Below are 41,368 nucleotides of genomic sequence, written 5' to 3' on the forward strand. Positions count from 1 at the left end.
TACTTGTCTACCTAAAAGGGAGCATATCATTTCCAATTTTGGAAACAGTTCATCAGTAAGGTTTTTATGTTATAGAAATAATATTTTATTCAACGGATATTGCAGGAATGTTGCCAATCCGTTGCCAAAAAATAACGGAATTTGCTTGGAACCCGCATAAATACTGGATCTATTTTTGCAAAATTGTTTCTTAGCAAACCCTTCTATCCACTTTTTTAACAATCTTTACCATCCTACCTATCCTCTCTCCATACCTCTTACCAATCCTGTACACAAACCTCGAAAACACCTTTATTTTCAACAAAAAAAGGACACAAGACAGGCTTTGTATTACCTGTTTTGTATCCTAATTTGTGGATATTATTTTTTGCTAATTTAGTGAACAATGTTCGTTACACAATAACAAAAATCCTATTCAAACTCTACAAAGACTAACGCTTTTTGTTTAGGAATTATTCTCTGTAATGTTTCTCGTTCTTTTGATTATTTGATATATCCATATTATCCTGCCTATACGAGCTAATGTTATCATTTTGTTATCGGCATTGATAACACCTACTCGATAACTGTGGATAATAACTATATGTAGCATGTCAAATTATAAGCTATTTTGCTTAGAGATTCAACACAAAACTGAAATTTTACTTTTCCTTATATTCATCTGGTATTGCTATTTGAAATGTTTCACACAACAGCATCACATCATGCACATCATTTTTATCGTGTTCATATCCCAAATGAAGCATTACCTGACTCAATGGTTCAATACAAGAAACAGTTATATCTCCAACTTTTCCAATACCGGAAAAAGTTTTTGATGGAAATATATCTCCCTCATAAACAATTCCGTCATCTGTAAATTCAAAACAATGTAAATCAATGATTCTTTGTTTATCATCTTTCCAGACAGTATGACCATCCGTTGTATAATCAGTATTTACTTCCTCAAATCCATGCTGCTTAATCACATAAATATAATCATGATAATGTTTCAGTTCAACAAACAAATCAATATCATTGTGTATTCTTGATTCTCTTTTAAGAAGTGCATCAACACCCCATCCGCCATCTAAATATACTTTAATTTCGTTTTGCAAAGCATATTTTATAATTTCACATGCATCTTCTGTACGTACCATAATCTATCCTCCAAATTCAAATCTTTGTATGCTTTCCAACTCACTAAAAGCCTGAAATTTGTCAGTCTTTCATCCTTTTTGTTATCAATCACCAATTAGCTGTAATCCATTAGGATTTAGCTGATATATTTTATCGCACACCTCTTCAATATACTTTCTATCGTGAGAAATGCTAATGACAGCCCCCGGAAATTCTCGGAGCATTTTTCTTATTACCGGACCGGACAATGGTGAAAAATTTCTTGTCGGTTCATCCAGAATAAGAACATTTGCACCACTTAAGCTCATCCTCAAGAGAAGCACTTTCGCCTTTTGTCCGCCTGATAACTCCCGAATCGGATGCTCCATTTCATCTGGTGTGTATTTAAGTGAACCAAGGTATGTTCTAATTCTTGTACGCTCTTCTTTATCTCCTGTTTTATCAAGGTAATCAACCGGTGTAACATCCAAATCCAGCAGGTCTTCATAAGTTTGAGGCATATATTCTGCTTTAATGTCATTCCGATTTAGGAGTTCTTCCGCTATCTTTTTTAGAAGAGTCGTTTTTCCTGCCCCGTTGGCTCCTATCATACAGATTTTTTCTGAACCTTTTATTTTTAAATGAATTCCTTCTGCTAAAATTCTTTTGCCATCCGGAGTCACAAGCTTTGAAAGTTCATATTCTATGACCGTTTTTCCTGCGGGAATGTGTGAGTTTTCATCCCCTAATTTGACAAAGATTGCTTCTTCCTGTTCCGGCATCTGAGTCATATTTTCATCTTCTTTTTCAAATCTTCGTTCCATTGCCTTAACCGTATGCATTTTGTCCTTTAAGTTTTTGGCAACAGACGGTGCTTGTCTGGTACAACTTCTTAATGCACCTTGTACACTCTGCATAACTCTTTGATATTTTTCATCGCGAATCTTTTTCTCCCTACGGTCACTCAGTGCCCGCTGTTTTTGGATTTCAAATTTATGAAGCCGTTCTTCCACATAGCGTCTATAGGGAAGCTTTGCCACGGTATATCTCGCCTTTGTTTTTCGTATAATCTGCTCGATATGTATCACCATGTTGGCAGTACGCTCTATCAGCGTTTCATCGTGTGAAATAAAAAGCACAATGTGCTTCCAGTCATTTATGATTTTTTCCAGTAATGTAAGCGTCGCAATGTCGATGTCATTGGAAGGTTCGTCCAACAACAGCACAGAAACATCGCGAATGAAAAGCCTCATAAGTTGTGTCTTGACTTTTTCGCCTCCTGAAAGACTACCCATTGTCTGGTTACTGTAGAAAAAATCATTTTTCATTCCAAATTTTCCCGCAATAACAGACAATTCTTTAGGCGTTTTCTCCCAGAATATTTCCTCTTCAGAAAAATATTCGTATATTGTTTTTTCCTTATCTTCATCGAGCATCTCCTGCGGAAGATAACCAAGACGTTCGTGTCCCATTATCCTTTCCCCATCTGCTTCTATATAGTTTTCTACAAGCGACGGATTGTATATCCACTTCATTAATGTCGATTTCCCATTTCCCTCTTCTCCAATAATAACTGCCTTATCTCCATCATTTAGCACAAGGTTGAAATCATTAAGAATTATTCTCAGGTCTTTTTTATGTGTTAAATTTAATTTTTTTATCTGCAACATTAAAGTTTCTCCTTTTCGAAGTCTGAGCCAATTATTATTTTGAACACACAAAAACGAGTCTTTTTTGCATACGCAAAAATAGACTCGCTAAATAGACCCTTATTTCTTTTCCAAAAGGAAAACAAAGGAAATGCCTCTTGCGATAATCCAACTTAAGCGTACACAAAACAAACCTATTCTCTACAGGCTCAATAACTATATGTGTCTTACTTAAATCAAATTATCTATTAATCATTTCCTCACCTTACACAAAATGTGCCTTTCTTTCTTCTAATGGCAATACTATCATACTGTATTTTTTGTGTCAATACATTTCACCTTATGGAAGTGCAAATTAAAATTTTCACTTCCTAATTATACATCCAACCATTACGAAATTCAATCTTTCACAACCTCTTTACAACCACAACCACAGCACTCCAGCAAACGCAGGAGCACCATACCGTAAAACGCTTATGTGTAAATCAACTCCGTTCCTACAACTTCCCTCACACAAGCCTGAATATTATTCATTCTTCCAATCCATTCGTAGGGATTATCTTTCTTTAATTGTTCCGTCACATCTTGTCTGTCGGCATATTCCTTTACCAGTCGAAGAAACATATCCTCTGCTTGCTTATCGACTTCTGCAAGATAACTATGCAGCTTTCCGCTTGTCAGCAGGTTCATATATAACACTTTATAGTGTTCCTTTAAATGCCTTGCATGTCGTTTCCCCCATAAACCAATCGGCTCTATTTCTTCTTCGGCTGGTACTGTGATGTTCGGCAATAAATAATCACCCACCTGTCTATAAGTTCCGCCCATTTCTTCAAAAATTGTCTTTGTCATTTTCCTTTTCCTCCTGTGATTTTTGTCTATCGTGATCGTGTATTATCACGCTTGCGACCTTTAACTGTTCTTGCCTGCTCCAACAAATCATCTATCTGTTTGCGACCAAAAACCTTACGGAGCAGGCTGTAATCTTTATTTTCTGCTTTTAGGATTTTGTTTTCTTCGGTCAATCTTTCATTGACTTTCTCCAAACGCTGATTGGTGCGGTATAACTGTGCATTCGCTGTATTCAGCCTATGATAGTTGTCCCACCCCTCAAAGCAGCGGGCAAGCACCGTTTTGACAAGTTGCTTCAATTTCCTTACAACCGGCTCTGCCATTTTGGTTTTATATGCCTTTGCAGTCATAAATTTCTCTGGTTCTGGCAACTGATATTTCGGTGCAGTATCAAGCTCTATTTCAAGATTTGACAGCTCGTCTTTTGCCTTATCATAGTTCAATACTCGTTCCGACAACACATCAAATTCAATCTGTTTCTGCTCGATTTTCGCACCTAATGCCGCCACTTCTTTTTCTCTTTCCTGCTTTTTATAATCCAAAACAGAAAGATGTTTTTCGTGTGTGCCTAAATGTTCCCACTCAATCCCATAACGTTCCATCACCGCCGCAAGCTGTTCTTTTTCGGACTGTATCCATTGCGACCACTCCGTATCGCCACGACTGCCGCCCTTAAAACCTTGCGTTGCAAGAGCCTGCTTTAGTGACACTCTTGTATCAAGTCCACGCTTGCTGCCTGTGGTAAAAGGTACAAAATCTATGTGCAGATGTGGTGTAGCTTCATCCATATGCAGATGAGCCGAGAACACCCGAAGCTGTGGATTTCGCTCCTGAAAACCCTGATAGTATTCATCTAAAATCTGCTTTGCCAGTTCTCCGTTTTCCGTATCGGCGTTCATATTTCCCTTACCGCCCACCTGTAAAATGATTTCGTGGAACGGTTTTTCCTGCTTGGAACTTCGGATTTTTTCATAATAATCTTTTATCTTTCGGTCTGACCTTATCTGCTTGGCATTGTATCTTTCCAATGCTTCATCAAACAATTCGTGATAAACTGTCTTTATATTTTCATTGCAGTAGTCGATATTGAGATGAGTACGAGTTCCGTCTACATTTTCTGCTCGGAACTTTCGGCTATTGTGATTGACCGAGCCTTTACCGACCATTGCACTTATCGTTCTCTGCATTTTTTCATCTCCCATCTGTAAATTTCAACATTCTCAGGTTTTGTTACTTTTGTCAAAAGTAACGCAAAAGCACTTTTGACGGGTACACCCATCAAAAATGCGACCTGTAAACAGGTTTTGCGTTCTCCGAAGGCTCTCCGAGGGGTGAGCGTGTGCCGGTGGCACACACGCCTGCGAACCGACCGAGCCAGCAGGCGAGACCAAAGAGCCGCCTTTGAAAAGGCACTCTCTGCACACTCCCCTAAACTTTATCCGGTGTCAAAGTGTGACGATGGTGACAATGTTTTTCACAGCGTGCTGCTCTCAAAAACATTGACACCTTTGACACCGTTTGTCACGCCGTCTGCTCGGTTTCTTTCCAAAGTGAAACCTTTCTTCCGTCGTGTGTGCGGCTGTTCTGATAACGGATACCGTAATCACGAAACAGCCTGCTTGCGTTGATACTGAGCCTTAAAGAAAGTACATTCGGCTTTATATCCACCGCAAGCCTTTCGCAAAGTTCCGAAGCAGTTCCTTCCCATCTGTCACTTTCCGAAAAGAGCGTATCCGCTATCTTCTCAAGCAGAGGTTCGGGCGGTTCTTTCCACATCTCCGTTTCCGATTTTGCAAAGTTCCACACCAATCGCTCGCTGTCCCTTACAAGATGGATTTTCATATCCTGCTGGTCTCTGCCAGCAACATCAAGTGTGGCATTGTTGGAAGTACGCTTGTCCTTACTGAGAACAAATGCACCGTCTGCCGCACCCATCAGACCATTCGTGCCTGAAATCATATCGAATATATCTTCCGATTTTTGTTTGCGTGTATGATGAACAATAAGCATTGAAACCTTGTAACTGTCTGCCAACGCTTTCAGCCTTGCCACAACATCATAATCACTTGCGTAGCTGTAATCTGCTCCGCCTGCTTCACGCACACGCTTTAAGGTGTCTATGATAATCAAGCCTGTGTCTGGGTGTTCCCTCATAAACCCTCTTATCTGTTCTTCCAGTCCGCCATTGACCGTTTTACATTCCGTTGCGAAATACAGATTGCCTGTCTCCTTTGCACCGAACATCTGAAACAATCGCTTCTGCAAACGTGGGTAATCATCTTCAAGGGCAAAATAAAGCACCGTTGCCTTACGCACCTTATACTCCCAAAGCGGTGTGCCTGTGCTGATATGATAGGCAAGCTGTGCCATCATAAAGCTCTTTCCCACTTTCGGGGAACCTACGAAAAGGTAAGTTCCCCTTTGGAGCAGACCGTCGATAAGTGGTGTCTGAACCTCAAACACCGTATCATACAGCGTTGTCATTGATACTGTTTTCAGATAGGAAGGGTCTAACTGTCTGAGTATTTCCCTTTGCATTTCTTCAAAAGATTGCTCGTACCCCTTGAAATCCGTATCCTGATTGACTATACTATTGTCAGTACATTTGGAAAGTGACTGTTCCGCATCTGTTGCCGCAGATACATTTGGAATAGTCATTTCTTTTTTATTCTCCATTCGCATCCTCTCCTTTCAAACCGCCGAGAATAATGGAAATCAGTTCTATTACACTCAGCAGTTCATCATCCACACCTTTTCCTGCTTCAATCCTTTTCAGTTCCGCAAGGACTGTGGCAAATTCCGTTTTCAACGCCTTATACACTCTCGGATTGCCCTGTACCACCACATCCTGATTTAAGCAACGGCGGTAACAATACTCCTGTTTTGGCAATCCTGATAGAGCTACAGCTCTGTTAATGAGTTCGTTTTCTTCGGGCGATACTCGAAACCCTACTGTGATATTCCTCCAACGATTTTTGTTATCTCTGTTCTTAGCTGACATTTTCAAAATCTCCTTTCCCTAAATCATCTAATTTTTCTGCCATCTCAATCTGCTTTGACGGAAAGAGGTGTGCGTACTGATAAGTAATATCAATACTTTCGTGACCAACTCGGTCAGCAATCGCCACCGCAGAAAAGCCCATATCAATCAAGAGTGAAATGTGGCTGTGACGGAGATCGTGAATGCGGATACGCTTCACGCCTGCCGCCTTTGCCCCTCTGTCCATCTCGTGATGAAGATAGCTTTTCGTCACCGTAAAGATACGGTCTTTCTTCTTCAATCCGTAAAGCATACCGAGATATTCTTTCATTTCCTCACACAGAAACTTCGGCATTTTAATCGTGCGGTTGCTCTTTTTCGTTTTCGGAGAAGTAATCACATCCTGCCCTTTCAAACGCTGATAGGATTTATTGATTGTGACTGTTTCCTTATCAAAGTTGAAATCTGCCGGAGTCAAAGCTAACAGCTCGCCCTCTCGGATACCGCACCAGTAAAGCATTTCAAACGCATAAAAGGAAACAGGCTTGTCCATCATCTCAAAAGAGAATTTCTTGTATTCTTCCTTTGTCCAGAACAGCATTTCCTTGTGTTCCTCACGTCCCATATTTCCCACCTTTGCCGCAGGATTGGAACGCAGTTCATAGTAGCGGACAGCGTGATTGAAAATGGCGGACAACTGATTGTGCAGCGTTTTCAGATACGTCTGTGAATAAGGCTTTTTCTTCTCATCACGATAGGCAAGCATTTCATTCTGCCAAGTAATAATCTCCTTTGTGGAAATCTCGCTGATTTTCAGTTTCCCGAAATACGGAAGTATCTTTGTGCGTATGATATGCTCTTTGGTAAGCCACGTGTTTTCCTTCAAACGGTTCTTCACATCATTGATATAAAGCTCCGTAAAGGCTTCAAAACTCATATCAAGGTCTGAAGAAGTCTGCAATTTGAACATTCTTTCCCATTCCTGTGCTTCTCGTTTGGTAGCAAAGCCACGCTTGCATTTCTGCTTGCGTTCCCCTTTCCAGTTCACATACCTTGCCATCACATACCAAGTACCGTTATCTTCATTCTTAAATACCGGCATTTACATTTCCCCCTTTCCTGCTCCGTAGAGCCTTTCGTAAAAATACTGGCGATTTACACGCCCTGCAATCGTAATAAAGCCCTTTGCTTTCAATTCCTCATTTAATTGTCTGATGAGTTTATATGCATAAGGTTTTGATACGTTTAGTTCCTGAGCCACATCTTCGGCTCGGATAAATCTGTTTTCCATATCCTTTTTCTTCCTTTCTTAAAATAATTTTTTGCTTGCCGCTTTCTCCGTGTTAAAGTTCCAACAGGCACTCCTGCTTGTCGGCAGGCGCTGTGCTGTCCCAATGCACCGCAGTACATCAGGCGCTCGCTCGTATAGGGGTTCCCGAAAAGTCGGAGACTTTTGGGGAAGAGGAGGAGCAGTGCAGCGAATGAGCTTTTGTGCTTGCACACAAGCGAACGATACGGAACTTGCTCCGACGAGGTCTTGGCGGTTTGGCTTTTCGGACGGTCATTCAGTTGTCGCATTAAGCATATTTGTTTAATTCGTAATTTATTTTACTAAACATATTTGCTATTGTCAAGTGGTTGCAAAGAAAATATTAAACATTTTTGTTTCGGTTTTTCTTGACTTCCACTAAACATTTCTGCTATACTTATTTCACTAAATATAAAAGGAGCGTATCATTATGGCTATCAGCGAAAGAATACATTTTTTCAGACTAATGCGTGGTATGACACAAAAGTATCTCGGTACAGCAATCGGTTTTCCAGAAAAGAGTGCTGATGTGCGTTTGGCACAGTACGAAACTGGTACACGCAAACCGAAAGCAGACCTTACAAATGCATTGGCACAGGTGCTTGATGTTTCTCCACAGGCTCTTGATGTTCCTGACATAGACAGCTATATCGGTCTTATGCACACTCTGTTTACCCTTGAAGATATTTACGGTCTTACTGTCAGTGAAGCAGACGGAGAGGTATGCTTAAAGGTCAACAAGGACAAAGGCAGAGAAGCATATGAACTCCTCAAAATGCTGTATGCTTGGAAAGAACAGGCAGACAAGCTATCTTCCGAAGAAATCAACAGAGAAGAATACGATAACTGGCGTTACCATTATCCAGAGTTCGACACCACACAGCGTTGGGCAAAAGTTCCATCACAGGAATTAAGTGACGCTCTCGTGGAAGCATTCAAAGACCACTTGAAAGATAAATAAGCACCTACAGGACCTGCCACTGGCAGCTCCCTACAGATGCTTTGGCAACGACAAAAAAGCCCTTAACTATGGTTATTAACCACAGCTAAGGGCTTAGTTTATAATATGGAATTTGTTCAGAGCCAAGCTCCGAACTTTAGTCTGCAAGCCACCTGTTAATTGTTCCGTTACCCATAAACCACTGGATAACAAGAATAATGGCACTTGCTATGACTGTTATCAATTTGTTATCAAAAGACTAATCGAAATCGCTGAAACCCGCATAAACACTGGCTTTTTTAAGCAACTCGATTTATTCAAACTCCAGACAGACAGTACGGAGTATTAACGCATATAGACGATTTTAAAGGCTTTTTAACCAGTTAAGAGCAACATAGCCACATAATCTAAATTTTAAAAATGCAATAAAAATGCAATGAGTGACACGACTACTTGCTATACTTCCATCGGCTTCTTCTTGATACCAACACTATGAAAAGTCCGATTACAATTAAATATACTTTGAAAGGAAGATCACCATGAATTACAAATTAGAACTCAAACAAATCGTGGAATTTCCACGCTGTCGCATTTACCGTGACTTCATACAAACTTTAATCACTACCAAGAGCATCCGAACTACCGGGGGCTCTTTTCTTTTTTATTATCTGGTATTATGCTCCTATGCAAATTACCGCACATCCTACCGCCGGATGGAACACATTACCTATACCATTGGTCCAGGAGAGTGGATCTGCACAGTCACAGATCTTCAGGAATGGTTTCGCTGCCGTTTCCAACATCAAGCGTTGTCCATCCTTCGATTTTTTGAAGAGCAGAATTACATTACCTACTCTCTTCTCGGCAAAAACCGCCTGGTCAAATTCAAAATATCAGACTGGTCCAAAGACAATACCGTATTGGAATACAACTATCCCTGTAAAAAAGATACAGGGTTTTTCTTTTTCCCGATTGCCAAAGTTCACGAACTAATTGGCATTGGAAAATGCTCGGAAATGGATGTTATTCTGGATCTGTGGATTCATGCAGTTTACAACGATTCCTCTGTCCTGGGATCTGATTCCGGTCCCATTGTCTATTACCGGGATAATACCGGAAATCCCCTTACCAGCTTTAATGAACTGGGTGAAAGGTGGAGTCTGTCAAAGGCATCGGTATCACGACTCTTGAAGAAACTGGAGGAAAAAGAATACATTACACTTATCTCATTTACAGGAAAACACGGAAGCGTAATTTATCTCAACAATTACCTGTCCGTGATGTTTAATATCAGCGACGTTATGATTGACAAGGAGGAGATCGCTATGAAGATGCAATTACCAATCCATGTACCTGAAGAAATCACTATTGAGGATTCTGCTTCTGTTAGCGTTTCAGAAACTGTCACAGACTCACAAATCACCGTTACAAAAAATGATTCCTGCGTTCCAGATTCACACATGAAATTTATCGTGCAAAAAGTCGCAGAACTATTGGATTCACAAGGGATTCCATGTTGCCACTGCTCCAAAACCCGCTATATATTATCTCCATTATCAGCCTGCAAAGATATATTTAATACATTTACTCTAAATATTATCTGTCCCTACGGAAATGCCGCTTATCGGTTTGAGTTGTCCGTAAGTCCAGGGGATGAGTCTGCCCAAAAGATGCCTGCCGTGGCAGAGCCTTCTGCACTGAAAGGGGGGAAATAGACATGGCAAACCGCAATACACAGGGATTTCCTTCACCCGAAGAAGATCCACGTTTTCACGACACCTATCAGTTTTTACGCAGATACCGGGATGCAACCTACAGCCTGAAGGTAGTCGTACACCAGATGGAGCACCAGTTTAAGCTCCAATACGACAATGACATCGACAAATTTCTGGACTCCATCTATGCTGCCGGGGCTGATCTTACCGGAAGCGACATCGAACAACGGGCAAAAAGTATTGCCAGAAGCAACCAGATGCTGAAGCTTTTGGAATCATCCATCGATCTCCTCCGGAACAATCACAAGCATGGGGAACAGTATTACTGGATTCTCTACTACGCTTTTCTCTCTCCACAGGAAATGAAAAATACAGATGAGATATTGGATAAGCTGGCTCACCACATCACCAATATTTCCTACCGCACCTATTACCGGAAACGCAGGGCTGCGATTGAAGCACTCAGTACCATCCTTTGGGGATTTACTGCAAAAGAGACATTGGATACGCTCAACAAGTTCTTTCCAGAGTAATACATATCGCCTATCTCCTCGGCTTTTCGTAATATCATAAAAATGTTATACTAAAAAATGCAAAATATATATTGACTCTCACGGAACGTCATAGCGTACAGTTATCTTATCAGGAACAGGAGGTCAGCAACTATGAGGACAGTCAAAGAAATATCAGAACTTACAGGTATCAGCGTTCGCACGCTTCACTATTACGATGAAATCGGGCTTTTAAAACCAACACAAAAAAGTGATGCGGGATACCGGCTTTATGACGATAGGGCATTGGAAATATTACAGCAGATTCTGTTTTTCCGTGAGTTTGACATTCCTTTGAAAGAAATCAAAGCTGTTCTGGAGAATCCTGCTCTTGAAAAGAACCAGATCTTGCAAATGCAGAGAAAAATGTTGGTAGCAAAGAAAGAACGTATGGAACATCTGATTGCCAGCATTGATGATATCCTGAAAGGAGAGAATAAAATGGATTTTGCGATTTTTAGTAAAACGGAAGTTGAAGAAATGTTCCAAACTATGTTTGAACATATGCCTGACAATATGAAAGAACTTGCTGTAAAAGAGTTTGGAAGCATTGAAGAATGGAAAAAGCATTATATTAAGACAGTTTCATCAGAAGAAATGCAGAAAGGCTATGCTAAAGTTGTTGAGTGGTATGGAGGAAAAGAGCAATTCCTGTCTGTTGCCAACAATCCTATTAGCAAAGAGGCTGCAGAAAGTTACAACCAACAATTTGACAATCTTTTATACAAATTAGCAGCTAAAAAAGTATGTTCACCAGATTCTTCTGAAGTAAGAGAACTTGTTTCCGAATACGGTTTTCTTATGAAACAACTTTCACAGATAAAGAAAGAACACGGTCTGATGGTTGCACAGGCTCAATATTACCGTAATGAAAAAATCAAACCTATGATAGATGAAAAATACGGCAATGGTACAGCCGAATTCTTCGCACAAGCTTTCGAAGCATTTTATAAAGACAAGTAATCATTAGAACTACACAAAAGCACAACAATACACCATGCAGGGAATCAAAATGGTTTCCTGCTTTTTTTATGCCAACCAGTGAAAATGGCACAGAAATGACCTGCTTCTGCGATTGAAGCGTAAAATTACCCATGCTACAATAGGTATTGCTTATAGTTTTCCTTATTTCCAGCACCCATAGATGGTGCTTTTTTTGTACCTGTAAATTCAATCGCTGACAGCAGGTTCTATGTACTTTGTACGTACACTATACTTACAATACCAAACGTATCCTGTACGTACAGCCATATGTATAAAGTTTCCTATTATATATAGAAGGGAGTCAATCATGAAAACAAGGAACGAAATCTATCAAGGAGAGGGAGCCAAGCTCTTACGGTTCATTACCACTTACCATACTCTGAGGTATGACCAGGTTTTACAACTTTTCTCCCGACATGAGCAGTCTATCAAGTCATTGATTACCAGCCTCATCAAACAAGGGCGCATCATTTACGATAAAGAGCATGACCTTCTTTGTGACAGCCAGCAGTCTGCTGAGAATCCTGACTATGCTATAATTACATGCTTCTGGGTACTGCTGGATTTTAAGAAAGGTGTTGTATACCACACCAGTGGCGAATTTCCAATCAAGCTCAATTTCTTTTCGCAAGATGAACAATACGAAATCATCTATATCGGTGAAGAACAGGAGGCTCTGATCAATCATGTGATGGAAAGTATCCCATCACATGGTTCCAAACGCCTGATTGTCTTAGAATCCGAAAGCCAGGCTGCCAAAATCACCATTGATGATGTAGCCGCTTACTGCCTTGTAAATGAATCCGGTGCTGTCAGTTACTACATGAGAAAGTAGGTTATTATGACGCAAAATACACCAACCATTTACCAGCGGCTTGAAAAACTGGAAGGGGAGCTGCAAAAACTGACGAATACCGTTTACGCTCTGAAGGTCACTGATATCCAGAATTATGATAAAAATTTTGAGGAACTGAGCGTCAGTGCTGCTCTTCGGGCGGAGCGGATTGCCTGCCAGATGCGTAACCTTGTCTGTCCGGCTCTCTCCCCAAATCAAGCAGCTTATCTTCCCAAAGCGGCAGATGCACAGGGAATGCGGATTGCAGAACAGCAGGGGATTCTCACCATTACGCTTCCCGGACTGCTTCCGAAACGAAGAGTCCACACAAACACTGCATTTCTCCATGAACCGCTTAATTATATGCTTCGGGAGTATGTAAAACAAAATGCCCTGCCCCTCTATCGTGACTGCGTGATATGTTTCAGTCAAATATATGACAGGGAACTTCCTCAAAGACGTATCCGGGATTATGACAATCTGGAGTTTAAACAGATTCTGGATACACTTTGTACTTATGTTCTGACAGATGACAGCGGCTTTTTCTGTGATTCCTACTACACGACACAGCTTGGCTTAAAGGACTGTACACTGGTATCGGTTATGGAAAAAGCTGACTTTCCGAAATGGCTGCAGAACCAGAAAAATCATCACGAAAGCATGTCGGAAAATCTCCTGACTTCTCAGGCAGAAATCCGACATCGGTAAGAACCACCGCAGGGAACTTTGTTTTCTTGCTTTTTTTATCTCCAAACCACCGGAGATTTACCCAAGTATAGGCTTGCATGGGTAAGAACTGAATTGAGGTGATGCTTATTTGATAAGACCTGACACTACGAAATACCGCTTACTGGAAATGATAGGGATGTGCGGGGAATTTCCCGCAGACCAGCTAAACAGACTCATCCCAAGTGCCTCCTATGCGGAAAAACTCATTACGGATTTGAAGGCGGAACACCTCATCCGTACCCACTACCGGGATGCTCTCAGAGGCTACCGTCTTACAAAAGCTGCGAAAGAGATGCTGTTATCTGTCTCGCCGCTACGCTTCCAGTGCTATCTGACCGGCAATACCGAGACGAACCTCATCCGAAGTGAAGTATCCCGACGTATCCGCTTACATCAGAAAGCCGAAACGTATCTGACACTCCTTCATGCCGGGATTCCCTTTTATCCGGATGTAAAACCTGACATCTTCTGTAATCACCGCGAAGCTGGTTCCATCGGTATGCGAAGCCTTCCTCTTTTTTACGCTTCCAGAGAAATTAAGGAATTGGGCCCGGAGACCACGAAGATTAGGAACTCCCGCAGCATGGGCATCCTGATGGCACCGCAATGTGTCTATGTCCTTTATAACACGGGAAACGGAGTCCTGAAATGGGAATATCGAACGGAAGTCCGCTTAAACGCCTTCCTGCAGCATTACCTGCAAGGCTACCCTTACAACGGACATCCACAGATCCGGGCAATCATGACCGGAACCGACATGGAAATGGCTTTCCGGCTGTTTACCAGTACCGGAGGCTACAAAAAGAGCCTGTTTATGCTGGACACCTCCTTCGAGCATTTCCATTACCTTCCCAATACTCCGGAAGGGGAAGTGCTTTTAAAACTGCTGGTTCACCCTGAGATCATGGAAAAGCTGGACAACCTCCTGCTGTCCGATCTGGGCTGCCGCAGCGATTCAATTCCACTGGAACATGATGCCACGGATGCTTCCGGGAACCCCATCCTTCTTGCTTATGATTTTGACATGCAGCGAATCAACCGGTTCAATACCGGCTTAAATGTATACGGCAGATCCGGGAACCTGATCTGTTTCGATTTTCAGATTCCGGTCCTGAAAAAATACTTAACTGCCACAATCCATTTCTCCAGTATTGACCTTTGCAAATTCAAAAGGGGGTTTTTACATGAACCGTAAATGGTGGAAGCTCATTTATATGCTTCCGATCACCTTCTGCACCCTCTATGCAGGAGGCTATGTTGCTCAATTTATCCGCAACTATCAGACCTGGGAATCTGCCGGCAATTTTGCCGGAAACGGAACTGCCCCGCAGATCCCCTCCCCGCACCCGCTCGCCTGTCTGGATGCCCTGACTGCTTTCCCGTACAATCTGTATGGGATTTTTCTATGTCTGGCAGCTTTTGGACTCCTGACCTTCCTTCTCATGCGTATGGGATTTGACCGAAACGGGGAAATAACAGACCGGGGCCGGAACCTGAATTATTCCACAAAGGGAACCTATGGGACTTCCGGTTTTATGACTTTGGAGGAAATGCATCAGGTACTGGAGCTTACGAATGATGTCAAGAAACACAAGGGAACCATTCTTGGAAAACTGAACGGAAAAGCCGTTTGTCTCCCGAAGGATACCCGCATGAACCGGAATATTGCCGTTTACGGTGCCAGCGGTTCCATGAAAAGCCGGGCCTTTGCACGCAACATGATCTTCCAGTGTGTTGCCCGCGGGGAAAGCCTCATCATCACCGATCCAAAATCGGAATTGTACGAAAGTACAGCCACTTACCTTGAGAATGCCGGATATATCGTGAAATCCTTTAATCTTGTAAACCCGGAAAACTCGGATAGTTGGAATTGTCTGGGTGAAATTGGCGGACAGGAAACCATGGCACAGGTATTTGCTGATGTCATCATCCAGAATACCGGTTCTGCCAAAGGCGATCACTTCTGGGACAATGCCGAGATGAACTTATTAAAAGCTCTGATTCTCTATGTGGATCAGGGATTCCCACCGGAGGCAAAGAATATCGGACAGGTATACAAACTCCTGACCATGAGTTCGGAAAAAGAACTGAACAGCCTCTTTGACCTGCTTCCGGTCTCCCATCCGGCAAAAGTCCCCTACTGCATCTATAAGCAGGCAAGTGACACGGTACGTTCCGGCGTCATCATCGGACTCGGTTCCAGACTTCAGGTATTCCAGAACAAGCTGATCCGCCAGATCACTTCCTATGATGAGATCAACCTGACGCTGCCGGGAAAAGAAAAATGTGCATACTTCTGCATCACTTCGGATCAAGACAGCACTTTTGATTTTCTTTCTTCCCTGTTTATGACCTTCGTATTTATCAAACTGGTCCGTTATGCAGACACCTATGGGGAAGATGGAAAACTGCCGGTTCCGGTACATATCCTGGCTGATGAGCTGGCGAATACGGGAGCAATCCTATCGCTCAACAAAAAGATTTCCGTGATCCGAAGTCGAAACCTCAGTATTTCCTGCATTTTCCAAAACCTGCCTCAGATGCAGAACCGGTATCCCTTAAACCAATGGCAGGAAATCATCGGGAACTGCGACACTCAGCTATTTTTAGGCTGTACGGATGAGGTAACTGCTACATTTATCTCTAACCGCTCCGGTGATGTGACCGTTGGTGTCAGCAGCGAAGCCAAACAATTAAATAGCTGGAGGGTATCCGATTATACACCGGAATACCGCCAGACCAGATCCATCGGGAAACGAAAGCTCTTAACTCCGGATGAGATCCTGCGGCTCCCGCTGGATACTGCACTGATTATCCTGCGTGGTCAGAAGGTACTGCAGGTAGAAAAATACGATTACACCCTGCACCCGGATGCCCAAAAACTCATTCCCCGGAAGGCTTCCGAACATATTCCGGAATGGAGAAAAGGAGCATGTAGTGAAGAATATACGTACACTCCAACTATTCCTGCTTCCCACCCGAAAAAAACCGCTTCTTATGGAAAGCAGAAAAAGAAAAAAGCTGAACCGCACTTTGACCAGCAAAGCGTTTATCAGGAACCTGGCTATCACGATTTCCCGGATGACTTCTCAGCAGATGACTATCCGGATCACACAGACATGGTTCCTTTAGATAAAGATTCTATCATGTCATAATTTGAAAGGAGACACTATGATGCCAAACGAAACAACCAACACACCTATTTTAACTCTGGATTCCGATGCAAAGCTGGAAACAGCTCAGTCCATTTCAGACCTTACCTGGCATGAGATCCAGAATGCCTACCGTACCCGCCGGATCTTAACCGGAATGCTTGGCGGTATCGAGAAAACAGAAAACGGCAGCCTCATTGCCGTGGTTTACTACAAGGATTTCCGTACTGTCATCCCGGTAACTGAGATGATGATCCATCTCATGCAGGATGAAGCACACGATTATGGGGAGCTTGCCCTGCGGCAGAACAAAATCCTCAACAATATGCTTGGATGTGAGATTGATTTTCTGATCAAGGGATTAGATCCGAAGACACGCAGCATTGTCGCCAGCCGGAAAGAAGCGATGCTGAAGAAACGCCAGATCTTCTATCTGGATAAAGATGCTTCCGGAATGCCGAAAGTTTATGAAGACCGTATCGTGCAGGCAAGAGTCATTGCCGTTGCGGAAAAGGTAGTCCGGGCGGAAATTTTCGGTGTGGAAACCTCCATTCTTGCCAGAGACCTGTCCTTCGACTGGATGGGTGATGCCAGAGAACGCTTCCAGGTAGGCAATCACATCCTGGTACGCATCCTGGATGTGCGGGCAGACTCACCGGAGCAGGTCATTGTCCACGCAGATGTCAAAAGTGTGGAAGGCAACACCAGCAAGGAAAACATGAAAAAATGTAAGATTCAGGGAAAATACGCCGGAACTGTGGAAGACATCCATAAAGGCACCGTCTTTGTCCGGCTCTCCATCGGTGTCAATGCCATTGCCCACTCCTGCTATGACAGCCGGACAGTCGGGAAAAAGGATCAGGTATCCTTTGTGGTGACGCATATTGATGAGGAACGGAACGTTGCCCTCGGCATCATCACCCGCATCATCAAGCAGACCATTTAAAATTATAGGTTGTTCCATAAAAAGGAACGTGGTATACTGATTCGGTATTATTGAACTGGAAAGACGGATGCATTTCGATCTTGCCCTCTAGTAACAAAGGAGGGTGATGCCCATGAATACAATGGAAGTATTGACTTTACTATTGGTAATTTTTGCGGCTTTGACTTATATAGATCGACATAATAAGAAATAGCATCCACGACCCTAGGAAAGTTTTGGATGCTATGTCTTATACATAGAATATAAAATTTAACTGAGGGCATCAGATTTTGCATCTGAATACCTTTCTTGAGTTCATTATACACTGGGGGCTTTGAGAAATCAAGTCCCCCTTTTTATTACGACATTGATTAGTACCTGCATTAAACATCAGAAATTTATATTCTTACTCACTGAAACGAATTCTCTCTATCAATGAATCTTTCCTTACTGACTTTGCAATGAATATTGCCAATAACATCTGTATCACAAACAATGTTAAAATTATAATAATAGCTGCTGTTACCGGATAATGGTATGTGCTGATATCAAACATTCCTGTACGCTTTGCATATAAAAACAACGGATATCCTGCAAGACTTCCCACTCCGATACTGATAATAAGAGTGCCTACTGTATAGAATATACCTTCCAACTGGAGCATCTTCATCAACTGACGGTCCGACATTCCGATTGCCTGCATCATGCCAAGCTCCTTTTTTCGCACATGGACACTATTGATCATTGTGTTAATCAAGTTCATAATGCTGATTGCTGCCAGAATGATGATAAATGCATAACATGCACCTCTAGTCATCTGTATGGCATTTTCCCATGTATCGTACTCATTCTTCCAGGTACGCATCTGCAGTCTGCCTAATCCATCCACAATAGCCTGTAGAGATGCTTCCAGTGCCTCATCATAATCCTTATCTGCAATCACCTGAAAATAGCTGGAAGAATTATTTATGGTAAGTTTCTCTGCCCCTTCTTTTGCCATGATAAGACAGTTATAGTTTGTCAGACCTCTTCCATATTCACCAATTGCTGCCACTTCAATCTCTTTTTGAAAGGTATTATCTCCATCATGAATATTGAGTTTCAGCTTATCTCCCACTTTAATATCTGGATACCAGTGAAGTAGCGCACGGTCCAGAATCACTTTATCCCCGGATTTCAATTCCTCGTATGTGACATTGCCTTCAGTGATTCCTTTTTTCAGCTCTTCTGCGTATTCTTCCGGCACTCCATTGATAAATTCGGTTCCAATTTCTTCTTCAAAAGGTCCTCCTGATACCTTCAACGCGGTAAACACATCTACCCGCTCAACACCGTCAAGCTCCTCTATCTGCTGCTTTAGTCCTTCATTTAATGGATTATTCTTTTGAACCTCCGCCCATTCATATTCAGGATGCTCTTTATTCCCGGATTCCACAATTGGAGAAATCTCATATTGCCCCACAATCGAACTCTTTGCACTTTCCATCGGATTTGCACAAGACAGCACCGTTGCTACCATCATGACAAATATTCCGGTAACGGCCATAGATACAATCGTGATAGTACTCTTCTTTTTATTCTCCGCAAGATTTCTCTTGGTCAGTCGTCCGATATTCAGAAATTGATATCCCTTCCTGCTGCTTTTCTGTCGCTTACTGCCTCCCTGGTAACGCATAGCTTCTATTTCTGATACCTTCGCCGCCATACGCATAGGCTTCATCAGTGACAGATACACTGTACACAGAGTCACTGCAATTGCCAACAGATAAATCCACCAATAATAAAGTTGGACTTCTCCTTTAGCTACAACCTTGTATGCCTCTGTCACAAGTACGTTTGAATCCTTTGCATGTTCTACAAACTGGAGAAGTACAACTTTCACAGCAACTGTTCCGATCAAAAGTCCTATCGGAATGGCAAACAACGCCACTCCCATTCCCTCTCTTAGTACGATTTGTCTAAGTTGCCGTTTCGTAGCCCCGATTGCCTTTAACTTTCCAAATTCCCGAACCCTCTGGTTCATAGATACATAATAAACACTATAAATTGTGATAATGCCCGCCAATACAACAATAAGCATGATTCCTACAATCACCGGAATTGTAGCCGGATCCACATAATTTGCTGCAAGATACTCTTTATTAATATTCATGTCATCCTCGGAAATCCCGAACTGTCTGGCAATATTCTGTATCGTCTCTGTATAATCTGCAGTCGTATTTCCTTTCTGTCCATTCACCTGAAGTAAAAACCGATATTTCACCTGTTCTACCGGTATCTCCGCTTTCAGAAAGGCCTCTGAAACCAATGATGTATATTGTTTTTGTTCTTTGCTGCTCTCATTATCTGCTAAAAAGCCACAGATTCGAAATTCTTTCTCCTTCGTATAATCCAGTCCGTCATCTTTCAGAATCTGATAAGGTACTGTGATGGTGTCACCGATTTTCCCATTCTGTCCTAATGCTTCCAGTATTCCTTTTGAAACCACAATATCATTTTCTTTCTGCGGAAGTTGCCCCTCTTTCAGCTTCACTTTATAAAGTTCCATCCCTGTTCTGTCCATATACATCATGGAAACCGTCGCATCTTCCAGATTCATGTACCCCGCATCGCTGCGGAGTCCGTAAGTTTTCACATCGTGATGTGCCGCCAGTTTCATAACTGTACTCTCGTCCACGTTCCGATAAAGGGCATGCCATGTTGGATAAATCTTATTGATTACCGCAAAGTTCACTTCCACCATATCTTTTCCGATTGATGGGATTACGAACAGCAGTAATGTTGTCAGGATAATGGCAATTCCAATCAGTATGTTTTTGCTCTTATAATGCCGCATATTGCAATATGCAACTCTGGTCGTCATCTTCATTATCTTCTCACCGCCTTGCCATCTTCAATGATAATCATTTCATCCGCCATCTGGGCAATCGTTTCATCATGGGTAATCATGATAAGCGTCTGCCCGAAATCCGACACGCAGCTTTTCAATAGGCTCATAACCTCTAGCTCAGTCTGGGAATCAAGGTTTCCAGTCGGCTCATCCGCCAAAATTATCGCCGGTCTTGTCACCAATGCCCTGGCTATCGCAGTTCTCTGTTTCTGTCCACCAGACAAAGCAGACGGCATCGCATCTTTCTTATCCTGCAGTCCGATTTTTTGAGAATATCTTCCACTTCCCGCGGCTTTACCTTGCGATTATCAAGTCCCAGCGGAAGAACGATATTCTCCCACACATTCAGCGATGGAATCAGATTAAAATCCTGAAAGATAAATCCTATCTTCTTTCTTCGAAACTGTGCCAGTTTATCATCTTTTCGAGAATAGATATCGGTTCCATCAATCCATACTTTGCCGGAATCCGGTCTGTCAAGCCCTCCAATCAGATGCAGAAGTGTAGATTTTCCGGAGCCGGAACGTCCTACGATAGCTGTAAACTTGCCTCTCTCTATCTGTAAACTTGTATGATCCACGGCTCTCACCTGATTCTCGCCTTCTCCATAATACTTTACTAGATCTTCTACTTTTAAAATACTACTCATATCTTCAAGTCCCCTTTCCATTTCATACCCCTACTATAACATTCCTGCATTACAAAACCCTTACAACAACCATAACAGTTTTGTAAGGGTTCCGACTATTCTCCTATTATGAGCGGCAGTGTCACTTTAAATATCATACCTTTCTCAGCCTTTCTTTTGGCTGCTATTGTCCCCCCCTGTTCTTCTATGATCTTTCTGGCAAGATACAGACCGACACCCGCTCCGTCTTTTACCTGTTCCTTTGCTTTCCTTCCCCGGTAAAATCTCTGATAGATCTTATGCAGTTCCTCCGCAGGAATGCCCATTCCTTCATCTTCTACTTCAATAAGCACATTGCTTGCTAGCTCCTGCGTCCTCACTGTAATCGTTGTGTGCTCCGGTGAATATTTGACTGCATTCTCAAGGATATTCGTTAATGCTTCTACCGTCCATTTTGAATCATGGTTCACAACTATATCATCATCCATCTCCACCTGAATGGAAATATCTTTTCCTCTTGCCTTCATATAAATCTGACTGACAGCCTCTGTTAGCGTTTTCTTCAGGCTTTCATGAAGCGAATGTATCTGGATCATATGTGTTTCCAGCCTTGAAAGATTTACCAGTTCATTCAAGAGCTGTTCCAGTTTGGTAAGTTCCTGTGATTCCTGCTCCAGAAACTCCCTCTGTTCTTCTCCTGTAACCCGATTTTCTGCCACCAGCTCATGACTCATCCGGAGTGATGCAAGCGGAGTCTTCAACTGATGGGAAATATCTGTAATCAGACTCTTCGTACCATTTTCTTCCTGCTCCAGACGTTCCTTCAAATCTTCGAAATATTGCCCCAGCTCCTTTACAGATTCCCACACCTTTAACCATTGTTCCGATTCTGATGTTTCTTCAGGATATGTTTGGAATTTTCCTTTTCTGAATTCCTGCAGACATTCATATAATTGCTGTAATTGTTCCTCATCACCGTATCTGCTCCAGTTTTTTCTTCGGTCCAGGTACAAGAACAGGCCACATACTATGACTCCCACTAGTAATCCAATTCCCCAGATAATCCTTATAACCACATCTGAAGATCCACTCCCTGAGTGATAACCATAAGTTTCTTCCAGCATCTGTACGACTCTTTCTATCTTCTGATCGTCCCGGTCTCTTATAAAATCTACTGTTCCTGACTTTTCCCAGATTGCAACTATTTCCCCTTCCAGTTCAGGATGTTCTGCAAGGAGCAGTGCTATCTGCGTTGCTTTCGCATTTTCCTCATACTTTGTTATCAGATACATTCCTACTGTAAAAAATACTGCAAAGATTACATATACGATAAAATACCGTTTTAATTTTTGTTTACCTTTCCGGTCCATATATATCCCAGTCCTCTCACATTCGCTATCTCTTCTGTTCCAAGTTTATTCTTCAGTCTGCTTATATTGACAGTAACCGTATTATCATCGACAAATTGACCGTCTATATCCCATACATGCTCCAGGATACTTTCTTTTGAAACAATCTGTCCTGCATTCTCCCAGAGATACAGCAACAGAGAGAATTCTTTCTTACTTAAAGTAACTGGTTCATCCCCTTTATACACCTGCATCGTTTTCATATGCACCGTAATCTCTCCGGAAGACATAATCTGTGCCTGTACCTTAGAAAGCCGTCTCATCAATGCGTTCACCTTCGACACCAACGCCATCAGTGAAAATGGTTTGGTAATATAATCATCTGCCCCTGTATCATAACCATTTACAATATCTATTTCCTGATCCAAAGCCGTAAGATAGATAAGATATGTATCTCCACCTGCACGTACCATCCTTCCAAAATCCAGTCCTGTACCATCCGGCAATGTAATATCGCTGATAACAAGAGCATAATCTCCTTTTTGAAATGCTTCTTTTGCTTCCTTTATTGTATAAACCTGACGAACCTCATACCCTTCCCGTGAAAGTAACAGGGCAATTCCCCGATTTAGATTCGAGTCATCCTCCAGTAATAATATTTTCTGCATCAAATACTCCACCTCTATTTGTAATAACCTGTTCTTTTATCATATCAGTCCTATCTTTTGTCTACAATAAAAATAAAATTAACATACATACTTTTCCTTCATATGTTCAAGGATTTCACCGGATACTGCTTCAGAAATCGATCAATCCATTTCTGATTGCTTCTCTGTAACATCCGAAGTCTGGATAAAAGCTGTAGACAACTGCAGCTCTATGTTACTAAAGTCCTATCCATCAATACAGGAATTATAGAATGCCGTGAAGATACCGTCAAACTCCATCTCAATGATATGTAGGCTGTCCATTGTGTGCTCCAGATAAGTCAGTGTTCCTCTATCCAAATCTATACTCGGCTTTCCTAGTGAGTTTGCTATTACATCTGGATTTGTAATTCCAAACATCTCCTTTATATCCGGCATAAGATAATCCACGATATCCGGCAGCCTTTTCTCATACGCCTGTGCCAGTTCAACTGCATGCTTCTCATAATCGGAATGTATACTGTCACAGACAAATTCAATCCCGTTTATTTCCATCTTATAGTAATCATTATTCTCATCATAGACAAACGCTGTACCCTTACTTTTTTTATTTTTTTCCAAAATCCCCATGATATATCTACACTTTCCCGGTTCTTCCGCCATACACAGTCTAAAAAACTGTAACTTAATGCTTACGTTTGTAAAAAATAACTCCTGCCAAAATCAATAAAATAATTCCAACTACAATCATAAAAATAAAATTATCACCATTTAACTTCCCTGCTATGAAAATAGAAGTCGGGCCATCCGCACCACCAATAACAGAAACGGCTGTGTTTTCTTTCTGCTTCAGTACAATGCCAATGACTGCCAATACAATTCCTAAAATTCCGGCTATGATTCCCAATCGCTTTTTCATTGCTACCATCTCAAATCATTTTTATCTGCTCAATCAAATGTAAATTGTTATGCAAGTATTTCTATGCAAATGAAGCATAGATAACCCATATTTCTGCAAACATTACCAATAAAAGTACACCATCTATCATCCAATTAAACTGAATGTCCGTTAAGAAAGTTTTTGAATGTGTCAGGCAATATTTTACTTTTTCTCGTCCAGTCAAAAAAGTGATAAGCACTTGTAATATAGGAAATAAAAATATTTGTATTTTTCTTCCATAATCATCCGCAATCCCATTTGCAAAATGTACTGGAATAATACTCGGTAAGAAAAATATACTTACAAGAGCAAGCAAAAATCCTATTATACAAATTATCCATGTGAATTTTCTAGTTTTGATAAATTTCATAACAATCCTTCTTTCTGTTAAATTCATATTTTTCTAATACATAACACGTACTTACATTATATTCCTCACCAATGCAAACCTCAAATCATTCTCCATCCTTTTTCCCGTTATTAAGTTTCGGGCAGTAAAATGCCTTTACTTCCACTCTGTCTTCCTCCGACTCAATCTCCACATAATAATCCCGGATAAAGTATCCCGCATTATGCTCCTGAAGGGCGTACAGCTCCAATGTCTGAAAATCCACCAGTACCAGATCACGTGGCTTTGGCTTTTGTGTTTCCTCACAGAATACTTCCATGCTTTCCACCAGCTTATCCAGACATTCCTGACACAGATGGTTCTGTACTTTTTTCACATCGAAGATACTATCTTCCCCGTAATCCACCGATACTTCGGAAATCCCGTAATCTGACATCTGCTCCGTATGAAAAAAGCAGCCGCCTTCTCCTGTCCCGGTATAACCGATATGCCCGTTTCCCTGCGGGCCGGTAAGATTCCCGTCTTCATCGTGATTCCGTATATGCATATCCATCACATACCATTGATTGGTACAAATGACTCCAAGATCGTCAAACTTCCGAAAATATCCCATCATGCTCCGTTCATGACTCCCACACAGCCAGCACTGTTTTGGATCTTTCAGCTTGCTTTCTACTAATTCAGGCACCTTTCTTTCTACCGGGTGATATTCCTGCTCCTGTGTTTTTTCAAGATAACCTGTCAGATCCAGCCGGCTGATTCCCAGTCCGATCAGAATTCCTGCCGCACATGCCAATAATCCCACATATCCCTTTTTCATATCATAGTCATCCTTTAAGAATTAGTTTTATAATGCTTTTAGGATTACTATATCAAATCTTGCAATCACTTTCATCATAAATCGCATATTTTTATGTGTTTTATTGCATATACAACTTTCAAAAAAACTGCCTGCGGCAATTTCGCAGACAGCTTCTATGTCATCATCTCTTCAATTATCACATCCAGCATCCGAAGCACGCTTTCCTGCTTCTTCGGTGTGAGCCTTTCCAGCTTTCCTTCCACTACAGAAGTATGTTCCATTCTGGTAAGAGGAATCACTTCCTTCAGCACTTCATTCGGTTCCGCACCTAATACATTCAACAGCTTTACAAATGTTTCCATCGTAGGTGTTTTCACTTCCCGCTCAATCGCACCCAGATGGTTGGTACTGATATCCACCAGTTCAGCCAGTCTCTCCTGCGTAATTCCTGCCTCTTCCCTGTACCTGCGGATTGCCTTTCCCATTCCTTTCACACGCACACCTCCTCCTTCCAGTATTCACTAACGCTTAAAGCATTAGTCATGTAAATCCAGTATAATTGGTTGCAAATCACGCTTACAGTATCCATAAGGATTGCATTTGTAACGCTTTTAGCGTTGGTCACATTTTTGGCACTCCATCGTCTGTAACTGGCACATTCCTGCGATTGTAGCGGTAATTTACCCATGTTAAAATTGATATTGTCAAAATTATATGCAGAAGGAAACGCAGCACTGCCTTATGGGAAGCCTCTCCTGCGGCAAATAAGCTGCGTTTTTTCTGTAAGATAGGAGGATCTTTACAATTTCATACTTTGATTTAGGACGCAGCCTGCATTGACCGGGCTGCGTCTTTTCTTGAGGCAGGAAAACCATAAGCAAAGGCAGGGGAGATACTTCTCCTGCCGCTCTTATAAAAAGGAGGTACCTTTACGTGAAACACAAACTGAAAAACGCTCCGCCGGACACAAAACGGCATGTCAATTATGGCAAATGCCTGTATGCTGCATTTCTGGCTGTCACAGTCCTCTGCGGATACACGCAGCCGGTTTTTGCCGCTACCATCTGGACCAAAGCCAATGAGATCATGAAGGATGTCTATAACCAGATTATCCTCATTTCCACCATTGCTGCAGTCGTAACGGCATCGGTTGCCCTTCTGATGATGAATTTTTCCAAAAGCGGAAAAACCGTGGACGAATCACGTGCATGGCTCAAGCGTATCGTCATTACCTGGGCGATCTTAAACGGGCTTGGCTTTATCATGGCTTACATCACCCCGTTCTTTGCAGGCGGAAAATGGAACGGATAGACGAAAGGAGATGCCACTATGGGAATACTTGACGGAATCGTGGAATGGATTGCCGAACAGGTCATGAACATTCTGGATCTGATCACCACTTCAGTCCTCGGTGCTCTGGGCTGTTCCATGGATACGTTTCTTCGCTACTTTCCTGCAGCTGAGGCCATGTATCAGGTCTTTCTGGCACTGGGCATCGGGCTGATCCTCTTAAACTGGGTATGGCAGCTCTTTAAAAATTACTTTATGGGAGCCGGTATCGAAGCGGAAGATCCCATTAAGCTGTCCATCCGTTCCTTCCTCTTTATCTTTCTCACCTTCTATGCGAAAGATATTGTGGATCTGCTCCTGAAGATTTCAGGAACACCGTACAACTGGATTCTGACGGAAGACCTGCCGCCTTTAAAATTTGCGGATTTTAACTCCGTAGTCACAGTCATCCTGGGAGTCTGTGCAAATGGGGCGGTAGCCATCATTGCACTGATTCTGGTACTGATTCTGGCGTGGAACTACATCAAACTGCTCTTTGAAGCGGCAGAACGCTATATTCTTCTGGGGGTACTGGTCTACACAGCCCCGGCAGCTTTTTCCATGGGTGCCAGCCAGTCAACCGGAAATATCTTCAAAAGCTGGTGCCGGATGCTTGGCGGCCAGTTCTTTTTGCTTCTGATGAATGCGTGGTGCCTGCGGCTGTTTACTTCTATGGTCGGCACCTTCCTTGCCAATCCGTTATCCCTATAAGAAAGGAGGACCAAAATGAAACTTAGAAAGAAACTCATACCATTCCTGGTACTAACTGCCTGTCTGGTACTGTTTTGCTCCATGCCGGTCTTTGCAGCGGAGCTTACGGAAGCAGACGTGGAAGCGGCAGTTGCCAGTCAGGGAAAGGAAGCGGTAACCGGAAATGTCTTCGTCTGGTTCCTGTGTGCCATTGCCTTTTTAAAGGTATCTCAGAAAATTGATTCTTTTCTGGCATCGCTTGGCATCAATGTCGGCAATACCGGTGGAAACATGATGGCTGAACTTCTGATTGCAGGACGGAGCCTCACTGGTTCCATGCGTTCCCATGGCGGTAGCGGCTACCGCAAAGCCTCTTCTCCCGGAAGTGCGGCTGTCGCAGGAAGCTTCCTATCCGGCGGGCTTGCCGGAGCGGTGGGAAGACAGGTACAAAGGGAAGCGGTTAATTCCGCAACCGGTTATACCGAACACAGCAGTATCGGAAACATGCTCTACCAGTCATCCCTGAACAAAGGCGGAGACTTTGCCAATCAGGTCATCAGCAACATTGCACAGGGAAATTACGGTCAGGTGGGTTCCATCAAGGGAGCAGACGCACAGAAAGCCTTTACTTCCTATATGGGCATCAAGCCGGGCGGCGGTTCTTCCTATGATAATGTAGAAATCGGTGGCGGAAGAATCACCGGTACCGAAACCGGAAGCTCCGGGAACCGGGATTTTGCCCTGTACCATGCCGACCAGTATGCAGCTCCTACTCAGGGCTCCTACTCTACGGTACAGTCCGTGGACGGTTCCACCTGGTACAAGCAGTATGCACAGGATACGGTCGAAAAAACACCATATACTTCCGGCAGCGGCAAAGTAGCCTACAATGAATCCATTGTCCAGAAACTGCCGCCAGCCCCACAGCGAAAGGAGCGTATGTAACATGCCAAAAACAGCCTTGATGGGCAGTCCTCTTGCTGTCATCGGTACAGTATTCCGGCACAGGCGCACCCTTGCGAAAACCGGAGCAGCCGTCGGCGGTGTACTGATGCTTCCCATGCTGTTCCTTGTCATGCTTCCGGGACTCGTCTTCGGAGACCTCTCTGAAAATACCGGAGCACTGACCAGCAACACGGTAATCAGTGAAAATATCCGGGCTTCCAATCAGGCAATCGTGGAGGTGCTTCAGGAAAGCCATGATGCACTGCTTGCTAAGATCAATGCGGAAATTGCCAGACTCCCGGAAGGAGATACTGCCTCTATCAGCGATCCTTACGCTTCCAGTATCATCGTAAATGCGAACCAGCTCATCGCACAGTTTTGTGCCAGCCAGGATGACTATAAAAATATAAATATCAGCAAACTCAAAAGCCTGATCCGGGAAAACGAGGACGGGCTTTTTTCTTATGACGTTACTTCAGAAACGGTCACGGTGGAAGTTCCGGCGGAAGAAGAAAATGCACCACCCAGAAAGGTTACTTTTACCCACCATACCTACACGGTCAGCTATGCCGGAGATGCCTACTTTGCAGATCACGTCTTTCATCTGACCGATAAGCAGAAAAAAACGGCAGACAGTTATGTGGAAAACCTGACCATGTTCTTTGGCGGCTCCGCTTCCGGTCTTGCCATGACGGTAGGTGTCAGCGATGAGGTGCTGGCTTACCGGGCTACCATCCAGCAGGTCGCACAGAAATACGGCATGGAAGCTTATGTGGAACTCCTCATGGCAGTCATGATGCAGGAAAGCGGCGGGCGTGGAAGCGATCCCATGCAGGCGGCAGAAGGCGGCTTTAATAAGAAATACCCCCATGTCCCCAACGGCATCACCGATCCTGCTTATTCCATCGAATGTGGGATTCAGGAATTAAAGTATGCACTGGATAAAGCAGGATGTACCGGACCTACCGACCTGGACCGCATCAAGCTGGCGCTTCAGGGTTACAATTACGGCTCCGGCTATATCGACTGGGCAATGGAACGTGACGGCGGCTATACCAAAGAAAACGCCATTGCTTATTCGGATATGATGTGTGCCCGTCCGAACTGGCATTATGACCGGTATGGGGACAAGGAATATGTGGAGCATGTTCTCCGGTATTATCAGATTACCAATACCGGCGGAAGCTATCCGGCAAACGGAATGCAGATTCCCCACTATCTCCAGACCGATTACGGGAACATCCCTTATGGCGGCGGCTCCATCGCATCTTCCGGATGTGGACCTACCAGCTTTGCCATGATCGCCAGCTACCTGACCGGGAACACTATTACCCCTCCGGATGCAGTGGCATGGTGCGGGAATTCCTATTATAAGCCGGGAGTTGGAACCTACTGGAGCTACTTTCAGGCTGCAGCCAGTCATTTCGGCTGTGGCAGCGTCACACAGACCAGCAATGCCAATACGGTACTTCAGGCACTCTCCGAAGGCCGTCCGGTCATCTCCTCTCAGCGGGCAGGACTTTTCACCAGCGGCGGGCACTTCATCGTGCTCCGGGGTGTTACGGCAAACGGCAAGGTACTGGTCAATGATCCCAATGACAGTGACGCAAAGAACTATATTAACCGTGAATTTGATATGATGTCGGAAATCCATGCCACGGCAAATGCCTACTGGATCTTCGACAAAAAATAAAGGAGCCATTATGAACAGAACAAAAGTGATTCTTTCCATTTTTCTGATGCTGTTTCTGCTGCTTGCCGGACTGGTTCTCCCCAGTTTCTGGAAAAGCCAGAAAAAAGAAGTTTCCGGAAACAAAGGCAGGGAACCGGCAAAAGAAACAGCAGAAACAAATTCCGATACCCCCATGCCGGAATATCTGGATTTTGATGCTTTAAAAGCATTTTTCTCCGACAGCCAGATTGCTTCTCTCAAAGAGCAGTTTCCTGTCTACCTAAAAGAATATGTCAAAAAAGAACAGACAAGCATCACCTTCCTGCCGGGAAAAACCAGCTACCCTACCGAAACAACCGTCTGCCTGATGTTTTCACTTTCCGATCAGGATACGCTTCCGGTTACCTACCACACCCCGACAGGTGTGTTTTTATTTGGAGAAAACGGGGTACAGGTCTCTGCAGATACGACTGTTTACGAAAAGCAGACCGATGATTCCCTGCCATCACTGACTTCGCAGGACATCGAACACTTGCAGGAAGGCGGGTATCCGGATACTTCTGACAGCCCGGAAGCTCCGGACACAGAATCCGGCAGTGCCTCTGTGCCTTCCGAAGATGCGAAAGATACGAAAAAGGAGGTGCAGCCATGACACAGCCAGAAGAAACACCGGTTTCCTTTATCCCGCCCAACTTCATTGAGAAAGGCAAGATTCTAAACGGAACCTTTGACATCCGCAATGCCATAGAAAGCATTGTTCTTTCCCTGGCAATCGGTATCCCTGTTTTCCACCTGCCGCTGTCCCTGACTGCCCGCATCATCATTCTCTGCATGACCGCACTTCCGGCGGCAATGGTAGCCCTGATTGGAATCGGCGGAGAGAGCATCACTGCCTTTCTGATGAATGCCCTGCGTTTTGTAGTGAACCGCAGGGTAATCTGGAGGTCCGACAGTCTTCCGGAAGGAAAGCCACGCAGGAAACCACGTTTCAAAGAGCCAAAGACAAAGAAACACCGGAAAGCAGAAAAAATGGCAGAGCCTTCCAAAGTAATGGCATCGGCTCCCCCGCAGTCTGAACCGGACGCACCAGCCCCGCCAAAAAGTAAAAAAAAAGAACACCGGCAGTTTGATACCTCCACCAAGCGGGGCATCAAAAAACAGGCAAAGGAAGATATCCGTTATCTGAAGTGGGAGCAGAAAGAAGCCAGCCGACAGAAAAAAGAGGCGGCGAAACAGATAAAAATCCAGAAAAAAACGGAAGCCCGGAGACGAAAGGAGGAAGAAAAACGGGCAGTTTCCGAAAAGCGGGCGGCAAAAAAAGAGCAGAAAAAGAAGGTGGTTTCCAAGAAGGACGCCTCATCTGCCACGGCAAACCCCGTTTCCCGGAAAAAGCGAAAGAAAGACCAGACCTTGGAGGATTATCTTCCGGTGGAAAAAATCGAAAACGGGATCGTCTATACCACAGACGGACGGTACGTGAAGATCCTGGAGATTGAACCAATCAACTTCCTGCTTCGAAGTGCCAGAGAACAGCAGGGCATCATTTACAGCTTTATCAGCTACTTAAAGATCAGCCCGGTCAAACTCCAGATCAAGATGATCTCCAAAAAAGCAGACATCAATAAGCATTTGGAGCAGTCCCGGCTGGAGCTGGAGCGGGAAACCGATCCTCATTGTCAGGAACTGCAGCGTGACTACATCCAGTTTGTCCAGAACTTAAGTTCCAGAGAAGCAGTATCCAGACGGTTCTTTCTGATTTTTGAGTATGAACCCTTCAACGCCAACCGGAAGGAGGAGGAACGGGAAATCCTTGCCGCCCTTGAGACGGCATCCCAGACTGCCAAAACCTTTCTGTACCAGTGCGGGAATGAAGTGGTCACCCATGACAATGAGGATGAATTTACCACAGATGTCCTGTACACACTGTTAAACCGTACCCTTTGTACGGAGGTTCCGCTTCCGGACCGGATCAGCACTGTACTGTCCGCCTATACAAAGGAAAATCGCATGGAGGAACTGGATCACATCCGGATCAACGAGTTTCTCGCACCGGAAAGTGTGGATTTCAGGCACTCCCATTATGTGCAGATCAATGGGCTTTACCATTCCTACCTGCTTGTGCCGTCTGACGGCTACAAAAACCGGGTAACTCCCGGATGGCTGTCACTCCTTGTCAATGCCGGGGAAGGGATTGATATTGATTTCTTTCTCCAGAAACAGCCAAAGGACAAGATTCAGCAGCGTCTCGGTCAGCAGATCCGTATCAACCGTTCCAAATTAAAGGATGCGTCCGATACCAACACTGACTATGACGATCTGGACTCTGCGATCCGCTCCGGTTACTTCTTAAAACAAGGGCTTGCCAATAACGAAGATTTCTATTACATGAATCTTCTCATTACCATCACCGCCACTACTCTGGAAGAACTGCAATGGCGGATTCAGGAAATGAAAAAGCTCCTGATCTCGCAGGATATGAACTTACACTCCTGCTACTTTTTACAGGAACAGGGCTTTCTCTCCTCCCTGCCGCTGGCAAATCTGGACAAGAAGCTTTTTAAGCTGTCCAAGCGGAACGTACTGACTTCCGGGGCGGCAAGCTGCTATCCCTTCGTCAGCTACAGTATCTGCGATGATAACGGAATCCTCTTTGGGGTAAACAAGCATAACAATTCCCTGGTCATTGCGGATATCTTTGATTCCAGGCAGTACAAGAACAGCAACATCTGTATCTTAGGCTGTTCGGGAGCAGGAAAGACCTTCACCATGCAGACCATGGCACTAAGGATGCGAAGAAAAGGCATCCAGGTGTTCATCATCGCTCCGCTAAAGGGACACGAATTTTACCGGGCTGCAAGGAATGTCGGCGGAGAATTTATCCAGATCTCTCCTGCCAGTAAGAACTGTATCAACATCATGGAAATCCGGAAGGTAGACAATTCTGTAAATGAACTGCTGGACGGACCGACACTGGATGCCTCCGCACTGGCAGGCAAGATCCAAAGGCTTCACATCTTCTTCAGTCTGCTGATCCCGGATATGTCCCATGAGGAGAAGCAGCTTCTGGATGAAGCCCTAATCAAAACCTATGCCAGAAAAGGGATTACACATAAAAATGAATCCCTGACAGATCCGCAGCATCCGGAGCAGTACAAAAAGATGCCCATTCTGGAGGATGTCTACAATGTCCTGCTGGAAAGCGAGGATACCAAACGTCTGGCTCATATCCTGAACCGCCTGGTTCACGGTTCTGCTTCTTCCTTTAACCAGCAGACCAATGTGGACCTGACCAATAAATATACGGTACTGGATATCTCCGAACTGACCGGTTCCAGCGATCTTTTAACGGTCGGCATGTTCGTTGCCCTGGATTATGTCTGGGATAAAGCGAAGGAAAACCGTACCGAAGAGAAAGCCATCTTTGTCGATGAGGTCTGGCAGCTCATCGGTGCATCCAGCAACCGGCTTGCAGCGGAATTCGTACTGGAGATTGCCAAGATCATCCGTGCTTACTCCGGAGCCGGCATCTTTGCCACACAGGATTTAAACGACTTCTTTGCTCTGGATGACGGGAAGTACGGCAAGGGTATCATCAATAACTGCAAGACCAAGATTATCCTGAACATGGAGGATGAAGAGGCACAGCGGGTGAAGACTATCCTGCATCTATCGGAAACAGAAGTAATGAACATCACCCATTTCCAGCGGGGCAACGGTCTGATCTCAACCAACAACAATAACATCACTGTGGAATTTAAGGCTTCCAATCTGGAAAAGGAGCTGATTACCACAGACCGGCAGGAGCTTCTGGAAATCCTTGCGAAACAGAAGAAACAGGCTGTGTAACTTTTGGCAGCACTGACGCTGCCCTTTTCATTTGAACTTCAAGAAGGAGGAGACTTATGTTACAGACATACAAATCCTATACCAGACGGACGCTGGCTATGCTGCTGGCAGTCCTTGTCGCAGTCGGCGCATTGTTTTCCGGCAGTTTTCCGGTTCATGCAGCCGACGGCACCATCAGCTATAAGGCAGGTGCCAATATCCCTTACGGCAGCTATTTTACCTCCCGCATGAGCTTTGACGGGAGCAATACTGCCTACTGCGTGGAACCACTGAAGAAAACACCTTCCTCTGGTTCCTATTCCTATGACCTTTTAAGCCAGAACTCCCCGCTCAGAAAAGCGCTCTACTACTTAAACGGCGGTTACGGCTACGATAAAGTCGTCAAGGATAAATATTTCAGTGGCTGGAGTGATGATAACAGCTATGTCATCGGACATCTGGTTGTCGCTTACATCTATGCCGGTAATTCCGCTGACACCGGAGCTTTCCATGGCGCCCCGCAGTCCTATATTGATAAAGCACTGGAAGTAGCCAGTGCCATTCAGGGACTTCCGAACCCGCCGGAAGGCTTCCGGGCATTCATCGTTCCGGGACAGGGCAGCCAGACCATTGCCGGAAGCTGGTATCAGGTTCCAAACGGCTGGATCGAACTGAAAAAATCTTCTGCCAACGGAAGCGTATCGGACGGGAATCCGAATTACAGCTTAAAGGGTGCTGTGTATGGGATCTATCAGGGTGAGAAGCTCATCCAGAAACTGACCACTGATGAAAACGGGTATGCCAGATCCGGCGAACTGGAGGAAGGCGATTATACCATAAAAGAGCTCTCTGCTTCCAAAGGCTACATTGTAGACACCAAAGCTCACAAAGTCACCGTAAAAGCAGAACAGACTTCTGCTGCAAACGTAACAGATATTCCGCAGAATAATCCCATGAATCTGGTGCTTGAAAAGCTGGATGCCGAAACAAAGAAAGCCTCCCCACAGGGAGCAGCTTCCCTTGCAAACGCAGAATTTACAGTCAAGTTCTATACCGAGCAGTCTGACAGTGATCCTGCGGAAGCTGGAAAGAAACCGGCACGTACCTGGGTATTAAAAACAGATGTTTCCGGAAAGATGCATTTTACCAAAGATTCCTTTGTAAGCGGCGATGCCTTTTACTATACCAGTGATGGCAAGACCGTCTGTCTTCCGCTCGGTACCATAACGGTACAGGAAAGCAAAGCCCCTGCCGGATACCAGCTCAATCCAACTGTCTTCGTACAGAAAATTACAGGTGACGGTAAGCAGGAAATGGTTTCGGTATACCAGTCTTCTACCATAGAAGAATCTGTCATCCGTGGCGGAGTGAAGATCCAGAAACGTGACAGCGAGACCGGAGAAGCAAAACCGCAGGGTTCTGCCACTTTGGAAGGTACTGTCTTTGCGATCACTACGTTAAATGAAAATCCGGTATTAGTAGACGGAACATCCTACACGAAAGATCAGGTTGTCCTTACGCTTACTGCCGATAAATCCGGTTCTGCTGCAACTGCAAAAGATGCTCTCCCATTCGGACATTACCGTGTGGATGAAACAACTGCACCTTCCGGTTATCTGAACAGCGGAAAGATCTCTGTAGAATTTGACATCACAGAACAGGGAAAAATCGTGGAACTGACTGCAAAAGACAATTCCATCTCCAATCAGGTCATCCGCGGGGATCTGGAATTTGTCAAGATTGCTGACGGCAGCCAGAACCGTCTGGCAAATGTGCCATTTAAGATCACTTCCAAAACAACAGGCGAAAGCCATGTGATTGTGACAGATGCCAACGGTTATGCCAGCACTTCCTCCAAATGGAACAAACATACCGCAAATACCAACCGGGGTGAGTCTTCGGAAGACGGCATCTGGTTCGGCACCTCCAAACCGGATGATTCCAAAGGCGCTCTCATTTACGATACTTACACTCTGGCGGAACAGCGTTGTGATTCCAACAAAGGCATGGATCTTTTAACCTTTGAAGTCAAGGTTTATAAGGATTCTGTTCTGATACAGGTTGGAACTCTGACCGATGATGCCATTGAGATCGGCACGACTGCTCTGGATGCCGAGACCGGTACACACATGAGCCAGCCGGCAAAAGAAGTGACCATTGAAGACGTTGTGGAATACGAAGGACTGAAAAAGGGCCAGAAATACAAACTGACTGGAACCTTAATGGATAAAAAAACCGGGGAACCAATCCTTGTGGATGAAAAACCGGTGATTTCTGAAACTGAATTTACTGCAAAGAAATCCTCCGGCTCCGTCAAAGTAACCTTTACCTTTGATGCAACTTCCTTAAAGGGAAAAACAACCGTTGTCTTCGAGGAATTATATCAGGATGAGATGCAGCTTGCAGTCCATACCGACATCAACGATGAAGACCAGACCATCTATTTCCCGGAAATCAAGACTACTGCGAAAGATGCGGACACGAACTCCAATATTTCCTGTGCAAAGGAAGAAATCACGCTGGTGGATACGGTTTCCTTTAAGGGGCTGGTTCCTAACCAGAAATATGAAGTGACTGGAACTCTGATAGATAAAGAAACAAAGAAACCAGTCGAAGCAGACGGAAAACCGGTGACAGCAAAAGCATCCTTCAAGCCAAAAGAATCCGCTGGTACGGTAGATGTTACCTTTACCTTTGATGCCAGCTCCTTAAAAGGGAAAACAGTAGTTGTCTTTGAATCCCTGGCTTACAAAGACAAGGAAGTTGCCGTACACACAGACATTGCGGATGAAGGACAGACTATTTACTTCCCGGAAATCAAAACCACTGCAACAGATGCTGCTTCCGGCACACACTATGCAAAACCGGAAAAAGAACTGACGCTTACAGACCTTGTGGAATACAAAAACCTGATCCCAGGCAAAGAGTACAAGCTGACAGGAACACTCATGGATGCGGAAACCGAAAAACCTTTCGATGTGGATGGCAAAGCTGTGACTGCAGAAACAAGTTTCACTCCGGAAGAAGCTAACGGCAGCGTAGAGCTTTCCTTTACCTTTGATGCCTCTGCACTTTCCGGAAAAACGCTCGTGGCATTTGAAACAATGACTTTTGAAGATCACGAAGTAGCGGTACATGCGGACATCAAAGATGCCAACCAGACCATCTACTTCCCGGAAATCAAAACCACAGCCAAAGACGGCAGTGACGGGGATCAGGATGTCTCTGCTTCCAAGGAAGCGACTATCGTAGATACGGTCACTTATCATGGTCTGATGCCTGGATCTGAGTACAAAGTCATCGGAACCCTGATGAATAAGGAAACCGGAGAGGCTTTGTTAAAAGACGGAAAACCAGTTACCGCTCAGGCAGAATTTAAAGCAGAAAAAGCTGGCGGCTCTGTGGAAGTTACCTTTACCTTCGACGCTTCTGCTCTTGCCGGACAGGATGTGGTTGTCTTTGAAAAGCTCTACTATACAGACGGAAAAACCGAGCATGAGATTGCTTCCCATGAGGATCTGAAGGATGAAGGTCAGACCGTACACATGACGGAGCTTCCGAAAGAACCGGAGACGCCTCCGGTAGCTCCGCCTGTAAAGACCGGCGATGAGACGCCGCTTCTCCTGTATGCCGGAATCGCCATAGCTGCACTTGCAGGTGCAAGTGTCCTGGGCATCGTTTACTTCAAACGCAAAAAGAAACATCAGTAACTCATAACGAAGACTCCTGCAGGCAGCTCCCACATGGAACTGCCTGCTTCTTTAGTAGGTGATGAATATGAAACACCCCCACTGCAAGACAGATGCCAAGCACATCCGTCATTTTCTGAACCTCTGTGAAGGGAACTGGCACTCCTGTATCTACGTCTGGTGCCGCACTTGTAACGCACAGGAAAGCTGTGAGAACTCTGGCTTTTTATTCCATCCGGATGAAACGGGAAGCCCCTGCATCCTCCCTCTTTCAGATGCAGCGCTTTTGTTTCCCCGGATACCGGAGCCAACCGAATGTACCGGAAGCATGAGCATTGCTGCTTTTACAGAGCTTTATCTGCCCTATCTGGCCGCTCAGAAGCTGCCTTTAAAGCCATGTCCCATTCCGGCACTGCTCCGGCTTCAGGAGAACCAGCAATATGACTGGTAACAAAAAGTTGCACTTTCAGGCTCTTATACGTACAGGATATGTAAAGAAAGGAGGCACTGCCTATGTTAAACGTAATTTCAATCATCCAATGTATCGATCAGGTCTTTACGAACCTGATATTTATTCCCATGATTTTTGTCCTGTATGTGAAATTCCGTCCGAAAAAGCCATGGACCAGAAGGCGCAGGAACACTTACCTGCTCTGTCTGGTACTGATCAGCTTATTCCTGCTACGGATTTTCTGTGAGAAGTTCATCTTTACACCGGTTAATTATCCACGTTTCACAGACAGCGGCTTATTCCCGCTCATCCGAGCAATTTTCTATCCCGGCATCTGAAAAATGGGGATTCGTGCCATTTAGTCCGAATCTGGGATCAGTATCCGCTTGCGTCCTATGGGAATTCATCACCTGCTTACTTACAATATAAGTATACAGTACGTACTGGTTATTCACGTACACGTTACGTATCGTGTATGTACAAGCGAGGTGAAAACAGATGAAGAAACCAAAAATCATCCGCTGCCCTTACTGCGGCGGAACAGCAATATTAAGAGATGCATCCTTTGTATATGGAACGCATTCTCATGGCGGACAGGTTTATGTCTGCTCCCACTATCCATCCTGCAATTCCTATGTCGGGGTACATCCGGGAACCAAGATACCAAAAGGAACGCTCGCCAACCGGGAGCTTCGTCAAAAGCGGATTCAGGCACATCGAATTTTCGATCAGATCTGGCAACAGGGCATCCTTTCCAAACCGGAAGCATATCGCTGGGTGGCAGATAAGTTCTGTCTGACAGATAAGCAGGCTCACATCGGACAGTTCAGCAACTATATGTGCGACCAGCTCATTCGGGAATCCGCAGATGTTTTAAAGAACAACCATATTCCCTTCCGCCTCCGGGCAGCCAGCTGAAAGGCGGTGATTGATGATGACCTTACCACTAAATAAAAAGCAAAAACAACTGGTGGAAAAATCCATGGATCTGGTTCCGATCATGATTCGTTCCATGACCCGCACCGCTGCCTATGTAACTGAGGAAGAACAACAGGAATTATGTCAGATTGGATATCTGGCTTTGTGCCGGTCGGCTGTCGGATTTGAGGAAGGAAGATCATTCCAGCCTTATGCCAAAACTATCATCCGTCATGCCATCTTTGACTACTGGCGGAAAATTGCCCGTGACCGCTCCATGCTCTGTTCTCTGGACGAAGCATCATCTGAAGATGAACATCTCCATTATCGTGATTTGTTTTCCTACGAGGATACACAAACAACTCACCCGGAAAAGGACACAAACCAGACCTTGCTTCTTGAGCATTTAACCCAGCTTGGCACCGGACAGTCCTCAACTATTCAGAAGGGAATTGTAGCCCTCTATCTGCAACAGCAGGGATATACCAGCTTTGACTTGGCAAAACACTACCAAGTACCAGCCAATCGTGTACGGGCATGGCAGAGCAAAGCACGGAAACTATTACAGCAGGATGATGCACTCTATGCACTTCTGACTTAACCTTGAAGGAGGGAACTTTTATGCTGACACTTTATACTGCTGTCGGAACCTTAAAATTTCAAAAAACGACAGGCGGAAAATCCATTCCTCTTGTAATCAACGATGGACAAGAATATGGACTATCGGATGACGAGCTGCTGCTCTGGAGCTGTCTTGCCTTCCAGATTCTGACGCTCCATGAACTCCAGGATGCCTATACCCTGCGCCAGATACAGAAAGAAGGTCCGAAAGGCTTATCCTTCCAACACTATCTGAACCGACTTTCCTTACGCGGTCTGGTTGTAAGCGGAATTGGACTGACAGGGGTGGATGCCTTATATCGCCTTCTCGGCAGTCTGACCATTATTCCCTTGAAGGATACCTTTCCCATCCGGCTCTTTGGCTGCGTTCAGCTTTATCTGGAAGGAACTATTGGTGCAAAAGAGTTTGGCAGATATTTAAAGAAGAAACCCTCTTCACCGATGGAAGATACCATTCTGAAGCTGGCTGATAAGGTATCCCTCACGACCGCTGAGCTTGTCACAAGTATGGAGCAGGAAAAAGTAATCCACAACGAATCGGATATTATGGATGAGTTATACACAGAACCGGAGACAACTTACCAAACACTTGTGGATGATGTCCAGATTCACCATACCCAGTATCCAGTGCTGCAGGCTATTGCTAATTTGTACCTGAATAAACAAATCACATTTCATACATGTTAAAGGAAGGAACCTTATGCCAAAACCATTTTTCACAAAGCTGGTTGCCATCAGTGCAATCGGCTTTTTCTGTGTACTTTTTGGGTGCATCTTCGGGATCGCCACCCATGACCGGCTCTTTATCCTCATGAGCCTCCTCATCGGAATCTGCAGCATCTTGCGTGCACTCAGTTTCTACCACCTGATCCATACACATGCTTATCTGTCACTGGACGTAAGCTGCACGAAACGGGAACAGACACTCTTCGGGAAAAACCAGCAATATTGGTTTGCCAGTGATAACGGAAAGGAATACGCCTTCTCACTGGAAAAGAATATCAAACTCCTAGAGGGACATCGGTATCGGCTGTACTTCCGGAAACCACAGCAGGGAACAGGGCAATCGATGCCATGTGCCGGAGATATTCTCGGATATGAAGAACTCACCGATCAACTGCCGGAACTTCCGGATACATCCGTTTAGATAGAAAATGAGCCGCCCGTACTGTGATATGCTACCCTCATATAGGACAATGAAATATAAAAGTCCTATATGGGGGTATTTTCATGTTCAGAAAGAGTAAGATAGAACCAGTAGAAAAAGTAAAAATAGTCGAACGCTACCTTGCAGGAGAAATTGGCATACAGCAAGCAGGAAAAGAATTGGGAGTTGATCATCATAGTATTCGAAATTGGATTTCTATTTATCAGTATGATGGACCAACTGGATTACTCAATCAACCGAAAAACAAATCATATTCAAAAGATTTAAAAATATCTGCTATAAATGATTATCTTAACGGAGAAGGATCTCTTCAGGATATTTGCACAAAATACGGAATTCGTTCACACAGACAGCTTTCCGATTGGATTAAGGTGTATAATTCTGGTGGAATATTAAAAACATCCACTGGAGGTGCTTACATGAAAAAAGCAAAGAACACTACACTTGATGAGAGATTAAAAATAGTAACAGATTGTCTTGCAAATGATAAGAATTATGGTGCAATGGCACTCAAATATGATTGTTCCTATCAACAAGTACGCAATTGGGTAATACGATACGAAAAGATGGGTCAAGCGGGTCTGGAAGACAGACGTGGACGTCGTATAGCTTCTCTTCCAAGCAGAACACCTGAAGAAGAGCTACGTGACAAGATAGCTGAACTGGAAAGAAGAAATCTAGACTTACAAATGGAGAATGATCTGTTAAAAAAAGTCAGAGAACTGGAAAGGAGGGG

At 44.1% G+C, this 41,368-nt stretch carries 39 protein-coding genes and 1 pseudogene; 23 read left to right on the forward strand and 17 right to left on the reverse strand.

Annotated elements, in window-relative coordinates; all coding sequences use genetic code 11:
- Nucleotides 1-641: 641 nt before the first annotated feature.
- The 8 genes from PGZ10_RS14515 to PGZ10_RS14550 form a co-directional block, all read right to left on the reverse strand.
- The gene (locus PGZ10_RS14515) at nucleotides 642-1,139 is read right to left on the reverse strand and encodes a nucleotidyltransferase domain-containing protein (RefSeq protein ID WP_009247521.1); all 498 of its coding nucleotides are present in this window, start codon (nucleotides 1,137-1,139) and stop codon (nucleotides 642-644) included.
- Between the two features lie 84 nt (nucleotides 1,140-1,223).
- Complete coding sequence (locus PGZ10_RS14520) at nucleotides 1,224-2,768, reverse strand: ATP-binding cassette domain-containing protein (protein ID WP_009247522.1); 1,545 nt, start codon at nucleotides 2,766-2,768, stop codon at nucleotides 1,224-1,226.
- A gap of 453 nt (nucleotides 2,769-3,221) precedes the next feature.
- Nucleotides 3,222-3,599, reverse strand: coding sequence for a TnpV protein (locus PGZ10_RS14525; protein ID WP_009247523.1), 378 nt, complete (start codon nucleotides 3,597-3,599; stop codon nucleotides 3,222-3,224).
- A 26-nt stretch (nucleotides 3,600-3,625) separates the two neighbouring features.
- Nucleotides 3,626-4,765 carry a plasmid recombination protein gene (locus PGZ10_RS14530; RefSeq protein ID WP_019190307.1) on the reverse strand — a complete coding sequence of 380 codons (1,140 nt, stop codon included), beginning with the start codon at nucleotides 4,763-4,765 and terminating at the stop codon, nucleotides 3,626-3,628.
- Between the two features lie 355 nt (nucleotides 4,766-5,120).
- Nucleotides 5,121-6,275, reverse strand: coding sequence for an AAA family ATPase (locus PGZ10_RS14535; RefSeq protein WP_009247525.1), 1,155 nt, complete (start codon nucleotides 6,273-6,275; stop codon nucleotides 5,121-5,123).
- Nucleotides 6,265-6,600 carry a plasmid mobilization protein gene (locus PGZ10_RS14540; protein WP_009247526.1) on the reverse strand — a complete coding sequence of 112 codons (336 nt, stop codon included), beginning with the start codon at nucleotides 6,598-6,600 and terminating at the stop codon, nucleotides 6,265-6,267. Before PGZ10_RS14540 ends, PGZ10_RS14535 begins: the two co-directional genes overlap by 11 nt.
- Complete coding sequence (locus PGZ10_RS14545) at nucleotides 6,590-7,681, reverse strand: site-specific integrase (protein WP_009247527.1); 1,092 nt, start codon at nucleotides 7,679-7,681, stop codon at nucleotides 6,590-6,592. Before PGZ10_RS14545 ends, PGZ10_RS14540 begins: the two co-directional genes overlap by 11 nt.
- Nucleotides 7,682-7,870 (reverse strand): transcriptional regulator, encoded by a 189-nt coding sequence (locus PGZ10_RS14550; RefSeq protein WP_009247528.1) that lies wholly within the window; start codon nucleotides 7,868-7,870, stop codon nucleotides 7,682-7,684.
- Between the two features lie 448 nt (nucleotides 7,871-8,318).
- On the opposite strand from PGZ10_RS14550, the gene PGZ10_RS14555 reads away from it, so the two are divergent.
- The 9 genes from PGZ10_RS14555 (at nucleotide 8,319) to PGZ10_RS14595 (ending at nucleotide 17,740) form a co-directional block, all read left to right on the forward strand.
- Nucleotides 8,319-8,849: a helix-turn-helix domain-containing protein gene (locus tag PGZ10_RS14555; protein WP_009247529.1), complete on the forward strand. Its 531-nt coding sequence runs from the start codon at nucleotides 8,319-8,321 to the stop codon at nucleotides 8,847-8,849.
- Between the two features lie 518 nt (nucleotides 8,850-9,367).
- Complete coding sequence (locus tag PGZ10_RS14560; protein WP_270541705.1) at nucleotides 9,368-10,543, forward strand: MarR family transcriptional regulator; 1,176 nt, start codon at nucleotides 9,368-9,370, stop codon at nucleotides 10,541-10,543.
- Nucleotides 10,544-10,545: 2 nt separating this feature from the next.
- Nucleotides 10,546-11,076, forward strand: coding sequence for a hypothetical protein (locus tag PGZ10_RS14565; protein WP_005333547.1), 531 nt, complete (start codon nucleotides 10,546-10,548; stop codon nucleotides 11,074-11,076).
- 132 nt (nucleotides 11,077-11,208) lie between these two features.
- A complete protein-coding gene (locus tag PGZ10_RS14570) occupies nucleotides 11,209-12,057 on the forward strand; it encodes a MerR family transcriptional regulator (RefSeq protein WP_270541707.1) in 849 nt (282 codons plus the stop codon).
- A gap of 328 nt (nucleotides 12,058-12,385) precedes the next feature.
- The gene (locus PGZ10_RS14575) at nucleotides 12,386-12,913 is read left to right on the forward strand and encodes a DUF5697 family protein (RefSeq protein ID WP_005333543.1); all 528 of its coding nucleotides are present in this window, start codon (nucleotides 12,386-12,388) and stop codon (nucleotides 12,911-12,913) included.
- A 6-nt stretch (nucleotides 12,914-12,919) separates the two neighbouring features.
- Nucleotides 12,920-13,621 carry a DUF6100 family protein gene (locus tag PGZ10_RS14580; RefSeq protein WP_005333541.1) on the forward strand — a complete coding sequence of 234 codons (702 nt, stop codon included), beginning with the start codon at nucleotides 12,920-12,922 and terminating at the stop codon, nucleotides 13,619-13,621.
- Between the two features lie 109 nt (nucleotides 13,622-13,730).
- Nucleotides 13,731-14,837: a hypothetical protein gene (locus tag PGZ10_RS14585; RefSeq protein WP_022415648.1), complete on the forward strand. Its 1,107-nt coding sequence runs from the start codon at nucleotides 13,731-13,733 to the stop codon at nucleotides 14,835-14,837.
- On the forward strand, nucleotides 14,827-16,797 hold the full coding sequence (locus tag PGZ10_RS14590) for a VirD4-like conjugal transfer protein, CD1115 family (protein ID WP_270541709.1): 1,971 nt from the start codon (nucleotides 14,827-14,829) through the stop codon (nucleotides 16,795-16,797). The genes PGZ10_RS14585 and PGZ10_RS14590 overlap by 11 nt, the downstream gene beginning before the upstream one ends.
- 19 nt (nucleotides 16,798-16,816) lie before the next feature.
- On the forward strand, nucleotides 16,817-17,740 hold the full coding sequence (locus tag PGZ10_RS14595; protein ID WP_181988849.1) for an RNA-binding protein: 924 nt from the start codon (nucleotides 16,817-16,819) through the stop codon (nucleotides 17,738-17,740).
- A gap of 385 nt (nucleotides 17,741-18,125) precedes the next feature.
- On the opposite strand, the gene PGZ10_RS14600 is transcribed toward PGZ10_RS14595, so the two are convergent.
- From PGZ10_RS14600 to PGZ10_RS14640, 9 genes and pseudogenes are all read right to left on the reverse strand, one after another.
- Complete coding sequence (locus tag PGZ10_RS14600; protein ID WP_270541710.1) at nucleotides 18,126-20,582, reverse strand: ABC transporter permease; 2,457 nt, start codon at nucleotides 20,580-20,582, stop codon at nucleotides 18,126-18,128.
- Nucleotides 20,583-20,587: 5 nt separating this feature from the next.
- Nucleotides 20,588-21,258, reverse strand: a pseudogene (locus tag PGZ10_RS14605) (ABC transporter ATP-binding protein).
- Between the two features lie 95 nt (nucleotides 21,259-21,353).
- Nucleotides 21,354-22,607 carry a sensor histidine kinase gene (locus PGZ10_RS14610; RefSeq protein WP_117823338.1) on the reverse strand — a complete coding sequence of 418 codons (1,254 nt, stop codon included), beginning with the start codon at nucleotides 22,605-22,607 and terminating at the stop codon, nucleotides 21,354-21,356.
- Nucleotides 22,580-23,254 (reverse strand): response regulator transcription factor, encoded by a 675-nt coding sequence (locus PGZ10_RS14615; RefSeq protein ID WP_117823340.1) that lies wholly within the window; start codon nucleotides 23,252-23,254, stop codon nucleotides 22,580-22,582. The genes PGZ10_RS14610 and PGZ10_RS14615 overlap by 28 nt, the downstream gene beginning before the upstream one ends.
- A gap of 225 nt (nucleotides 23,255-23,479) precedes the next feature.
- The gene (locus tag PGZ10_RS14620; protein ID WP_226850873.1) at nucleotides 23,480-23,863 is read right to left on the reverse strand and encodes a hypothetical protein; all 384 of its coding nucleotides are present in this window, start codon (nucleotides 23,861-23,863) and stop codon (nucleotides 23,480-23,482) included.
- A gap of 55 nt (nucleotides 23,864-23,918) precedes the next feature.
- Entirely contained in the window at nucleotides 23,919-24,152 is a 234-nt protein-coding gene (locus tag PGZ10_RS14625) for an LPXTG cell wall anchor domain-containing protein (RefSeq protein WP_005333531.1), read from the reverse strand.
- 61 nt (nucleotides 24,153-24,213) lie between these two features.
- Nucleotides 24,214-24,543 carry a DUF1648 domain-containing protein gene (locus PGZ10_RS14630; RefSeq protein ID WP_117887990.1) on the reverse strand — a complete coding sequence of 110 codons (330 nt, stop codon included), beginning with the start codon at nucleotides 24,541-24,543 and terminating at the stop codon, nucleotides 24,214-24,216.
- An 85-nt stretch (nucleotides 24,544-24,628) separates the two neighbouring features.
- Nucleotides 24,629-25,342, reverse strand: coding sequence for a hypothetical protein (locus PGZ10_RS14635; RefSeq protein WP_186865412.1), 714 nt, complete (start codon nucleotides 25,340-25,342; stop codon nucleotides 24,629-24,631).
- A 155-nt stretch (nucleotides 25,343-25,497) separates the two neighbouring features.
- Entirely contained in the window at nucleotides 25,498-25,809 is a 312-nt protein-coding gene (locus PGZ10_RS14640; protein ID WP_207723325.1) for a helix-turn-helix domain-containing protein, read from the reverse strand.
- A gap of 448 nt (nucleotides 25,810-26,257) precedes the next feature.
- Here PGZ10_RS14640 and PGZ10_RS14645 point away from each other — a divergent pair, with 448 nt between their 5' ends.
- The 14 genes from PGZ10_RS14645 to PGZ10_RS14710 form a co-directional block, all read left to right on the forward strand.
- Complete coding sequence (locus PGZ10_RS14645) at nucleotides 26,258-26,635, forward strand: fimbrial protein (RefSeq protein WP_182396778.1); 378 nt, start codon at nucleotides 26,258-26,260, stop codon at nucleotides 26,633-26,635.
- Nucleotides 26,636-26,653: 18 nt separating this feature from the next.
- Nucleotides 26,654-27,364, forward strand: a complete 711-nt coding sequence (locus PGZ10_RS14650; protein WP_117980463.1) for a hypothetical protein — start codon at nucleotides 26,654-26,656, stop codon at nucleotides 27,362-27,364.
- 15 nt (nucleotides 27,365-27,379) lie between these two features.
- The gene (locus tag PGZ10_RS14655; protein WP_117980464.1) at nucleotides 27,380-28,288 is read left to right on the forward strand and encodes a hypothetical protein; all 909 of its coding nucleotides are present in this window, start codon (nucleotides 27,380-27,382) and stop codon (nucleotides 28,286-28,288) included.
- Between the two features lies 1 nt (nucleotide 28,289).
- Nucleotides 28,290-29,981 (forward strand): lysozyme family protein, encoded by a 1,692-nt coding sequence (locus tag PGZ10_RS14660; protein ID WP_117980465.1) that lies wholly within the window; start codon nucleotides 28,290-28,292, stop codon nucleotides 29,979-29,981.
- A 10-nt stretch (nucleotides 29,982-29,991) separates the two neighbouring features.
- On the forward strand, nucleotides 29,992-30,612 hold the full coding sequence (locus PGZ10_RS14665; RefSeq protein WP_182396779.1) for a DUF5038 domain-containing protein: 621 nt from the start codon (nucleotides 29,992-29,994) through the stop codon (nucleotides 30,610-30,612).
- Nucleotides 30,609-33,806, forward strand: a complete 3,198-nt coding sequence (locus tag PGZ10_RS14670) for a TraG/VirB4 family ATPase (RefSeq protein WP_270534155.1) — start codon at nucleotides 30,609-30,611, stop codon at nucleotides 33,804-33,806. Before PGZ10_RS14665 ends, PGZ10_RS14670 begins: the two co-directional genes overlap by 4 nt.
- Before the next feature lie 56 nt (nucleotides 33,807-33,862).
- Nucleotides 33,863-37,495 carry a VaFE repeat-containing surface-anchored protein gene (locus tag PGZ10_RS14675; RefSeq protein ID WP_023921579.1) on the forward strand — a complete coding sequence of 1,211 codons (3,633 nt, stop codon included), beginning with the start codon at nucleotides 33,863-33,865 and terminating at the stop codon, nucleotides 37,493-37,495.
- A gap of 67 nt (nucleotides 37,496-37,562) precedes the next feature.
- Nucleotides 37,563-37,925, forward strand: coding sequence for a hypothetical protein (locus PGZ10_RS14680; protein ID WP_040015509.1), 363 nt, complete (start codon nucleotides 37,563-37,565; stop codon nucleotides 37,923-37,925).
- Between the two features lie 62 nt (nucleotides 37,926-37,987).
- Nucleotides 37,988-38,263: a hypothetical protein gene (locus PGZ10_RS14685; protein ID WP_008373818.1), complete on the forward strand. Its 276-nt coding sequence runs from the start codon at nucleotides 37,988-37,990 to the stop codon at nucleotides 38,261-38,263.
- Between the two features lie 160 nt (nucleotides 38,264-38,423).
- Entirely contained in the window at nucleotides 38,424-38,843 is a 420-nt protein-coding gene (locus PGZ10_RS14690) for a DUF3268 family zinc-finger domain-containing protein (protein WP_005333505.1), read from the forward strand.
- A gap of 13 nt (nucleotides 38,844-38,856) precedes the next feature.
- Nucleotides 38,857-39,444, forward strand: a complete 588-nt coding sequence (locus PGZ10_RS14695) for a sigma-70 family RNA polymerase sigma factor (RefSeq protein WP_005333504.1) — start codon at nucleotides 38,857-38,859, stop codon at nucleotides 39,442-39,444.
- A 20-nt stretch (nucleotides 39,445-39,464) separates the two neighbouring features.
- The gene (locus PGZ10_RS14700) at nucleotides 39,465-40,151 is read left to right on the forward strand and encodes a hypothetical protein (protein WP_005333502.1); all 687 of its coding nucleotides are present in this window, start codon (nucleotides 39,465-39,467) and stop codon (nucleotides 40,149-40,151) included.
- Between the two features lie 13 nt (nucleotides 40,152-40,164).
- The gene (locus tag PGZ10_RS14705; protein WP_005333500.1) at nucleotides 40,165-40,611 is read left to right on the forward strand and encodes a hypothetical protein; all 447 of its coding nucleotides are present in this window, start codon (nucleotides 40,165-40,167) and stop codon (nucleotides 40,609-40,611) included.
- An 83-nt stretch (nucleotides 40,612-40,694) separates the two neighbouring features.
- Nucleotides 40,695-41,368, forward strand: a 674-nt coding sequence (locus PGZ10_RS14710; RefSeq protein ID WP_270541712.1) for a helix-turn-helix domain-containing protein, incomplete at its 3' end; no start/stop codon positions are given.

Origin of the sequence: Coprococcus sp. AF102-57 (assembly GCF_027686195.1) — a bacterium.
In the GTDB taxonomy this organism is placed as follows: Bacteria; Bacillota; Clostridia; order Lachnospirales; family Lachnospiraceae; genus Allocoprococcus; species Allocoprococcus comes.

Bases quoted from the DNA above. Each gene is read 5' to 3' on its own strand.
- PGZ10_RS14680 (WP_040015509.1), top strand. From the start codon at position 37,563: ATGAAACACCCCCACTGCAAGACAGATGCCAAGCACATCCGTCATTTT.
- PGZ10_RS14635 (WP_186865412.1), bottom strand. From the start codon at position 25,342: ATGAAAAAGGGATATGTGGGATTATTGGCATGTGCGGCAGGAATTCTG.
- PGZ10_RS14655 (WP_117980464.1), top strand. From the start codon at position 27,380: ATGAAACTTAGAAAGAAACTCATACCATTCCTGGTACTAACTGCCTGT.
- PGZ10_RS14705 (WP_005333500.1), top strand. From the start codon at position 40,165: ATGCCAAAACCATTTTTCACAAAGCTGGTTGCCATCAGTGCAATCGGC.
- PGZ10_RS14670 (WP_270534155.1), top strand. From the start codon at position 30,609: ATGACACAGCCAGAAGAAACACCGGTTTCCTTTATCCCGCCCAACTTC.
- PGZ10_RS14520 (WP_009247522.1), bottom strand. From the start codon at position 2,768: ATGTTGCAGATAAAAAAATTAAATTTAACACATAAAAAAGACCTGAGA.
- PGZ10_RS14625 (WP_005333531.1), bottom strand. From the start codon at position 24,152: ATGAAAAAGCGATTGGGAATCATAGCCGGAATTTTAGGAATTGTATTG.
- PGZ10_RS14650 (WP_117980463.1), top strand. From the start codon at position 26,654: ATGGGAATACTTGACGGAATCGTGGAATGGATTGCCGAACAGGTCATG.
- PGZ10_RS14595 (WP_181988849.1), top strand. From the start codon at position 16,817: ATGCCAAACGAAACAACCAACACACCTATTTTAACTCTGGATTCCGAT.
- PGZ10_RS14695 (WP_005333504.1), top strand. From the start codon at position 38,857: ATGATGACCTTACCACTAAATAAAAAGCAAAAACAACTGGTGGAAAAA.
- PGZ10_RS14700 (WP_005333502.1), top strand. From the start codon at position 39,465: ATGCTGACACTTTATACTGCTGTCGGAACCTTAAAATTTCAAAAAACG.
- PGZ10_RS14690 (WP_005333505.1), top strand. From the start codon at position 38,424: ATGAAGAAACCAAAAATCATCCGCTGCCCTTACTGCGGCGGAACAGCA.
- PGZ10_RS14525 (WP_009247523.1), bottom strand. From the start codon at position 3,599: ATGACAAAGACAATTTTTGAAGAAATGGGCGGAACTTATAGACAGGTG.
- PGZ10_RS14555 (WP_009247529.1), top strand. From the start codon at position 8,319: ATGGCTATCAGCGAAAGAATACATTTTTTCAGACTAATGCGTGGTATG.
- PGZ10_RS14540 (WP_009247526.1), bottom strand. From the start codon at position 6,600: ATGTCAGCTAAGAACAGAGATAACAAAAATCGTTGGAGGAATATCACA.
- PGZ10_RS14675 (WP_023921579.1), top strand. From the start codon at position 33,863: ATGTTACAGACATACAAATCCTATACCAGACGGACGCTGGCTATGCTG.
- PGZ10_RS14535 (WP_009247525.1), bottom strand. From the start codon at position 6,275: ATGGAGAATAAAAAAGAAATGACTATTCCAAATGTATCTGCGGCAACA.
- PGZ10_RS14565 (WP_005333547.1), top strand. From the start codon at position 10,546: ATGGCAAACCGCAATACACAGGGATTTCCTTCACCCGAAGAAGATCCA.
- PGZ10_RS14660 (WP_117980465.1), top strand. From the start codon at position 28,290: ATGCCAAAAACAGCCTTGATGGGCAGTCCTCTTGCTGTCATCGGTACA.
- PGZ10_RS14515 (WP_009247521.1), bottom strand. From the start codon at position 1,139: ATGGTACGTACAGAAGATGCATGTGAAATTATAAAATATGCTTTGCAA.
- PGZ10_RS14570 (WP_270541707.1), top strand. From the start codon at position 11,209: ATGAGGACAGTCAAAGAAATATCAGAACTTACAGGTATCAGCGTTCGC.
- PGZ10_RS14640 (WP_207723325.1), bottom strand. From the start codon at position 25,809: ATGGGAAAGGCAATCCGCAGGTACAGGGAAGAGGCAGGAATTACGCAG.
- PGZ10_RS14575 (WP_005333543.1), top strand. From the start codon at position 12,386: ATGAAAACAAGGAACGAAATCTATCAAGGAGAGGGAGCCAAGCTCTTA.
- PGZ10_RS14630 (WP_117887990.1), bottom strand. From the start codon at position 24,543: ATGAAATTTATCAAAACTAGAAAATTCACATGGATAATTTGTATAATA.
- PGZ10_RS14600 (WP_270541710.1), bottom strand. From the start codon at position 20,582: ATGACGACCAGAGTTGCATATTGCAATATGCGGCATTATAAGAGCAAA.
- PGZ10_RS14590 (WP_270541709.1), top strand. From the start codon at position 14,827: ATGAACCGTAAATGGTGGAAGCTCATTTATATGCTTCCGATCACCTTC.
- PGZ10_RS14620 (WP_226850873.1), bottom strand. From the start codon at position 23,863: ATGGGGATTTTGGAAAAAAATAAAAAAAGTAAGGGTACAGCGTTTGTC.
- PGZ10_RS14580 (WP_005333541.1), top strand. From the start codon at position 12,920: ATGACGCAAAATACACCAACCATTTACCAGCGGCTTGAAAAACTGGAA.
- PGZ10_RS14560 (WP_270541705.1), top strand. From the start codon at position 9,368: ATGAATTACAAATTAGAACTCAAACAAATCGTGGAATTTCCACGCTGT.
- PGZ10_RS14530 (WP_019190307.1), bottom strand. From the start codon at position 4,765: ATGGTCGGTAAAGGCTCGGTCAATCACAATAGCCGAAAGTTCCGAGCA.
- PGZ10_RS14615 (WP_117823340.1), bottom strand. From the start codon at position 23,254: ATGCAGAAAATATTATTACTGGAGGATGACTCGAATCTAAATCGGGGA.
- PGZ10_RS14550 (WP_009247528.1), bottom strand. From the start codon at position 7,870: ATGGAAAACAGATTTATCCGAGCCGAAGATGTGGCTCAGGAACTAAAC.
- PGZ10_RS14545 (WP_009247527.1), bottom strand. From the start codon at position 7,681: ATGCCGGTATTTAAGAATGAAGATAACGGTACTTGGTATGTGATGGCA.
- PGZ10_RS14610 (WP_117823338.1), bottom strand. From the start codon at position 22,607: ATGGACCGGAAAGGTAAACAAAAATTAAAACGGTATTTTATCGTATAT.
- PGZ10_RS14685 (WP_008373818.1), top strand. From the start codon at position 37,988: ATGTTAAACGTAATTTCAATCATCCAATGTATCGATCAGGTCTTTACG.
- PGZ10_RS14665 (WP_182396779.1), top strand. From the start codon at position 29,992: ATGAACAGAACAAAAGTGATTCTTTCCATTTTTCTGATGCTGTTTCTG.